This window comes from Pseudoalteromonas sp. 2CM37A (assembly GCF_023161885.1).
Classification (GTDB): domain Bacteria; phylum Pseudomonadota; class Gammaproteobacteria; order Enterobacterales; family Alteromonadaceae; genus Pseudoalteromonas; species Pseudoalteromonas atlantica.
Window position 1 is genome coordinate 57,672 of record NZ_JALNTJ010000008.1, and the last position, 57,671, is coordinate 115,342.

Sequence of the window (57,671 nt, forward strand, 5' to 3'; positions counted from 1 at the left end):
GTCCTAGCATTTCGGAGCCTCTTACATGTGCAATCGCATACACAAAACCGCGATCTAGCAAACTCAATGAGGTACTCGAAAAGCTCGGATCTATCGTGTAACCATATGCACCATAGCCATATTGAAACAGCGGGTTAGTGCCATCTTTGGTAAAGGTGTCTTTTCTATAAACTAATGAAACAGGTACTTGCACGCCATCGCGTGCTGTCACGAATAAGCGCTCAGAGGCATAAAGTGCACTATCAAACCCGCCCAGTACTTGCTGCTGTTTTAACAATGTTTTTTTGCCTGTGGCTAAATCAACATCGTACAACGTTCCAGGCGTGGTTAGGCTTGAATAATAAATACGTACCGAACGTGCCTGTGGCTCGGGGTTCATCGCCACAGCGGCATAGTAACATGGGTCGCTAAATTCAAGCGCCATGCGCTCTTGAGCATGGTTAATAACAACAAAGCGAGCTTGACCTTGCTCGCGCTCAGTTAATACTAAAAAGTCGTCAAATATCTCTACGCCTTCAAGCAATACATGCTCACGGTGCGCGGTGTGCTCTTGCCACTGCGTTTTATCTGCAATCGTTTCGCTTGTTGCCGTCATCAGTCTGAAGTTTTTAGCTTGCCAGTTGGTTACTATGTAATAAGTATCACCGTGTTTATCTATATCAAACTCATGCCCTTCTTCGCGCGGTAGTAATGCGTTAAATTCTCCTTGCGGGTTATTGGCATCGAGCACCCAGGTATCGTTTGTTTCGGTGGTGGCCAAATCTATAATAATAAGGCTCTCGTCACGGCTTTTACCCAAGCCCATAAAAAAGCTTTTATCGTGCTCTTCATACACCATAACATCTTGGCTTTGCGCTGTGCCTAGTTCATGCCTAAACACCTGAAAACCCAGTAACGTTTGTAAGTCTTTTTTAACGTAAAATACGGTTTTATTGTCGTTAGCCCAAACAATTTGCCCTTCGGTGTTTTCTAAAACATCGCTGAGCATTTCACCTGTTTGCAGGTTTTTAAAATGTACGCTGTAAATTCTGCGCCCTTCGGTGTCTTCGCTGTATGCCATTAATTGCTCGCATGGGCTTAGCGCGACTTCACCTAGTTCGTAAAATTCATGGTTTTGAGCTAAAGCATTCACATCAAGAAGTAACTGCTTGTTATCGGTGTTAATACTTGTGCTTCTGTAATGGCGCGAATACTCATCGTCACCACGTACCTCTGAGTGATACCAGTACTTGCCATCTTTAACCGGCACCGTGTTGTCATCTTTTACGATGCGCCCTTTTAGTTCTTCAAAAATACTGTTTTGAAGTGGCTTTATTGCGGCTAGTTGCTCATCGCAGTATGTATTTTCGGCCGCTAAATGGGCGAGTATTTCTGGGTTTTCGCGCTCATCATCGCGCATCCAGTAGTAGTTATCGGTGCGCGTTTTATTGTGCATAGTTAATTGATGAGGTTGCTTTTTAGCAACTGGAAAACGAGCTAATGATTGAGAAGAAAATTCACTTAAAGACACAACAAAACCGTATAAAAAATAACAATGCAGGCAGTTTATCATAAAAATAAAAAAGCCCACTCATAGAGAGTGGGCTTGAGGTATAAGTCCAAATTTTAAAATTACTGCAATTTTATTCTTGTCATTACACCCATGGGAAGATGGTTTTTATTTTAAAAGCGTTAAGAGAGCTTAATCCAGGCCATTGCCCAGCTTTTTCCGATACCAGGTTCAAAGCTTGGGTCTTTATCATTATTGGTTCTGCAAAATTGGCTAAATGGCCATGCCTTACATTGGTATATATAACCTGTTTTAGGCTGCAGTACGCGAGTCCCCGCGTTGTATTGCTCACCCCCATTAGGGTATACAAAATCATATGCTTGGTTGGTGCACTTAGCGGGGGTATCGCACTTTGCAATGCAATGAAAATCAACCTTTGCCTTATTAATACCGCTACTTTCTAGGGCAAATATTTCGTTATCTCGATAGCCAACCACCAACCCTTGCTTAGTCATTCTACCTGCACTTACCAGGGGCACATGCACGTTTATATACTCAGCAACTAAGCGTGGCCAAGCATGAGGCTCACCTTGTTCTAAAGAGGTAATTTTATAATCAAACGATAAATCAACAAGCACTCCTTGCATGTCTGAAAAGGTTACACTAACCACATCCCCAATGAATAATTGAGTATGATGGTTTAAACAACCTATAGTTGACCATTTTCCACAGGCCAACGACGTATGCATAAACACAGTAACACCTTAAGAGTCACAAAATTTTATCCATATCATATGGATACACAAAAACGAGACTGAGGGCAAGCAATACCGTATAAAAATTATGCAGCAGCCCCGCTATCGTAGTTTACACCTTAGACCGGAAACTTTGCGTCTTAGCCTTTCGACTAATTTGCCAACAGAAAAAAGTGATTATAAAACGTGCGCAAAGCTTATTCAAACAAAAGAATGTAACCGAGATTTTTATATAACCCTAAATAACTAAAAAGCCAACTTGTTAAAGTTGGCTTTTAATAGTTTAAGAGGTTTGGTTTATAGGGGCTTTTCGCCTAAATACTTTTCGAAAAGCCATTTTAAACACGCCGCCAATATCGCCTAAAATAATGTACAAGCACGGCACCAATATAAGGGTGATTAGTGTTGCAAACATTACCGCAAAGCCTAGCGCTACTGCCATAGGGATTACAAACTTAGCTTGTAAGCTGGTTTCAAACATTATAGGCAGAACCCCTGCAAAGGTTGTAATAGAGGTTAATAATATTGCCCTAAAGCGTGCACAACCGGCTTCTATTACCGCGTTTTTAACGCTTACACCCTCTCGGCGTACTTGGTTTACGTAGTCGGTCATTACCAGCGAGTCGTTTATTACAACGCCAGCCGCGGCTATTAAACCAAAGCCCGACATTAAGCTAATGTCTAAATCAAACCAAAAGTGTCCCCAAATAGCCCCCGTTAAACTAAACGGAATAACCGACATAACAATAAGCGGCTGGGCATAACTTTTAAGTGGTACAGCAAGCAATATATAAACTAAAATCATGCCGCCTACAAAAAACAGCAGCTGCTCATTAGCTTGCGCTTGTTGCTCTTCTATTGCGCCACCTAGCTCTGATTTTACACTTGGGTATTCTTCTTTAAGTTGCGGCAGTAAGTTTTCTTTTACTTGCGAAACCACTTCGCCAGGCTCTATAGCTTCTTCATCAATACTGCCGTACACATAAACAGTACGATAACCGCCCTCACGGCGAATATAGCTAATACCCGGCGTTTCGGTTAATTCAACCACATCACCTAAAAGTACTTCACGCCCTTGCGGTGTAGTAACTACAGTGTGTTTTAGCGATGAAAACGCTTCGCGAGTCAGTTTAGGGTAACGTACCATTACTCTTACTTCTTCGCCGTTACGTATTACACGCTGTGCTTCGCCACCATAAAAACTAGCGCCTACTTGATTTGCAATGTTAGCAAGGTCGAGCCCTAAATCGTAAGCTACAGGTTTTAAGCTCATTTGCACTTCTTTGCTAGCAGGGTCAATGGTTGAGCTTATATCAAACAAGCCTTTTTGTTGCTGCAATAGCTGAATAAAACGACGGCCTGCCGCATTAAGCGTTTCTATATCAGAGCCAAACAGTAAATAACCAAATTCGCCTTCGCCGGTGCCGCCACCGCCGCCAACATCATCTTCAATAGTGAGTGATTTAATACCGGCAATGGTTGGCATAGCTTCTCGCCAGCGGCGCGAAAGTTCAAACGCGTTATAAGGGCGTAAATCTTCATCAACCAACGGCGCAAGTAACTGAGACTCCGTTCTGCCTTGGTTAAATACCAGTACATCACGAATTATTTTTTGGCCAAATTCACGCTCTGTTTCTTCATCAACTCTTAACACCATGGCTTCTACTTCACGAATAGCTGCAATAGTTTGTAAGTCAGACACATTGTCGTTCATTTCTATATGAATTTGCGGAAAATCATGCGGCACTTTTGGAGTGGGTACAGTGCGTACTTTATTTGATGTGATCAGCGCAATGCTTATAAAAAACATAGCAATAAAGCCAAACAATACTGTCCAACGCCAATCTACACAACGCGATATAAAACGCTTATAAGGGCCATTTACAAAGCCAAAAAAGCGGGTATTAAACCTATCGCGCCAGCCCCCTTTTTTAATAGGTGAAAAGTGCGTGTGGGCAATGTGCGCCGGTAAAATAAGTTTTGATTCAACTAAGCTAAATACTAAACACAGCATAACTACTACAGCAATACCGTAAAAGAAGGCGCTTTCTGGCCCGCTTGAAAGTGTAAACGGGGCAAACACCGCAATGGTCGTTAGTACACCAAATGTAGCAGGGGTTGCTACACGGTTAGCACCACGGACGACGTTTTCAACTCCGCCTCCGCTTTTTTCAACCTCAGTATAGGCGGCCTCTCCTATTACTATGGCGTCATCTACCACAATCCCGAGCACCATAATAAAAGCAAACAACGAAATAATATTAATGCTTATACCAAATAAAGGCATTAGCATCATGGCGCCTAAAAAGCACACTGGTAAGCCAATCATTACCCAAAGCGCTAATTTAAAGCGCAAGAATAACGAAAGCATAATAGCGACTAATATTGCCCCTTGAAACAAGTTAGCTTTCATCATATCAAGGCGCGCATTTAGGTAGTACGTCATGTCCATTAATGGCTCTAACCTAACGCCCGGTGGCAGCTGGGTATTTTTTTGCTCAATAAATGCTTTAACCGAATCGGCAACGGGGATCATGTTTTGATCTTGCGTTGCCTTTACCGACATATACACCGCGTTTTCGCCATTAAATTTAAAGTAGCGCTCGCCTTCGGTAAATTGGTCTTTAATAACAGCAATGTCTTGCAACAATACTTTAGCGCCGTATTCGCCTATTTTTACCGGAATTTGTCTAAACTCATCGCCAGAGTAATACTGGTTTTCAACCCGCACAGAAATAATCCCCGCATCTGTTGTTAGTTGCCCCGCCGAAAAATTAGCAGAGTAATTACGCACAGCGGTCATTACATCGCTTAGGGTTAAGTTGTATTGGCGCAAAGTGTCTGGCTCGATTTCAATGGCAATTTCATCAAGCGGCACATCGTTTTCTACCAACGACACGTTTGATAGCTGTAATAGCTCATCTTCAATTTGATTGGCAATTGGTTTGAGTTCGGTCAGCGGCAAATCGGCAACTAAGGTCATCCCTATAACATCTTGCCTAAACTCAATCTGACTTATGGTGACCGGTTCCATACCCGCAGGAAAGGTTGCAATACCATCAACACGCAGCTTTACCTTATCAAGTACATCGGTAAGCTCTGCATCGGTGTTAATTTCAAGGCTTGCTCTACCGCCATTTCTAAAGGCGCGGTACACGCCCTTTTTAATTTCGGTCACATCCTTTAGTGATTCTTCAATTTTTATAAGAATGCTTTCTTCAATTTCTTGTGGTGAGGCACCGGGGTAATTTGCCTCAACATTAATGTAGTTAATTTCTACATTAGGAAACATTTGGCGCTGAATGGTTAAGTAGCTAATAATCCCCATGATGATGATAAAAACCATCATTAGGTTGGCTGCAACAGAGTTTTTAGCAAAATAAGCTATTAACCCTGTTTGTTTTTTTTCAATTGATTCGCTCATTAATTTACACCTTACAACTGTTGCGCATCAGCGCTACTTTCGGTGTTTGTATTAGCGTTACTTGGCTCGCCCATGCCAGCCACTTTAACCTGCATGCCTTTTTGTGGGTACTCAGGTAACGTGGTAACCAATTTATCATCGGCGTTAAGTCCGCTGCTAATATAAAAGTACTCGCCTTCTTCTCTCACTACGGTTACTTTGCGCGGTTCAAGCTCTTGGTTTTCGTTAACTATCCACACCGTTTGGTTATTAACTAATGATTGCGGCAAACGGTAAATATTATTAAGCATGGCGCCTGCAAAATTAACCTGCACGTAGCTGCCAAATTTAATAGCCGGTTGCTGTGTTTTTAAGCCGTATGGGTCTTCAATACGTACCACTAAGCTGCTCATGCGCGTCGCGTTATCTACAATACCTAGGTCGCGGTCAATCACGCCTTCACGTGTAAAACTGTTTAAACCTTTTTGAATAATAGTGGCCTTAATGCCCTTAATTCGCTCCGGTAAAAATACGCTATCAAAACCAGCAATAGGAATAATAACCTCTGCTGTTTCTATATTATTTAAATCGGCCACTTGTGCGCCCATAGCCACAAACTGGCCTACCCCCACATTACGACTTATAACAAGCGCATCGTAAGGTGCTTTTATATCGCAGTTTTCTAAATCGCGTTGCGCTCTTTTTAATGCGGCTTGCGCCGATTTAACCGCTGCTTGGGCGCTTAGCACCTGCGGTTTACGTAAAAACAAGTCGGTACGTGCCTTACTCGGAAAACGCTTTGCTTCGTCTTCGGCTACTTTTGCCTGCGCTTGCTCTTCAATTAAGGCCGCTTTGGCACGCGCTAAATCGGCTTCGGCTACCAATACGGCTGCTTCGTAGTTGTCTTTTTCAATGCTAATAAGTGTATCGCCACGAGAAACCACGCCACCCGCTACAAAGTTAGGGTGCCAGCTAATTACTTCGCCCGACACCTGCGCCGCCAACTGCGTATTTTCTAATGGTTTTATTTCGCCATAGCTGTTTATTATTACTTGATGATTATTAGCTTCTACAGGCTCAACTTGCACGGTGGGGCGTGTATCTACTGCTGTGTTACTTTGATCTTCTTGTGCAATAGCATTTATTCCCATAAAGCCCACTACACCAATGGCTAATGCTACAAATGGGAACACCCATCTCAGTGAATTTGATTGCATATCCTAATTACCTCATATTTCTACTAACACTATAATAACAGAGCGCAATAAAACATTAACCTGACATTTGTAAGCAACTGTTACAAATCAAATTGGGAACTAAATATAGCTCTGTACCCGTTAACAAACACCTGCTATTCATCGCATTTATTATATTTTGTTACAAACTTTTACTATTTAAAATCAATAAATTACAGGTTTAGGCTATTATTTCATCGAGAAGATGTGCGAACAAATTTTAATTTACGTACAGTCACACTAAATAAATAACAGCGAAAAAGATTATTACAATGAAATTAACAACCCTTGCGCTAACACTTAGTGTAGCGCTTAGCGGCCACGCATTGGCTAGCGATAAAAAAGAAGACAAAAAACCACAAACCCTAAGCGAAATGGTCGAAGGACAAACCGAATTTTCAGGTATTTTTAATTTATACCAAGATCCAAAAACCGGTGAGCACTTAATGGTGATCACCGAATCGCAGCTTAATACCCCTTTTGTATACTTTGCTCATACAGTCGACGGTGTCACTGATGCTGGGCATTATCGCGGTGCCTATAGAGAAACCAAGCTTATTGAGTTTAGAAAATACTTTGACCGCATAGATATAGTTAGCAAAACCCCTCGCTATAAATTTGATCAAAACAGTGCCATTGCCAAAGCAAGCAATGCCAATATTAGCGAAGCCGTTTTAGCCAGCATTAAAATAGAAAAAGAAGAGCAAGGAAAAATAGCCTTTAAGGTCAACAAGCTATTTTTAAGTGAGGCGCTACACAAGGTATCGCCAACGCCAAACCCAGCCGATAAAAAAGCTAAAAATCGCTTTAAAGTAGGTAAATTAAACAGTAAAAAGTCGCGTATTGTTAAGCAGCGTCCTTACCCAAATAACTTAGATGTGGTTGTAGATTACGTATTTAGTAATGCCAGCCCCACCGTGCGAGGTACAAGCGCAGTAAGCGACCCGCGCAATGTCTCTGTAAAGGTGCAGCACTCTTTTGTTGCATTACCAAAAAACGACTATAAACCACGTAAAGATGACGCGCGCATAGGCTATTTCACCAATCAATTTGATCTAATGACCTCGACCGATTGGGCACCATATGAAGATGTTATTAAACGCTGGGACCTACAAAAGAAAAACCCTAGTGCTGAGCTTTCTGAGCCAGTAAAGCCAATTACCTGGTGGATAGAAAATACCACCCCAGTAGAGTGGCGCGACACAATACGCGATGCCGTACTTACCTGGAATAGCGCTTTTGAAAAAGCCGGTTTTAAAAACGCACTAGAAGTTAAAGTACAACCCGATGACGCAACCTGGGATGCTGGTGATATTAACTACAACGTATTACGTTGGACTTCATCACCTAAACCGCCATTTGGTGGCTACGGGCCGGCTCTTGCCAACCCGCTAACCGGTGAAATACTTGGCTCAGACATTATGCTTGAGTTTGTGTTTATGAAAAACCGCTGGATTTACGACACGCTTTACACACAAGGCACAATGAGCCACGGCGAAAACCTGCACACAAGTGGCGATTTAAATTGTTCACTAGGCCATGAAATTCAACAAAACCTATTACTTGCTAAAGGTTTAGCAACAGGTGCCTCGATTGATGACAATGAAATGATTCGCCAAGGTTTAACTCAGTTAATTCTTCATGAAGTAGGCCATACACTAGGCTTAAACCACAATATGAAATCGTCTATTTTGTGGGATGAAAAAGAGGTTCATGATAAAACCAAAACCCAAGGCATAGTTACAGGCTCAGTGATGGATTATGCGCCGGCCAACATAGCCCCCATTGGTGTACAGCAAGGCGATATTTTTCAAACCAAACCAGGCCCTTATGACGACTGGGCTATAAACTATGGCTACAGCACAGCCCTTGAAGATGAAGCCGCAGAGCGCGCACGCCTAAATACAATATTAGCGCGCTCTAGCGAGCATGCGCTTGCCTTTGGTAACGATGCCGACGACATGCGCGCACCGGGTCGCCATATAGACCCACGCGTAATGATAGGCGACCTTTCATCAAACCCTGCAGCCTATGGCGCCGACCGTATGGCGCTAATTAATAAGTTATTTACTGAGCTAAAAGAGAAAGCCACAGTAAAAGGTGAGTCTTACCAACAACTGGTTACCTCAGCTAATAGTTTATTTGGCCAATACCGCTCGCAAGCGGGCATTGTTTCTCGCCAAATAGGTGGCGTATATGTTGAACGTGCAGTTGTGGGCGACAAGCATGCTGATAAACCCTTTACCCCAGTACCGCTTGAGCGCCAAACACAAGCAATGAACATACTTGCTAAATATGTATTTGCGCCAGATGTACTCACTAGCATGCAACCACTGTATAACTATTTACAGCAACAACGTCGCGGCTTTAGCCATTATAGTAAAAATGAAGACCCTAAAGCGCACAAAATGATTTTAGGCATGCAAAAAACAGTACTTGCGCAATTGCTGCACCCTGCTGTTATGCTGCGTATTTCAGACACCGCGTTGTACGGTAACGAATATAGCCTAACGCAATTTATGGACGACCTAACTGCCAGTATTTTTGTTGATAGCAAAGAGAGCACGTCTATTAGCCGCAATTTACAAATAGAGTATGTAAATCAGCTTATTGCTATTGCAGGCCTAGGCAAAGCCAGTAAACACGACAATTTGGCAAAAACTGCCGCGCTCTATCAGTTAACACAAATAGCTGATACAAGCATAGGATGGGGAGCCGATACAGCAACTAAAGCGCATAAAAAGTATATTGATCACTTAATTGCTAAAGCGTTAGAAGCTTAATTAACTAAATCAAACAGGCCACGTAATACGTGGCCTGTTTATTTATAAATAAATTGTGCCTTTTAAATACCGCACTGCGTTACCGGTTAAGGTCACTGTATTTTCGCCTACTTCGCATTGTATAAAACCACCACGGCTTGAAGCCTGATACGCGTTTAATTTATTTTTACCTAATTGCTGCGCCCAGTAAGGGGCAAGGCCGGTATGAATAGAGCCCGTAACAAAGTCTTCTTCGCCACCACTTGCTGGCCAAAAATAACGAGACACAATATCGTACTCAGCAGAACTCGCTGTCGCGACCACATCTAGTGGATATAAGGTTTTTAACAAATCAGACTCAGTGGTTAAATCATGAATTTGTTGAGCATTTTCGTATATAGCAAAATATGCTTGACGGTTTTTAAGCACCTTAATTGGTTGTATAGATAACCCTTTCAACAACGCATCAGGTATAGTTTGTACTTCATCTGGCGCTTGTTTAGGAAAGGTCATAGCAAAACTACCATCGCTATTTTTATTAACAATAAGCTCCCCTACAGCCGCGGCGTTAAAGCGCACTTGGCTAAGGTTGTGCTGCTCGCATAAAACATACGCAGCAGCGAGCGTAGCGTGGCCGCAAAAATCTATTTCCATTAATGGCGAAAACCACCGTATTGCAAAACTGCCATCTGCCTGAGGGCAAGTAAACGCAGTTTCAGAAACATTATTTTCAGCGCCAATATTAAGCATTAACTCATCACTAAGCCACGACTCAAGCGGGATCACAGCCGCGTAATTGCCTTTAAATAACTCGCTTGTAAATGCATCAATTTGATGGATGGTGAGTTGCATAGGTTAACCCCTAAATTAATTAGAGTTTAAACCTGCCACATAGCCATTAAATAATCACTATTAATTTTATAGTTAAGCCATTGCGGGGCGCATTTTATAATATTGCATACATGCAAATTGCACGGCATTTGTAAGTAGTAGCATAACAAACATTAAAATATGCGAGGTGCTGGGCATAGCACTGCTTAGCTCTACAAATAAGCCACAAGTACCTGCTACAAACTGCAAGCTAAAGTAGCGGGCGCTTAAATTGCTAATATTACCACTGCGTAAGGTTTTATACGTTTGCGGCATAACCCGCACTGAGCTCATTACTAGCCCTACGTATGTAAGGGCGTTGAGCACCGATGATGTTTCTAAGCTTTTATTTAACAGCAATAAAAAAGGTAATAACGAAAAGCCAAGCATAGCCACAAGCTGTATACGTTCAGCTTTTGCGGCGTTATAGCGTGCAAAGTAATATAAAATTAAACCACTTAGCGCCCCAGTTACAAAAAATGGTAAAGCAATAAAGTAGCGTTCAAAATAAATATTGTAGGTAATAAAGTAGAGGCTTTGTGCTAAACCAAAGGTCATCATTAATAGTGATAACCCCGACACACTGCGATTCTTTCTAATTTTGCTCAATAGCGGAAAAAAGCTAAAAACTAAAATAAAAGCCGACAAAATAGGTAGATAGTGCGCCAAAACAACCTCGCTCGTTACTTAAATGTTAATATAAAACCCGCTTGAAACAATAAATAAACATATGTTTTTAAAAGGGTTTTAAAGTGAGCGCGCATTGTAATGATGAATACATTTTACTCAACAAATTAGCGTAAACCTATATTAGGCACTGGCAAGATAGCTGTACAAAAAGCGTTACTTTAAGTGAACACCAGAGCCTCTTTGCATTTAAAAGTTACCAACCTTACACCTCAGTTTAAACGCATTTTACTCTAGAGATCGGCTCGCTCTAAAACAATTATTGTGCATTCATCGCACAACTATGAAATAGAACTGATAATTGTTATCATACGCAGGTCCGTGGCAATTACACAAAAAATAAACTATGAGAAAAACACTTTTTAAAATTCACAGCTGGGTAGCCCTTATAGCGCTTATTCCGCTGCTTGTTATCAGTATAACTGGTAGCGTTTTGGTATTTAAAAGCGAGATTGACGGCTTATTAATGCCAGACAGTCACTTTGTTGTACAACAACAAGCCAACCGCTTACCTATTGATACACTTATAACAAAAACTCAAAAAACCTACCCTGAGTATGTTGTTGGTAGCTGGGAAATATTTAACGATGATACTGCTGATCGGGTTTATTTAATTAAACGCGGTACAGAGGACTGGTATAAATTTCATTTAGATCAATACACGGGCAATATTTTATCGGAGCCAGTAGGCACTAGCCATTACTTTACCGACTGGTTTTTAGACTTACATTACACCTTTTTACTTAACGATTTAAAAAGCTTACCAGGGCAAACTGGCACTGTTTTAGGGTTCTTTTTTGCGGTGTTTTTTTTAGTACTGGGTATTACAGGTCTTATTATTTATCGTAAGTTTTGGCAGCGGTTATTTAGTGTACGCTGGCGCGCCACATTGCAAATAGTACTTAGCGACATTCATAAAATGACCGGCGTAATTGGCTCGCCAATTATTATAATTTTAGCCATCACCGGCGGCTACTTTAATGGTGCGGTGTGGTATCACGAAGTAATTGAACACGCAGAAGAAGAGCACTTTGTATTAACTAAAAATTTATACAATGAAGAGATTTCTTTTCAGCACGTACTTGATGACAGCCAAAAGCAAATACCCACCTTTAATGGTACGTTTTTAGTAATGCCGCTTGAGCCAGACGAAAACATAACGTTATTTGGTGAGGTTGATACCAGCAACCCGCTTGCCAGTGAATATGCCAATACCGTGACTTATAATAAGCTAACGGGCGAGCATATGGCTAACTGGGACATTCGCGAAGTGGGTGTAGGTTGGCAAGTAATTGATAGCTTTAGAAAACTACACTTTGGTTATTTTGCAGGGCTCATTAGTAAAATAATTTGGTGTGTTATTGGTTTAAGCCCTGTTTGGCTTGGCGGTACTGGCTTTTATTTATGGTTTACTCGCCGTAAGCGTAAAAAACAGTCTCAAAAAAACCGCTTAAGTAAACACCGCACTGTAAGTGCTTGATTAAAAAACCACCTCACTGTAATGTTAAAAATCACAGTGAGGTGATATATGAAATATTTAGTTTTTACACTTAGTTTATTGCTAACTGCTTGCAGTAGCACCCCGCCCGAAGCGCCAATTAAAAAAGTACAACTTACCCATATAATAAATCACTCGCTTTTCGAGCAGGTTAAAACACCTAGCGAGCACAGTATTTTTGAGCTGTCGGAGCCTGAAAAAAGCGCATTTTTAGCCTACGCACACTCGCGTTTAAACAATGTACGCGCTGATGAAATTATTTTTAATTACCTGCAAAACCAGCTCACCAACTTTAAGTATGATGGCGCCACCCTCACAGCCCAACAAGCGATTGAACGCTCAGAAGGTAACTGCATTAGTTTAGCCATACTTACGCAAAGCTATGCGCAGCTTTTAAATCTCGAAACCAGCTTTCAAGAAATGACGAGCGAACCTGTGTATGCCAAAGAAGGCAATGTAATTTATGTTGCTAACCACTTTAGAACGAAAATTTACGCCCCAAAAAAAGAAACAGATGAAGATATTATTGTAATAATTCGCGCAGGCACGTTAATTGATTACTTCCCCACCCGCGGCAGCTTTTATTCAGGCAGCGCTACGTATAACGATTTACTCTCTAATTTTTATAGCAACTTAGCGGCCACGGCACTAGCCGAAAACAATCTTAATAAGGCTTACTCTTTAATTATGCAAGCCAACCGCTTTACCCCAAACGATGCAGAACTGTTTAATATAGCCGGCGTGCTGCACCGCCGTGCAGGCGATTTAAAAAGCGCTCACATGATTTACCAAACCGCGCTTGATAGAAACGATATAAGTATAAATTTAATTAATAACTATCGAATATTAGCAAAAGAGCTGGGAGATAAAACACTAGAAAAACGCCTAACAAGCCAGCTTGTTGATAAAGAAAAAGATCCCTACGAGCTACTCGTTATTGCTAAAAATAACTTACATCAGGGCAAGGTCACTCAAGCTAAAAAACAACTCGAACTCGCCATTGCAAAAGCCCCTTATATATCGGAGCTCTATTTAGAGCTGGCTAAAATTCGCTACCAACAAGGTAACACAGCGCAAACACAAAGCTTGCTTGAAAAAGCCATCCAGTATGAGCGCAATAAAGAAAGACTAAACATATATCAAGCTAAGCTTGCGTCGCTAAACAAGCACAATTAACCATCGGTATTTTAAATTAGTTTAAACGCGGCTTTTGCTAATGCACTTATTACACAAGTGCATTAGCGTGTTATAGCAATTTACTTAAAGCGAGTAGTAAAAGCTAAACCAGCCGCGCATTTCATCCTCAAAGCTATCGCCTTCTACGCGGGATAATCCCATATTAAAGGTTAAATCGTTCACACCGACTGGGCCTAATCCAAAGCTAAATTTGCCTTGATACTTTAAACCATAACTTTGTGCGTATACTGCATCATCTACCTGGTGCTGTTTATAATAAAGCCATGGCATGCCTTCTTTAAAGCTAAAACCACCGCCATAACCCATGTAGCGCTCAGCAGTTGTGCTATAAAATGGCAGCTCTGATGAAAGCACAAACTCACTATTTTGGTGCTCGCTAATTAGGTTTGAGCTAAATCCGCCTAGCGCTAAGCTGCTATCTTCGCGCTGCTTTTGAGTAAAATTAATATAAAGCGGCACATCAAACGCTTTACCAAATACTTTGGCCGCTAAATCATAGCCATCCCAATTATTGTTTTTACTGCTGCCATCGTAATACTGGGCATTAACACTTTGCCCTATAGCAAATGCTTGGCGGTCGTACTGCCAGCTTTGTGTAATGCCTATGCGTGCCCATTTATTATAGTCTTGCTTATAATCGGTATAGTTATAAGCCAGCTCTGGCGTTATGCTAAACGCCGCGTATTTAATCGGGTAACTTAAGGCTGCAAAACCACCTCGTGCAGATACATCTGCATTTTCGCTCGTTTGGTATTGTTTTGCGGTATTTAAATCATAATCAAATACACTCAATTTAAGCTTAACTGGCAGTGCATTGTATTTTGCCTGGGCGTATCCGCCATGCAAAGCATCATCATTTAAATCAACACTATAGCCCGCTTGAAGGTCTAACTGTTTAAGTAAGTCACTACTTTTAATATTTATATTTAAAGCACTTGAAGCGGCCGAGTAATACTGTGCGCCTAGCGCTAAACTCGCATGCTGCTCAAGCACATCGTAGCTGCTTTGTTTACCTACATTGTCGCTATATATTTTTGCTTTAGGCAAAGTGTACTGATCAACTAAAAGCAGTGGCGCGCTATTATCAAGTGCTAAATCAGTGATTACTTCACCCTCTAGCGTACTCGGTAATTGCTTTACATTAGGCCCATCAGCAGTAATAGATAAATAAAGTAATGCCCCTTCGTTTGTTTCTAGCGGGTGGGCAACGGCTTCTTGGCCCTGAGTAAGTTTAGTTAATGTGCTACATGCAATATGGTAGCTATAAATATCAGTTGAGCCTTTTAAGCCGGCTACAAAGTAAATTTTTTCTCCGTTTTTACTAAAGCTGGGTTGGCTTAGGTATTGGTACCCGTTTGGCATAGGCACGGCTTGGCGAGTATTATTGGCAACATCTTGTATATACAATTGCCAATTCTCATTCAAATTGGCTGATACATAAGCTAGTTGGGTTTCATCAGGGCTAAAAGTTGGGTAGTCGTAAGCTGTTTTTAAGCTTTTAGTAAATAAAGGGGTAATGGTTTGCGTTGCTAAGTCTACTTTTACTAATTCTGAGTAGCCACCACGTACTTGCTCGGCGTAAAGGGTTTCTCCATTGTTAGTAACACTAAAGCGGCGTAAACCAGCAAGTTTAGTTAACTGCTCAACTTTTCCGGTTTCGGTGTTATAACTAAAAATATCAGACACTTTGTTATAAATACCCGTCTCTTCACGTGTATAAGCATTAAAGTAAAGTGTACTGTTATTTACCCATTGTGGATTAGCAATTCCCGCTCTGTTTATTTGATTTAATACGTGCTTTTTCTCACGTTTAAATACACTCGGGGCGTTATCGGGTATATCCAATGCATCGTTTTCTAATAGCGCTTTTTGTGCTTTTGTAAATTCATCTTCAGCTTTAGTATTATCCTGCGTGCTATAAATAATAAGCTTGGTTTTTTTATCTTTATCGCGCTCAACAATCGCAAGTTTACTGCCATCTTTTGAAAGCGCAGGGTTGCTTGCATATAAGTTAAGCTTTAACCACAGCTCGCTGTTAAGCGCAGGCTCTGACTGCTCTTTTGCCATCGCTTTATAGGTATATTGTGCAATAAAGCGGCCATATAACTTAGCCGCACTTTGGCCAAATATCCCAGTAAAGGCCTCGTTAAAATCGCGCTTTTTAACTGCCTGCATACGTGTCCAAACGGCATCGAGCATTTGCGCTGAATAAGTTTGCTCTAGCCAATTTAAAAACCGGCTGCCCATTAAATACGCCATAGAGCCAGCCATAAAACCGCCCTCTGTATCGCTTAGCTGGCTATAGCTAGGCAATGCCCCCTGCTGGGCAAACTCAATTAGCATTGACTCAGTGTAGTTATCAAATAGTCGCCCTCGGCCCGTCATTTTTGACTCAAGTAAGGTTGCATAACCTTCGGCTACCCAGCGCGGCATATCACTGTAAGTTAAGTCGTAAATATCCCACACACCCCGTATTCTTTGCTGCCACGTGTTGCGTGTGGGCTGCGCTAAATGCACTAAGTGAATATATTCGTGCAATATCAGTAATTGCTGCCAGCCACTAATATTAGAAATCACCGTGTCTGATTGCGGGGGCGTAGTAAAAAGGGCCATTAAAGGATTATTAGAAGTAGGTAAAGCAAAGCCGTTGGGCGCATTTAGGGGATCAAACACCACCACATCAACTACTTTATCAAGCGCTCGGTTTTGCTGCTCAAGCACTTTACTGCGTACTATTTCAAGTTCGACCGCTGTCGATTTAGCATAATCGGCGTTTTCGGTGCTGTAATGCACATTAAAGTGCTCGGTATGAATAGTTTGCCAATCAGCAGCTAAGGTAGGTGTGGCTAATAACAAAGAGGCAGCGATGAGTGATTTTTTCATAATAATCCTTTAAATGATTGATACCACTTAGAGTATTATTAAACCAACTAATGTTGCAGTAAAAAAATGTAACAAAGCTTATGAAAGTGTATAATTTATAAGCTTTTAAATTAAGCAATGCCTTGTTTTACATGAAAAATCAATAACGGCGTTAATGCTTTATTTGGCAACCTAAAAAGGCTAAATATGTAAGTCGATTGGTATAATTACATCCAGTTACGCTGCGTTGACTCTGCCTGATAAAGAGTAAAATCAATTATGTAATCAGCATCTTGCTGCTTTATATAGGGCATAAAGGCAAACCCTGATGCAAGTTGTATATACAGGCTTTTAAGCCCTGCGCGGCGCATAAAGTAGGTACTAATACTGCGTGCACTTTGTGCTTTATACAGTTCAAACACACGGTAATGCACACCTATCATACCTTTGCGTACCACCATGTAAAAACGGCCGTTGTCTTCATGCAAATAATAGCCATAACGCTGATAAGCAAGCGTTACCAACCCCGCTAAAATAAGTAATACTCCCAAGCTAAGCCAGGCATTAAAGTCGCCTAAGTAACAGCCTAACAGCACAATAGCGCTTGGAATTAAGGCATAAAAGCTCAAGTTTTTATAAAGTAAGGCACGTTCTGCGCCGTTAAACTGCAATTTTTTGCTATTAAACCACGGGTAAATCCATTGGCAAACGCTATCTACTTGCTCGCTATTTAAAACGGGTAACACTAAGGTTTGTTTATTTTTTTTAGCAGCCACGCCCGCCGCTATACCCCCGCTACTAGCTTGTAAGCACTCAACGGTAAAACGCTTTAGTAACCGCCCCATTAGGTTTTGTTTTATAACTATAGATTGCACTTTATCCATGCTCATAGACAACTGATGGCGCTCTAATAAGCCGGCAATACGTTTAAATTTTTGGCCTTTAAAGTAAAGCTCAAAGTTATAAAAACGAATAAGCGACATACCTACCGACAACATCACAGCCGTTAAAACAAGCAAAGCAATAAGCGTTATCATGGCAAAGGTTGCAGCACTTGCCAGTAAACCAAGCTCTTGCTGATAAAACCCTTCTACCTTAGCAATAATTTGCTGCTCTAAAAAATCTACCAACACATTTATAAAAGGCGCAATAGCGGCCATTGCTAATATAGCCATATTAGACATTAAGCCAAATTTAGCGATTTCTTTATTACTGATACGTAAGCTATTTTCTGCTTCAAAATGCTCGCTGGAGGGTGTTTGCTCGTCGGGTTGCTGCTGCGCTTTAAAGGCAAAAATTTGTTTACGCATTTGCTGTGCATAGGCTTTAGTAACACCTGGCAAAACCGCCTCTTGGGTTACGCTGCCTGCGGCATCAAAAATACAATTAACCAAATTAACGGGCGTAAAATAAAAGGGCTCAGCAATATTTACGTTTTGCACACGCGAAAATTTTAGCGTTAGGCGCTCTTTTTTAAACACCCCTTTGTTAAGCAAAATTTCGTGATCGTCGCTAATGCAAAACTTAAAATTTATGTAATATAAAATTGAATATATTAGCAGTGTCACTATCGCAATAGCACCTGCAACTTGCGCCCAAAACAGCTTGTTTTCTACTTGTGTTACAAACACCACAAGCATAGGCAGCAGGTTTAAAAGCCCGTCTTTTACAAAGCGCACACTAAAATACACCACAAAATACAACACCGCCCAAGGCGATACTTTTTGCCAATGTAGTGAGCTACTTTGCTCCTCGCTAATGGTATTACTCATTTGCTAATTCAACCTGCGCGGGTGTGCCGTCTTGGCGATAATTTTGTACAAATTGGCGTATGTTTTTGCACTGCTCGTGGGTTAAACCAGTTATTTGTAAATCAGCACTGACCCCGCCGGCACTAAATAGCTTTAAACTGGCTAATTTTAGTTTTCGCTCAATGGGGCCTTGGTGAATTTCCATATGCTGTACGCGCGCGAGGGGCAAAATAGTTATTTGCTGCCAAATAACCCCTTTTTTAAACGCAATATCGTGATTGCGCAGCGCAAAGCCCTGCAGCTTAATACTCAGCGCGTTATAAAGCATTGAAAGCAATATTAAAATAGGCACGCCTATCAGCAAGTAGGTTTGTGCTTTGTTAGCAAACGCTTCGTTAAAGTAACAAACAGCAAACAGTACCGCGCAAAAAGGAATGTAAAACGCCAGCCAATTAAGTTGCACGTGTAGTAACGCTTTATCGGCCAAGGGGTTGAGCCGTATTTCGCTATGCTTTGGTAAATCCATTACTTGCTGATTATCAAACACGATTTTAAGTACCTTTCCTATTTACTGACTGTTAAGCCCAGCTGATTGTAGTAACTAACGTATGGCTTTGTTTAGGCTCAAGTGTCACGTCATCTTCTAACACATTGGCGGCTTCTAAACACACCATGCTCAAGTATTCATCGTCAGCAAAATTAGATAAACGCTTAGATTTTTCTATCCATGGGTTCCACAGCACACACGAGCTTGAGTTCTCGCGGCTTACATTAATAATCCCATCTGGGGTGTGAATGTGTTGCTGCTTAGCGACCTGGGTATAAACCATATCGGTTTCGCGGGTAAACTCCACTGGCGCATTTTGCGCAAACGGCCCTTCACCAAATTCAATATATTGCGCGCCTTGTAAACCTTCTACATGGGTGTGTTTTATATCTGAGGTAGGAAAATAGCTGTGCAAAGCCTGCGTATAACTAAAAGAGCTATTACTTAAATTAGTGGTTGTTAAACGCACCTGTAATTGCTCGCTCAATACAAACTCAACCTTTAACGCCGAGTGGTGCGGCCAATACGTTGGGTTAACTAACTTCATGGGTAAGTTTAAGCTAATTGTAATGTGCTCATCATCTTCATGCACAGCATCAGCTTGCCATAAACTGGTACGTGCAAAGCCATGTGCTGGCCAATCTTGGTTTTCATGGTTACCAAACCAAGGCCAACAAATAGGAATACCACCGCGAATGCTCACCCCTTCTTGAAACGTCTCATTTTTAGAGACCCAAATAAGTGGCTTGTTATTTTTTGGGATGAACTCGGTAATTTGCCCGCCTTGCAAAAATATTTTTGCATCACACTTTGAGCTCGCAACTTTTATAAACTCTAGGCCGGTTTCGCTTTGTTCAATGCTAACTGATGGCGATAATTTCATGTTTTTCCCTACAATGCTGATATTAAAGATTTTTAACATGTGCATATAAACAATAATGCATGTGCAAAGTATACGCTATACTCACTAAACATTGCGTGCATAATTTGTTCATTGGCGATTAATACATACACAGCTAACTTACAAACAATTACCAATTAATAACAGCTGTTATAAATAACACTAATGCGTATAAATAATGGCCATGCTTTAAGGCAGTAAAACCGCGGCTAAGCTTAGGCAAACGCATGTTAAATTTATTAAGGTATTAATGCAGGTTGGTATAATACTAAAGTCTAAACCATAAGACTTGCCAATTATTCACAACATACGTAGTGTGCGCACCACAATGCAAACAATATGCTAATAACATTTAATAAGTTTTAAACAAAATTATACTATTTTAGTTTCTGCTCAAACTAATAAAAACCAATAAACATGGGCTCAAGCTTAATTTATTATTTGAATTCAATTTATTTGATGTGTAACATTTCGCGATTACGGCACACCTTTGGCCCATCGACGAGATAAGCAAATGCAAAAATATGACGAATTATTAGTTTCTTTACGTAAAGTAATCCGCGCGATTGACTTACATTCTAAGCAGCTAAATAAAACATCAGGTTTAACAGGCCCACAATTGCTTATAATGCAAGAAGTAGCGCACACCGATGGAATAACAGCAAGCCGTATCGCTCAGAATGTTAACTTAAGCCCGGCTACTGTAACTAATATTCTTGATAGAATAGAAAGCAGAAACCTTGTAACACGCGTTCGTAGTCAAATGGATAAACGCCGAGTGAGCTTATACCTCACCGAGCAAGGGAAAGAGTTACTAGAAAAAGCACCTCAGCCACTGCAAGAACACTTTATTGAAAAGTTTTCTGCACTTGCAGAGTGGGAGCAAAGTTTATTGCTTTCATCTATGCAACGCGTTGCAGCAATGATGGATGCTGATAAGTTAGACGCATCACCTCTGTTAGAGGTAGGCGCGTTAACTCAAACACCAAATAAATAAAAAAAATAAAAAATAAATTTAAATTAGTTCTTACATCATTCGTAAGGGGCTTTTGGGCACCTTGAATTTTTTTATTTTTTAATCAAAACCTGAGCATCAACAATGACTAAACTCTCAAAATTAACGCTAGCACTAATGCTTGGCGGTGCAGCAAGCACTGCTCATGCAGCCGATCTCGACACACTGCAAAGCCAATTAAAGCAGCTTAAGCAACAAATGCAGTTGCTTGAACAGCAGCTTGCTGATGAAAAATCAAAGCAAAGCCAAATCAACAAGCAACACGAACAACAAGTTGCCGAGATCAGTAAAAAGGCCGACAACAAAGAAGTTGTTGTTGCCGCAGCTGCGCCTGAACAAGAAGATGAAGGCATTAAAATTGGCGGTGCCGTACGTTTTAACTACAGCACAAACACCTACGATGAAGACACGCAAGACCGTGGCGGCGATTTAGACTTTGAAGTATTTCGCCTTAACTTATCGGGTGAAATTAGTGATATTTCTGTAAATGGTGATTTTCGTTTTTACGATTACATGACCATTGTTAAGTATGCATACTTAGGTTACGAATTTACAGATGGCTGGGAAGCGCAAGCCGGTATTGCACCTGTACCGTTTGGTAACGGCCCCTACAACTCACACAGCTACTTTTTTAGCACCAACTACTACGTTGGCCTAGAAGATGACTTTGATTTAGGTGTAACAGTAAACCGTAAACTTAAAGACAACTGGAAATTAGACCTCGGCTTTTTCAAAAATGATGAAGTAGGCGGCGTTGATGGCAGCTCAGAAGTTAACGAACGTTACTCTTACGATATTGTTGGTAGCCGTGCAACAACCGAAGGCACCTACGACGCACCAGGTTCGCGCCTTGGTGAGTACAATACTTTTGCTGGTCGTACAGTGTATCAAATTGAGCACAGTGAAAACGCTAAAACTGATATTGGCGTATCACTACTAAGCGGTGGTTTGCACGACGGTAACGACCGTGCAGGTAACTACGGCGCGTGGGCGTTTCATGTAAATAGCCAAATTAATAACTGGAATATTCAATTTCAGCACGGCGAGTACGACTACGACCTAGACGACAACAGCAACCGCTTTGTAGTTGGCGCGTTTGATTACTACGATACCGTATCAAGCGAAGCAACCATGACCAACTTTAACGTAGCTTACGACCTATCGCTTGATTGGGGCCCAGTAACAGGCGTTCAATTTTATAACGATTACGGCATTATTTACGACAAGTCTGACGACAGCCCAGATACGTGGATGAACGTAACAGGCATGAGCGTATCGGCCGGTGCATTATTTACTTACTTTGACTTTATTCAAGCACGCAACCAGCCATTTATTGGTGGCTCTGTTGCTGGTGATGGCGATACGGAACGTCGCTTTAACATCAACGTAGGTTACTACTTCTAAATAAGTAACACATATTTAGTATTTTAAAAGGGCAAACTTAGTTTGCCCTTTTTTGCGTTTATAGGGTTCGATTTTATAACTATTTGGCCTACAATCCTAACTAACAGCCATTACTTAAAAGAGCCTAAGTGAATATAAAAGCAGTATTTATTTGTTATAAAAACTTATGGCTTAAAGCACTTGGGTTATTGTTAGTGGCTCTTGGCATTATTGGTATTGTGCTGCCGGTTATGCCTACCACCATTTTTTTTATTCTTGCGCTTACCTGCTTTACTCGCTCATCACCGGCGCTTGAACACTGGCTACTTAGCCACCCTCGTTACGGCGTTACCTTACAACAATGGCAAGCGCATAAAGTAGTGCCTGTAAAAGCAAAATGCTACGCCGCGATTGGTATGCTAATTGGTTTTGTATTTTTGCTTTACTCAAACGCCCCTGTTTGGGTTATTTACCTTGTTGGCGTAATTGAAATAGCCGTTATGATTTACCTAATTTTAAGGCCCTCGCACCCACCAAGCGCTAAATAACCGCCCTTTTTTGCATACACACACCGTTTAGCCAAAAATTTAATGTAAAGTTAAGTAAGTAAATTTGTAATAGTTAATGCAAATGATTATCATGTTCTAAATTTAATTTAATTACTGTTTTTATGGCGTTTATTAATAAGCGGGCTTTGTACAGCACAAGCCGTGCGCTCCATATTTATATTTCTACAGCTTTGTTTTTTTTGCTTATTTTATTTTGCGTTAGCGGCATTGTACTTAACCATGTTGATTGGCTTAAAAACGACAAAAGCAACGGCCAAGTAAGTACCGCTATTCCTCAAGCGTTAATGGCTAAAGCGAATACTCAACTAGATACATTACCCACCCTCTACCCAGACATAGAAGCGTTTTTTGCCGAGCAATATGCGCTCACTAAAGTTAAAAGCATTGAGTGGGAAAAAGAAGACGCGCTGGTTATGCTCGACTACCCACTACCGGCAGGTTTTGCTTACGCAGAGCTTGATTTTACAACCGGTGAGCTAAACCTAGATTACCAAACCGGTGGCTTTTTAAGCCTGATTGGCGATTTACACAAAGGCCGCCACAGTGGCGCCGTGTGGAGCTGGGTTATTGATATTTCAGCGGTATTGATGATTATTTTTTCAATCACCGGGATGATTATTTTATTTCAAAACAGAAAAAAACGCTTAGCAGGAATATGGATAACCGTTTTAGGCATAGCAACGCCTTTGGTTATTTATTTATGTTGGGTGCCACAAATTAAAGGAGTGTCTTAATGTTAAAAGTAAGTACGGTACTAAGTGCAGCACTATTAATGGTTGCCGCATTATTTCAAACAAATGCGCAGGCACAAGCGCCACAGCTAGAGATTGAATTAACCCTACCCGATCTTGATGTACAACCTTACCACCGCCCATACGTAGCTGTTTGGCTAGAAACGCCAAAGCGTAAACACGTAACTACGCTTGCGCTATGGGTTCAAAAAGCAGAATGGTTTAAAGATTTGCGCCAATGGTGGCGTAAAGCGGGTAAAACCGACATTAACTTTGACGGCATAAGTGGTGCAACTAAGCGTGCAGGTACTTACACCATTAACTGGCAAGGTAAAGATTTAGACGGCAATGCCGTAAAGCCTGGCAAATACCTTTTAAACATTGAGGTTGTGCGCGAAGAAGGCGGCCGTGATTACAGCCGCGTAGAGCTTGATTTATCGCAAGCTGGCAAAGTGACCATTGAAGGTAAAAAAGAATTTTCGACAAGTTTTGTAACCGTAAGCACTAAGTAGCTGCTACTTAATCATTTGAATTTAAGGAAATACAATGAAAATTAATTTATTAAAAACGGCTTTAATTGGCGCACTTAGCTTATCGGCGCTGGTATCTACATCGGCAAGTGCACATGGGCGCTGGTTATTACCTTCGCACACGTCATTATCTGGCGACAAAGCGCACTACGTAATGATTGACGCGAGTATTTCTAACGAAATGTTTGCACCCGACAAAGCCTTTAAGCCAAAAGAAAAAGGCGCAGAGTACGACGACACACTACTTATGGCCCTTGCACCAAACGGCGAAGAAGTATCTGAGACCATTCGTGCTTATTACCTAAAGCGTAAAAGCTCAGCGGCGGTAAGCCTAAAAGAGGAAGGCACTTACCACATTGCCATGACGCAAAAGCCAATGTACATGACCTTCTACAAAAACGAAGAAGGTAAGCGCAAACGCGTATTTGGTAAAAAGTCAGAAGCTAAATTACCAAGCAATGCAAAAGATGTAACCACAACTAAAGTTATATCTACAGTAGATACATTTGTAAGCCGTAACGGTACTTCTAAGCCAGCACAACTTGGTTTAGGCCTTGAGCTTAGCGGCCCAACGCATCCAAACGATTTATTTGTTGGCGAGCAAGCGCGTTTTCAGTTACTACAAGATGGCAAGCCAGCGGGCGAAGGCATTGAAGTAAGCATTTTAAAAGGCGATACACGCTACCGTAACGAACGTGGGGAAATAAAAGTAACAACCGATAAAAACGGCATGTTTAGCACAACCTGGAAAGAGCCAGGCCTATACCTAATCGAAACCTCTAACAAAGTTAAAGTAAACGAAGAAGGCGTAGATGCCGGTCGTTATGCTCTATTCACGACGTTAGAAGTAGCACCTGAATAATTTTTTGCGTAATTTATAAAATAAATAAAGGCCAAGCACTCGCGTGGCCTTTTTACTTTTTAATAACTTTTACTCACACTCCCCTTGAATTCGCAACCATTCGACACAAGATTGCAACTCGAGCGATCTAAACGTCTATAGCGGGCGTAAACTGTCATTTTAGTTGTTAACAACTTAGAATAACTTAGACAGTTTTTATCTTTGCACACAGGTAGTGCCTTCTATATTATGCGCTCCTTTGAAAAATCAATAGTCAGCAGCCCTTAAGGGAATCAACATCATGTTAAAGCAATTATCAGCCAAAAAAGTAGCACTTAGCCTGGCCGTTACCTCTGCGCTTGGCGCGTCTTATTCTCCTGCATTTGCTGCAGAACAAGACACTCAAGCACAAGAAAGTATTGAAGTGATTTCGGTTACCGGTACCCGCAGAAGCCTGCGCAGTATTGCCGAAAGTACCGTACCTGTAGATATTATTACCAGTGGTGATATGCAAAGCACGGGTCAGCTAGAAATTAGCCAAATACTGGCAAACCAAGTACCTAGCTTTAACTACCCAAGCGCCACCATGGGTGATGGTACAGACCACGCTAAACCTGCTGTATTACGTGGTTTAGCACCCGATCACACCCTAGTGCTTATTAATGGCAAACGCCGCCATGCTGGCGCGCTATTAAACTTAGCGGGTGTTGTTGGCCGTGGTTCTACCGCTGTTGACTTAAACATGATCCCAACTTCAGCCATTAAACGCGTAGAAGTACTACGTGATGGCGCAGCAGCGCAATACGGCTCAGACGCCATTGCCGGTGTAATTAACATTGTACTTAAAGATGCCTCAGAAGGCGGCAGCGTAAGCGTAACCTACGGCGAGTACGACACCCAAATGGCTGGCGTACCTCAGCTAGAAAGCACCTACGCAGATGCCGATGGCAACCTTGCCTTTAATACCGGTGCCGACCGCGAAGTAAACGACGGCGCAAGTCGTACAATTAGCGCAAACTCTGGTTTTGAGCTTTTAGATAACGGCTTTGTGAACGTATCAATTGAGTATCGTGATAACGACTCTACGCAGCGCTCAGGCTTTGACCCGCGCGAGCAATACGACCGCTTAGAAGATGGCAGCCTAGACCCACGCGAATTTACTATCGACCGTTACAACCACCGCTTTGGTAAAGCAGAGCTTGAAGACTACGCACTGTTTTACAACATGGGTTACGACTTTGATAACGGCTATAACCTGTACTCGTTTGGTAGCTACTCAAAACGCGAAGGTAACTCAGGTGGTTTTTACCGCCGTGCAAAAGACAGCCGCAACGTGTTAGAAGTGTATCCGGATGGCTTTTTACCGCAAATTGAAACCGACGTACAAGATTACTCATTTGCCCTAGGCCTGCAAGGCGAAACTGGCGAATGGACCTGGGATGTAAGTACCAACTACGGCCGCAACGACTTTGGCTTTGGGGTTGTAAATAGTATAAATACATCACTTGGTGCCGACAGCCCAACCGAATTTGACAACGGTGCATTGGTTTACGATCAGTTTTTAGTGAACGCTACGGCAAATACAGTGCTAGATTTTGGCTTGCCAGATGACGTATTTTTTACTGTAGGTGCAGAGTACCGCCACGAAAGCTACAAAATTGAGCAAGGCGAAGAAGCCTCTTACATTACCGCTTTAGATAGCGATGGCAATCCAATTGCTGCCGGTGGCGCACAAGTATTAGCTGGTTTTGGCCCAGAAAGCGTAACCGATGAAAGCCGCCATAACGTAGCTGTATTTGTTGAGTTTGATACTTACCTAACAGAAGACTGGAACCTTGTTTTAGCGGGTCGCTACGAAGATTACACCGACTTTGGCGATACGTTTACATCAAAGCTTGCGTCGCGTTACAGCATTAACGAAAACCTATCATTGCGTGGTGCAATTAGCACAGGTTTCCGTGCGCCATCACTTGCTCAAAGCTCGTACCGCCAAATCTCTACCGTACTTGAGAACAACCAACCGTTTGAAGTAGGTTTATTCCCTACCGATTCAGCGGCAGCGCAAGCGCTAGGTGCTGAACAACTAGATGCCGAAGAGTCAGTAAACGTAACGGCTGGCTTTATGTACACACAAGGCAGCTTTAGCCTAACTGTAGATGCCTACCGCATTGATATTGATGACCGTATTGTATTGTCTGAAAACCTAGAGGGCGATGCTGTAGTAGAAATACTGCAAAATGCCGGCGAGCTAAACACAGAAAGCGTACGTTACTTTACTAACGCTATCGACTCGCGCACGCAAGGTGTTGATATTGTTGCTACCTACAACTTAGATTTAAGCGATTTAGGTGATTTACGCTTAAACGTAGCGGCTAACTTTAACGATACCGAAGTAACGCACGTAGACGACAACCCAAGCGAGCTAAACTCACTAGGTGACGACTACGTTGTATTTGCGCGCCGCGAAGTAGGCCGCTTTGAAGAAGGCACGCCAGATAGCAAATGGAACCTATCAGCAGTGTGGAACTTTAACGAATGGCAAACCACCCTTCGTGCAACGCGCTACGGTGAAGTGGCTGATATTTCAACTACCGCCGATCGCGATGAGTACATTGACCCTAAATGGATCACCGACCTAGAAGTTGCCTACCGCCCAGACGAATACTGGAAGTTTGCAGTAGGTGCAAACAACTTATTCGATCAGTACCCGCAAGCAACGGTAGATAACATTGGTTACTCTGACTTTGGCCAAATATTCCCGTACACACCATATGCACCGTACGGATTAGACGGGCGTTTCCTATACGGTAATATTACTTACAGCTTTTAATAAATAACCTAAAAGCAAACACTTAAAAAGGATGCCATGTGCATCCTTTTTTAATTACTTCTTAGTGTATTTAACCACTTATTAGTAAATCCACTTTTCATAAACATATGCCACCCTAATAAAATCAACAACTTAAAGTTGGTCTCGCTTTTGCTCTACTATGCTTATACAAAACATGCATAAATAACAAACACAAAGGACTAAACATGAGTTCATCAACTGTATCTAACATTACAAAACCACTTTCACTTATTGGCGGCATTTTATTATTAAGCGGCTGTGTGTTTCATATATCACCAAGCGTTGCCTCAGTAAAACAAACTCAGCAGTTATCACTGCCAAGCAGTAATCTAGAATACTTAAACGTATTAAGCGGTGCAGGCTCTCTTGAAATAAAAGGCTCGCCCAATGCCACCAGCATAAGTGTAGATGCCACAATTTTTACCGCCGATATTGAAGACGAATACACGCTTACCCTTGAGCAAAATGGCAAACAAGCTACCTTAGTTGCAAACAACAATACTGCCAGCGGTATGCGTTTTTACAGCGGCCAATCGCCACACATTGATTTAGTGGTTACTGTGCCAAGTAATTTAATGCTCGATATTAATGATGGCTCTGGCGACATTGCAATAAGCGCTATGCAAAATAATATAGATATAGAAGACGGCTCAGGTAGCTTATCTATCAACAGCGCTAAAAACCTTACTATTGAAGATGGCTCAGGCGATATAACCCTTGAAAACATCACGGGCAACTTAGCGCTTACCGATGGCTCTGGCAGCGTAAATATTAATAATGTTAGCGGCAACGCAGAAGTTGATGATGGTTCGGGCGATATGCGTATTAGTAATGTGCGCGGCACCTTAACTGTTGAAGACGGCTCAGGCAGCATGGCCATTAATAACATTAATGGCGCAGTTGATGTAGACGATAACTCTGGCGATTTAGTCATTGAGCACGTGCAAGCAAGCGTAACCATTGAAGATGGCTCGGGCGACATTCGTGTAAACCACGCTATGGGGCTTACCATTACCGAATCGGGCTCAGGCGATGTAAGTATTGATAACATTAGCGGCCCCGTAAAAGTAGCCGATTAATTATGACTAAATGATCCATTTTCAGCCACATGACCCATTGTATTTTTAAAGCCACTAAGCCATGCTAAAAGCCTTGATACTATTAGGATATACGCGTGTTAGAAATAGCTTTAATTTACTTAGCGGCGGCCATAGTGGCTGTACCTATCGCCAAGCGAGTGGGACTTGGCTCGGTACTTGGTTATTTAATTGCGGGCATACTAATTGGCCCTTACGCCCTGGGTATTGTGGGCGATCAAACAGATGTAATGCACTTTGCCGAGTTTGGCGTAGTGATGATGCTGTTTTTGGTTGGCCTTGAGCTACAACCAGCCCGTTTATGGAAGCTTCGCCATTCAATATTAGGGCTTGGCGGCTTACAGGTCGTACTTACCGCCGCGGCTATTTTTGCGTTTTGTTATTGGGTTTTTACCATGCATTGGCAAACCGCTTTGGCTATTGGCTTAATGCTGGCGCTGTCATCAACCGCTATTGTACTGCAAAGCCTTGAAGAAAAAGGCTGGCTAAAGCAAGAAGCCGGGCAAAATGCATTCTCGGTTTTGCTGTTTCAAGACATCGCCATTATTCCTATTTTAGCGCTCCTACCACTACTGGCTTTTGCGCCGCAAAGTAGCTCAAAAGACATTAGCGACTCCATTATTGCAAGCTGGCCGGTATGGCAACAAGTTGGCGTATCGGTAGCGGTTATCGCCGCTATTATTGCCGGCGGAAAATATGTGTCGGCGCCGTTATTTAGATACATAGCTCAAACCCACATGCGTGAAATATTTACTATTTTTGCGCTGTTTTTAGTGGTGGCTATTGCCCTTGTAATGCAAAGTATTGGTTTATCTCCAGCACTCGGTACATTTTTAGCCGGTGTGGTCCTTGCCGAAAGCGAATTTAGACACGAGCTAGAAGCCGATATAGAGCCCTTTAAAGGCCTACTTTTAGGGCTGTTTTTTATCACTGTTGGCGCATCAATCAACTTTGAATTATTAGCGGATGAATTTACAACCGTTATTGCACTCGTTGCGCTGCTTATTGTAGTAAAAGCCTGCATTTTATTTGCCCTTGCCATCACCTTTAATATTAGTAAAAAGCAGCGTTTACTGTTTGCACTAGCGCTGGCACAAGGCGGCGAATTTGCCTTTGTACTTTTAAGCGTAACCACTACATTAAGCATATTAACGCCAGAGCAAACAAGCCTCGTGACGTTAGTGGTGGCTGTTTCAATGTTGGTTGCGCCACTGTTATTAATGGCTTACGAGCAGCTACAAAAACGCACCAGTAACAGCGCGCCCGAGTTTGATAAGCCCGAGCAAATTAGCAGTGCTAAACACGTTATAATTGCAGGCTACGGGCGCTTTGGGCAAATTATGGGGCGCTTATTACACGCCCAAGGCTACGACATTACTGTACTTGATCACAGCCCAAGCCAAATAGAACTCCTACGCCGCTTTGGCAATACCGTATTTTATGGTGATGCTGCCCGCCAAGAACTTCTTGAAGCCGCAGGCGCGCACACCGCACAAATGCTAATTGTGGCAATAGACGATGCAGACAAAACCCTCGAAATTATTAAGCTTGCGCATAAAAACTACCCGCAGCTTAAAATTGTTGCCCGCGCTATCGACCGCCGCCACGCCTATCAATTACTTAATTTAAAAGTAGATGCCTTTAACCGTGAAACGGTCGACTCGGCCATTAACCTAGCGGTAGATGCATTAGAGCTATTAGGTAACAATAAAGAAGATGCCCAGCGCGCCGGAAAACTATTTAGAGACCACGACCGCGCTGCTGTATTGCAACTAGCCGAACTGTGGGGCGACGACGCCAGCTACGGCGTAGCCGTGCGCCAACGTATGGAAGATTTAAAACAAGTACTGCAACAAGACAAGCAGGCACAAAGTGATTTAAATACCTGCGATAGCGGCGACTGTGAAGACGGCCTAACAGAGCTAGCTGATAGACCTAAAAAGCCTGATGATTCTCATATTGAGTAGTGCTAGGTAGTTGAGTTTTTAGAGATAATGGTATTGCCTCGCTAAGAGGCAAAACTTCTAAATAATTAACTTTGTATGTTACTCAACTTCAAAAAATTCACCTTCATGTCCTTTAAATTTTTCTTTATTTTTATTACTAGGCTCTTCAAGCTCTTTATCTAAGTCATCACTCATAGGCCAACCAGCATTTATTAAGCCCAAAAAATCTCCTAGGGAAACCCAACCAACAACCTTTATTGAGTCAGCTTTAAGCCACTTCTCTCCATCCCAATTTAGATAATCGTAAGAGCCGAACCCAGTCTTATATCTACATGCAACGAAATAGAGACCAGGCTGAACGGGAGTAGAGCTTTCAATCCAATCTACTGGCACATTTAACTTTTGCATTATTTTACGCCCCACACCTTTTGCCTTGTGAATATAAACCAGTAAGCCAAAGCCACAATAGCTGAACTATAAGCATAGATAAATAGCACCCCATGCTCTGATTTACTGGCTAAAAATACTATGAAAGTGGGTACTAAACTTAAAGGGAGTAAAAAACGAAGTTTGAATTTATTAAAATGTTGAAGCAACAAAGCTATCGGCAAACCATAACAAAGAGTTAATAAGCCAGCTAAAAGCCATCCAATAAACGCCATCAAAACCCCAGCTTCAAAGCCTGTTGTAGAGACCACGTAACCGGTAGCCAGCGAATAACCATATCCAATCAGAAATAGTACTAATAGTGCAGGAAAAATTACAAATGGAGCCATGCAACAAGCCTGTATGTTTTTTCGTGTCTTCTGACTAAATGTTTTCATGGTAAATTACTCAAGGAGGCATTAATGCCTTTGTATAAAAAACTAATGAATAAATTTAAGTGCTCTATCATTTAGTTTTAGAAAGCATTTCTATGAACCTGTATTAGTATCAAATTGTATAAATTATTGCCAACTATAAATATGTTGGAAATCAAGAGTTGCTTTAGAAGTAAGAGGAAGGTAGCCGAAAGTATTACTTGATGGTTGCGACTGTATTAACTCGTGAAGTAACTCATAACCGATCATCCTTTCAGCTATGAGCTACTGCATTTAAAAACGCTAAAACCTAGTGATGGTGCCCGCCTTGAATCACTTTACCTTGCTGATTATAAAACCCCGTTGCGCCGTGTTCTATAAAACCAAGGTTAATCATTTTTGCTAAAAACGGGTCGTTTTCGTTATCGCCAATGTCGGCATAATCGGTGGTTTGAAAGCGATCCCATTTGGCAAACTGTGCGGTTATTTCTGCTTTATTACTGTTTACTTCATTAAGGCTTAGTAAAGTATGGGTATCGCTTTTTTTATTGGTTACGCTAAAGCTTTTAACCAAGTTTGATTTGGTAAATAAAGCGAGTTTAAATTGGTTGCCGCCCTCAGAAAGTGTGTAGTTTTTTACTTCATCGCAGCCGCTGCTTTGGGTGTTAACTAGGGTCATTTTTTCGATTAAATGCGTATCCACCAGCTGATTTTTAGCGCTCCAACTTTGTACACCGCGTACCTCAGATGGCTGATATTCAATACCGCGTTGTTGGGCATTAAAATAACGAATTGGGCGAATTTGCTTGTTAGCTAAGTGCTGCCAAAGCTCAGTAATTACCTCACGCTGATGCGCAACTTGTGTGTTGTTTCGCCAAAGCGTAAGTGACTGCGTGCTTTGCTCGTTTTTATGAGTATTGGTAATTTTATAGTCGGCTTTTAAATGCGCGCTATCAATATTACATTGCTGCGCTAGGGTACTGGTACTGGCAAGTGTTGCCATTAAAAATAATGCTAGTTTCATTAAATTATCTCTTATTTAAACGTCACTGTAATAGGCATTACCATACCCATTTACAGTGGCATTTTTATGACATAAAAAAACAACTCGCACAGCGTACGAGTTGTTTTATATACCTCATTTTTAATACGTACTTTATGTGCTGAGCGTACGTATTAAATTACTTATGGCGTTACTTTTTCATCAGCGGTAGTTACTAAATCAGCCGCAAAGTCCATTACATGGAATAAAAAGCTTTGCTCGTTAGTGCCTGTAACTAAGTGAGCGCCTGGGCCCATTGCGTATACGCCAACATCTTCACCTGCGTGAGTTTCTGAGCCAAGTGGTACAAGTGCCTCTTGGTGAAAGCCCGCTGAAGTTGTATCAACATCGGTTAAATCTACACGCCCTGTAACAGGTGCAAATGCATAACCTGCATCGGCATCGGTTTCATCGCCTAAATCTCTAAAGCCGCCACCGTTGGTGTAGCCAACTGTGGTATATGGCATATCGTCGGCAGCTAGGCTTGGCTCGGTTTCGCCTACGGCAACAACTTTACCTAATATTGGGTTACCACGTTTAGGGTAGCCTGCAATAGTAAATACGTGGCTGTGATCGGCAGTTACTACTATTAGCGTTTCTTCTGGGTTAGTGTTTTCCATTGCCACTTGCACAGCTTTTGCAAATTCTACTGTGTCGTTTAGGGCATTGTAGGCATTACCCGCATGGTGCGCGTGGTCAATACGACCTGCTTCTACCGATAAGAAAAAGCCATTGTCGTTGTTATCGAGTACGTTAATTGCTTTTTCGGTCATTTCGCTAAGCGACGGCTCGCCCGCTACATCGTTTGCGCGGTCGGCTTCGTATTGCATGTGCGATTCGTTAAATAAACCAAATACTTTAGTGGCATCGTCGCTAATTGCATCAAAACCGGTTTGGTCCATAACGTAAGTGCCGCTTGGGTAAGTTGTTTGCCACTCGGTTACTAGGTTGCGGCCATCAGTACGGTCGCCTTCTACTGCGCTTACTGCATCGGCTGAGTTTGCTGCTTCATCTTTTGGTAAAAAGTGACGACGTCCGCCGCCCATTACAACATCAATGCCATCAACATCAATACCCGCATAACGCGACTCTAAGTTGGCTTCAAAGTTAACAAGTTGCGATGCAATATCTTCACAGGCTTCTGTGCCCTCTGGCATATCTGAGTTATCTTCCCAGTTACGGTCAGCCGATTTAGCATACGTTGCTGCAGGTGTTGCATGGGTAATACGTGCGGTTGAAATAAGACCTGTTGCTTTACCGGCTATTTCAGCAAGCTCTAACGAGGTAACCAGTTCGTTGCCTGTTACCGTGGCACAGTCGCCGCGTTCAATGTCTTCATCTACACCAATTACGCCCACATCGGTTTTAACACCTGATACCATTGCCGTCATTGTGCCTGCTGAATCGGGCGTTTGTGCATCTACGTTGTAAGTTTTAACAAAACCTGAGTACGGCATTTTTTCAAAGCTTAACTGGTAGTCTTCACCTAAACCGCCTTCAAGCTGGCCTGCTAAAATACGTGCAGCTGTTACGGTAGAAATACCCATGCCGTCGCCAACGAATAATATAACGTTTTTCGCTTTGCCAGACTCAGTAACCACTTCGCTATTAGCTTGCTGTGTTGCCGCAAGCTTTGTTTGTGCATCGCCATACCATGCGTTAGTAGTTAGGGTGGCAAGTTGCTCGCTGGTAAGTGACGTAGCAGGTGCATTACACACTAAGTTAGAAGAGGTAACTTCGTCGCTATCTAGCACGCCGTTGCCGTTTGTATCTACGCCAGTTTGGGTTTCTACGCCGCCATTAACACATTGCTCAGAGCCTACTGCAATGGTGTTATCTACCGCGAGAATATTATTTTCGTCTTTGTCGTCGTCACTACAACCTGCTAGCGCGACCATTACTGCTAAAGAAAGTACTGTTAATTTGTTCATGTTAGCCGCCATTATTGCTGAGTTAGTTCAAGAGCTTGATTAATTAAATGAAATACTACGTTTTGCTCAATTACGCCTTGAGCTAGCTGTGCGCCTGGGCCTTTTGCATGCAGCGAAATATCTTCACCGGCATGGGTTTCTGAGCCAAGAGGGACAGTGGTTTCTTGGTGAAAGCCAACATTGGTAGTATCAACGCCACTAAGCTCTACACGTCCAGCAACTGGGCCAGTTGTATATGCTGCATCGGCATCTGTTTCATCAACTAAGTTTCTAAACCCTAAACCATTTGCATAGCCTACTGTGGTGTATGGCATATCGTCGGCAGCAAGGCTTGGTGTGGTTTCACCTACGGCAACTACTTGGCCTAAAATTGGGTTACCGCGTTTAGGGTAGCCAGCAATAGTAAATACGTGGCTGTGATCGGCGGTTACTAAAATAAGGGTTTCTTCTGGGTTGGTATTATCTACCGCAGCTTGCACGGCTTTAGCAAATTCAATGGTGTCGTTAAGTGCGTTGTAGGCATTACCCGCGTGGTGTGCGTGGTCAATACGGCCCGACTCAACGGTTAAGAAAAAGCCGTTTTCGTTTTTACCTAATACATCAATTGCTTTGCTGGTCATTTCGCTAAGCGATGGCTCGCCGGCAATATCGTTTGCGCGGTCTGCTTCGTATTGCATGTGCGATTCGTTAAATAAGCCAAACACTTTAGTGGCATCGTCAGCAATAGCATCAAAGCCTGCTTGGTCCATAACATAAGTACCTTGTGGGTATTGTGTTTGCCACTCAGTAACTAGGTTACGCTCATCAGTACGATCGCCCTCTACAGCGCTAAGTGCATCTGCTGAATTAGCTGCTTCATCTTTTGGTAAAAAGTGACGACGTCCGCCACCCATTACAAAATCAAGACCGTCTACGTCGGTACCTACAAAACGTGCTTCTAGATTTTTTTCAAAATTAACTAATTGCGAGGCAATGTCTTCACATGCAGTTTCGGTTTCTGGCATGTCTGAGATATCTTCCCAGTTACGGTCTGCCGATTTAGCATAGGTTGCCGCTGGCGTTGCATGGGTGATACGCGCTGTTGAAATAACACCGGTTGCTAGGCCTTTAATTTCAGCAAGTTCTGTTGCTGTTAAAAGCTCATTACCCGATACAGTTGAACACACACCGCGCTCTATGTCTTCGTCTACACCAATAACGCCTACATCGGTTTTAACCCCTGAGATCATCGCGGTCATTGTGCCTGCAGAATCCGGTGTTTGTGCATCTACGTTGTATGTTTTTACTTGTGCTGAGTACGGGAACTCTTCAAAGCTTAAATAACCTTCTTCACCTAAATCGCCCGCTCTTTGTCCTTTTAAGATACGTGCTGCGGTAAGGGTAGATACACCCATGCCATCGCCTACAAATAAAATAACGTTTTTAGCTTTTGTTGTTTGCTGGCTTTGTGCAAGCGCAGTTTTTGTGGCGAGTGTAGTTTGGGCATTTGTATACCAGTCATTGTCTGTTTGGCTTTGTGGTAATACATCGGCATGACTTGCAGCACTTAACATAAACGTTAAGCCAACTGCCGCAGCAACTTTTTTAATTTTCATCCTTTATTATTCCCATTGTGTAGTGGTTATTTTTTGCTTGAAGCGTAAACCTCAAATAAGTAACCGCTGCACTATAGAAAATAGATGTGACCTCTAAGAGTACTTTTAATTAAAAAACAATGACTAAACCATGACAAAATTAAGACACAAAAAAGCGCAGCGGTTAAACGCTGCGCTTAGCACAATTTTCACAGGGATATATTTATAAAATTAAAAACGTGCCTTAAACGATACACCAAAGTAGCGCTCTGCATCACGCGGAATTTGGTAACGGAAGTTGTCGCCACTGTAGGTGGTTACGTAGCTTTCATCGGTTAAGTTTTTAGCAATAAGCGATACTCTAAATGCATCATCTTTAAACGATAAACCCACACTTGCGTTTAAAATACCGTAATCTGGCAGTAACGCAGCTGGGTTAAACTCGCCTACATTGTTTGGTAGGTCTGAGTATTGCTCGTCGGTGTAAATGTAAGAGCCGTTAATATGAATATTAAAGTCGTGCTCTGTTTCAATAAAGTAATCAGCACTTAGTGAGTACTTTAAATCTGGCGAAAACGGGACATCTAAGCCAGAGCGGTCAGTACATGAGCCTGCTTCTACTTCTGCCGGACAATTAAACTCGTCAATTTCGGCCTGAATGTACGCAATACCACCGGTTAAAGTAAGTGAATCGGTAGCCGCCCACATAAAGTCAACCTCAGCACCTTGTGTACTTACATCACCAGCATTGGTTAAACGGGTAATACAGGTACCGTCTGAACAGTCAAAGTTATTGGCTTGAAAGCCTTCAATTTCGGTTCTAAATACAGCAAAGTTAAATACAAAGTCGCGGCTTGCATATTTATAGCCTAACTCGTACGCGTCTGACTCTTCTGGCGATATTTCGCGGCTATCGTTATCTGGATTAAAGTTGTAGTACACGTTAAAACCAGGGCCTTTATACCCTTGCGAGTAAGTACCGTAAACCATTTGGCCATCGCCTAGGTCGTATTGCATACCTAAACGACCCGACACATTGGTTTCTTCTGCACTGCCTGACTCGTCAGTATTTAGTGCTGCTGAGCGTACACCTACACCGGTGCGGCCAAATTCGTCATTGCTTACGCGGCGGTGTGTGTACGACACTTCATCGTCGGTATAACGAATACCAAACAGTACACGTAAGTCTTCAGATAAATCGTAAGTACCATCGGCAAAGGCTGCCCAGTTGTTAAACTCGGTGCTCATGTACGCGGTTGCCGATACAATATCGTTAGCATTACAGCTTACACCTAAGCTTTGTGTGTAGCCGTCTAAGTCCGCCAATGCGGCATCAAGCTCTGCACCGGTTAAGTTATTTTGTGCGTAATACGCCATTGCAGCGTCTAGTTGGCCACCGTTATTTTGACAACTCGCGTCACGGGTAAAGTTACGTTGCGAGTCCATGTTCCAGTAAAATAAGCCAGCCACATAGTTAAACGGACCCGCTAGGTTTGAAGTAACTCTAAATTCTTGCGAAAACTGATCCCACTGCTGAGCACCTAAATCGTGTAATTGAAAGGGCGCGCCAAATACCGGTTCGTTACTGTCGCCAGCAATTGAGGTAAAGTCGCCTTCGCGGTATTCGGTGTTATCCCACGAGCGCTGCGCAGTAATAGAGGTGTATGTGTAGTCGCCAATGGTTTTATCAACCTGTACCGAAAACGCGCTGTGTTCGTCAATGGTGCGCGACTCATAGTCGTGATCAACTTTGCGCTGGTCTAGGTCAATATCGGCCACACCATCAACAATACCGTTGCTGTTAGGGGCTGCGTCTGAATCTGGGTTACGGCCACTTGGCAGGGCTTCTAAATCGGCACAACAGTCGTCGTCGGCGTTATAAAATTCGGCAATAAATTTAACGTTTAAGTCATCGCTTGGCTCGTATTTAAATACAGCACGTGCGCCTTCACGGTCGTAACCGTTTACTTTTTCGTTGTTGTAAACGTTATCAATATAGCCATCAAACTTACCTTTAAACACGGTTAAGCTTGCTGCTAAGTCGTCGGTTAAGCCGCCGCTTACCACGCCTTTAAAGCGGTATTCGTTGTCTTGATAAAACGAGGTTTCTACGCTGCCGGTGGTATCGTACGAAGGATCTTTGGTTGTAATGTTTACCACACCCGCCGAGGCATTTTTACCAAATAAGGTACCCTGTGGGCCGCGTAGTACTTCAATGCGAGATACATCGTATAAATCGGCAAAGGCTTGACCAGAGCGACCTAGCACCACGCCATCAACTACGGTTGCCACACTTGGCTCAGCAGCAATACTAAACGAAATAGTACCAATACCACGCACTGTTAGCGCTGAGTTACGGGTTGTGGTGCCTTTTCTAAAACTCACCGAAGGTACAAGTGACTGCAGGCCTTCCATGTTATTAGCAAACGCCGAATCAATCTGATCGCTATTAAGTACAGACACCGCAAGTGGTACTTCGTTTAGGCTTTGCGTTCGTTTTTGTGAGGTAACAACAATTTTTTCAAACTGGTCGTTATTGTTTTGCTCTGCTTGTTGTTCAGTTTGCTCTTGCTGCGCATGTGCTTGCGTGCTTAGTGCTAAACCCGTTGTCATTGCTAACGTGACTGCCAAGCTTAAGACGGACTTTTTAGCTCTCATGTCATTCTCCAAATTGTGCGTGTGTGCTGTTAAATTACCGCGCTAGCAAGTGTGTGGGTTGCTAAAAAGCGGTGCCAGAGTGTTGTAGTTATTTTCCTTATATCTCTTATGTCTTATATAAGAGATATAAACTTAAACAAACTTATGTTCTATTGCAAACATTATGTGAATAAAATGTGATTTAAAATTTGTATAAAGAATATAACGGCGCATTATGTCGCCTTAGCAACGCCGATATGCGCCAAGCTGCTTTGGTAACGCTTATGCCATCGGCGTACGCTCCACCAGCTAAGCACAAAGGCGCTAGTCCAAACAGCAATTAAGCTTGGTACAAAGTACACGCTGGTGCCACCCACCAATCCAAGCGGAGAAAATAGTATGTACAAGCTTATAATTAAGCTCACTAATACAATCGCGCAAGGCAGTGCGTATTTCCACGGGCTTAGGTTTACCTCGGCTTTACGGGTAAAGTTCCATGGTGTGGCAAGAGGTTTGTAGTAGCCAATACCTAACATAATGGCCAGCTCAATAAAGAATAATATGGCGTAAATATGGATAAAGTTAATATCTACATCCCACACAAATTTAAGCAAAGTGTAGGCAATAACATGAAAAACAATAGCCACTTTAGCGCCCAGTGCAGGCACTTTGCGAGTAAATAACCCCACGAGCACAATTGTGATGACCGGAATGTTGTAAAATCCGGTAAATACACGAATGATGTGCCATAAACCTTCTGGCGCAAACATCAGTAATGGCGCGGTAATAAACGATAAAACAGCAATTACAATACTGGTAATTTTGGCCACTTTAATGAGCTTTTCGTCGCTTACTTTGTCTTTTTTCATGGGTTTGTATACATCTAAACAAAACAACGTGGCGGCACTATTTAACAACGAATTAAACGAGCTAAATACCGCACCTAGTAGCACCGCTAAAAAGAACCCAGATAAGTACTGAGGCAGTACATCTTTAACTAAATGTGGGTAAGCTAAATCTATGGTTTGTAAGCTTTCGTGCTTATAAAGGTGATACGCAATTACGCCTGGGATCATCATCATAAAGGGTACTAGCACTTTAAAGTACCCTGAAAACAACACGCCCTTTTGGCCTTCTACTAAGTTTTTAGCGCCCAGTGTACGCTGGATCACGTACTGATTGGTGCCCCAATAAAATAAATTAGCGAGGATCATACCGGTAAAAATGGTGCCAAATGGCACGGGATCGTCACTGCTACCAATGGCGTTAAGCTTTTCGGTATCGGTGTTTACCAGTGTACTTAGGCCATCGGCAAAGTTGCCATCGCCAAGGGCAATAAGGCCAAGGGTAGGCACTAAAATACCAATAATTAATAACCCAACACCGTTAATGGTATCTGATACTGCAACCGCCTTTAAACCGCCGAATACCGCGTAAATAGCGCCCACGGAGCCCACAATAATAATGGTGACAATTAAGCTTGCTTGATAGCTTAAGTTTAATAAGGTGGGCACATCAAACAGCCTAAGAACGGCAATTGATCCTGAGTACAAAACAGAAGGGATCGTTATAAAACAATACCCTACCATAAATAAGATCACCGTCATGCGGCGTACGGTATCGTCAAAACGATCCCGTAAAAATTCAGGCAAGGTAGAAAACGCGCCGGCTAAATACCGCGGTAAAAAGATCAGCGCCATTATAATGGTTGATATCCCAGCTGTTACTTCCCACGCCATTGAGCTTAGGTTGTAACCATACGCTGAGCCATTAAGGCCAATAAGTTGCTCGGCCGATAAGTTAGTGAGGATCATCGACCCCGCTATAAATGTACCTGTTAAACCACGCCCCGCTAAAAAATAGCCGTCTTGGGTGTTAACTTCCCCTTTGGTTTTTTGGTACGAGATATATCCTACCAGCGCCATAAACGCCAAGCACGATAGCAGTGTCATGGTAATGTTCATACCTTCCATCTTGCGCCCCTTTTAGCTTACTTTACTCGGTAAAAAGTAAGCTAATATCTTTATTATTGTGTGTGTTACGTGTGTTGTGTGTGTTTGCTATTAACCGAGTTTTATTTTGGCCATGCTGTTAGCTGGCTCATGTCTTGCTCTGTGTGTTGAACCTCTGGGCCTAGCATGAGCGTATCGCCTTTACGAACAAATACGGCCATTTGTGTAAGCTCAAGTGTTTCTTCGTAATACTTGCCGCCTTGGTATGTTTGTGCATCAGGGAATCGCACCCACTCGCCTTGTGGTAAATAAAATTTAACTTTACCGTTTGGTACAACACAAGGCACAACAAGGAGTTTTTCGCCGCACATAAATTGCTGATCAAAACTATGTGCCAGTACGTCATCAGGAAACGCCAATGCCATAGCACGCTGAATAGGCAGCCCTGTTTGCTGTGCTTGCTCTGCACATTCTTGTAAGTACGGAATTAACTGATAGCGTAATTTAAGCGCTGCAAATACCGCGTCACTTGCTTGCTCGGTGTATGACCACGGTTCGCGTGGGCCAATGCCATGTAAACGCATGTGCGCACTAAATACCGACGCTTGCGCCCAGCGTACATAAAGCTCTGCATCGCGCGTATCTTTGTAAAAACCACCAATGTCGGTTGCAAAAAATGGCCCGCCCGACATGCCCCACGCTAAGCTGCCGCGAATACTCGCTGCTAAGCCTTGCCAATCGGCTTGTGGGTCGCCACCCCATTGTGCTGGGAAGCGTTGGCTGCCAGTCCACGCTGAGCGGCTAAATAAAAATGGCCCTGTTTTACAGTATTTTTCGGCGGCTTCATAAACGCAGCGGTTGTACAGCATACTATAAACATTATGCAGTCTAATGCCGCTGTCGCCACTATGCGATACCATGTTTTCGTCTTCTAGCTGTTCGCCAAAGTCTGCTTTTATCATATCAACACCAAGCTCAAACAGAGGCTTGTGCGACTCCAGCCAGTATTCGTAAGCATCGGGATGAGTAAAATCTAAAATACCCGACTCTGGTAATGGCGTAAGTACTTCGCCAAAGGGGCTTAAATCCCACTCGTATTGATACGCTTTACCTGTGCGTTTGTCTTTTATTAGCCAGCCGTTCTCGGCCGCTTTAGCAAATAATGGGTTGTTTACCGAGATCATTGGGTATTCCCACACGCAAATTTTAAAATCCATGGCTTTTAGTTCATCAAGCACAGGTTTTGGGTCGGCGTAACGTGTTGGGTCCCATTCAAAGGCAAAGCGGGTGTCGGTGTCTTGCCATGCGCGGCCATCAAGGGTAATTACATCGCACGGCATGTTTTTAGCGCGTACTTCGCGGGCGACACTCAATAACTCGTCGGCATCTTTGTAATACGCTTTTGATAAAATAACACCCAAGCTCCACTGCGGTGGCACCGGTGCAAAACCAGTTAGCTCGCAGTAGCGATTTATACTTTGTGCAGGCGTTTGCTCTTGGTATAAAAATACATCTAGCGCGTCGTCTTCTACTAAACACACATAAGCACGCTGCGACCAAAGTGCGTAACCTACGCCATGTGTAACGGGCGCCGGCGTGTGTACAAATAAATTCCAGCCCTCTGGGCTCCATGCGTATGGCGTATTTTTATAAGACTTTTCGGCGTTTACGCCCAGTGCATCGTGGTTGTATGAGCGAATAAGCTGGCCGCGTTTATCAAGCTTGCCCCATTTTTCGCCAAGGCCGTAAACGGCTTCGTCGTAATTAAGCTCTAGGCTTAAAATCCAGCCGTTATCAGTTTTGGCCAGTGGCGGTAAACGGTGCTGGCGCACAAAATGGCCATCAGTTGCTGATTGCTGTACTAATTTATCGTTTTTATAAAGCTTAAAGTAAAAAGGGTCGCTGTAAAATTCTAAGCGGTACTCACCGGCGGTGGCTGCAAAGCCTTGGTCTAATTTATTAAGTGATAGCGGTAAGTTAGAAGGGGTAGTGGTTAATATTTTAAACGTCTCGTCATGCGTCGTGGAGCCTGCATTTAAACGTAAACCAAACTGGCTTATGGTAACGCTGACCTCGCCAAATTGAGTTGGTAAAACTAGCACATGGCCTTGTAATTTAGGCTCTGCAGTTAAGCGTGCTGGCTCTATTGCGTTCCAGTCTGGCTCACGTAATTCAAATGCATTCATGGGAGTTCCTTAACCAATTATTAGTCTTGTATAAGACACAAGTTAAATAATTGTAATCCCCATGTCAATGTAAATAACCCTAAGATGAATTATTTACATCGTTACTTTTAAAATATGCCCGGTGCCGATGTTGCCACCAGCGAAACGCCGCTTAGGCCAAGCAATGCAATTGCTATTATACGAATCCATTTTGCATCAACGTAAGGCGTTAATTTACGAGCAAATTGCGTTACTAATAATACCAGCGGTATGGCCGCTGCAATTAAAAACATAATGTCGAGCTCGGGTAAGGTGCCAAATAAGGCAATACCAACACGGACTAAGCCACCAATGGTAAATACCGCAAGTAAGGTGCTACGAATGGCCTCAATAGACCAAGCTTGTTTATAGCACTGAAACACCAATGGCGGCCCCGACGTTGAAAACAGCCCACCCAGCAAACCACTTACACCGCCGGCAATTAAAAACGAGCCACGCCCGCTTTGCTTATTTGCTCTATCACGGCCAATTAGCATTAAGCCACAACATAGCAAAATACTAATACCTAAAATAAAGTTTAAGAACTGCGTTAAATGCGCCGACATATATTCAAGCAATATAAAACCTAACAGCATTAGCGGAATACCGGTATACAACATAAGTTTAAGCTCGGGCACTTTTACTGTACTGCGATTTTTAACCACCACAGTGGTTGAGTTAACTAAACCCAATAAACTCACTAAAAAGGTGGTGGCAGTGAGCGGTAAAACATCTAGCAACGTAAAGCTTGCAACCACCAGCAACCCAAAGCCAAACCCGCTAAGCGTTTGCATTATGGTGGCAAGGCTTAGGCACAACGCCATAAGCAAGATGAGTTCTAACGAAATACTGAGCACTTTAAATATCCTACGTGTGCGCTATTGTAGTGTAACGATTTGTTTTTAGGCATAATGTAAAAACAAACTACACGGCAATAGTTCACAATTAATTGAGCTTGCGCAAAACTGCGCAAAAAGTTTCACCTATGATATAAATACAGGTGGATTAAATTTAATGGTAAATAACAATGAGTAACTCTATGTTTGATCACAAATTAAGTGGCCCAAGCTTGGCTTTTCAACCACTTTACTTACAAGTGGCTGATTATATTAAACAGCTCATTGTTGAAAGACGCTGGGTACCTGGCGAAGTATTACCGAGCGAGTTTCGCCTTGCTGAAGAGTTTAACGTAAGCCAAGGCACTGTGCGTAAAGCGCTTAATTTATTAACCGACGATAAAATAGTTACTCGCCGCCAAGGTGTTGGTACGTTTGTATCTGAGCATACCGCGCAAGATGCCCTGTTTAGGTTTTTTCCGCTACAGGCCGACGGTAAAGGCGCCGACCTACCTAAAGCCGAGCTATTGTCGGTTGAGCTTTGCCCTGCACCACAAGATGTTATTGATGCGCTGCAACTTAATAAAAAAGACAAAGTTACTAAGCTTGTACGCAGACGCATTCTCGATAACGAATTTTGTATGAGCGAAACTATATATCTACCACAAAGTTTCTTTCCTGATATACATCAAAGTAGTGATATTCCGCACACATTGTATCATTACTACCAAACCAAATTTAACCAAACCGTGCATAAAACCCAAGACAGCATTAAAGCCGTTTTAGCAGATGAAACCGACGCTAAAATGCTCGCTATTAAAGCCGGTGACCCTTTATTGTTGGTATCGCGCATTACCGAATCAATCGAAGGTAAACGCATTGAATACCGGTTAAGTAAATGCCGTAGCGATCATTACCACTACCAAATAGAACTTGATTAATTAACCGCGCTTTAGCCGCGTGTAAGTTATATTAGCGCATACTTATTAAATATTTTTTAAAGGCAGCAAACGCTGCCTTTTTGCTGCCTGTAGGTTTTTTAACACCTTTCATTTATTGCCTTGCGGTTAACACAGTGTTGACACTGTTAGATTCGTATAATAACTTATATCTTATACAAGACCAAAGTCATTATGCAATTTTAACAGGAATTCCCAATGAGTTCATTAAATAACATCCCGCCAGTCGGGTTCGGTTTATGGAAAGTAGCACAAGAAGATTGCGCGCAAACGGTGTACCAAGCTATTAAAGCAGGTTACCGTCATCTTGATTGCGCATCAGACTACGGTAACGAAGAACAAGTAGGCGATGGCATTGCTCAAGCAATAAAAGACGGCCTATGTACCCGCGAAGAATTATGGGTAACATCAAAACTATGGAATACTTTTCATGCGCCAGAGCATGTAGAGCTTGCCATTGATAAAACCTTGAGCGATTTAAAGCTCGACTACCTCGACTTATACTTAATTCACTTTCCGATTGCGCAAACGTTTGTACCAATCGAAACACGCTACCCACCAGAGTGGTTTGTAGACCCAGATGCACAAAACCCACAAATGGAGCTGGCAAAAGTGCCACTGCATTTAACGTGGCAAGCAATGGAAGAGCAAGTACATAACAACAAAGCAAAACGCATTGGTGTGTGTAACTACTCAAGCGCGCTTATTCACGATTTAATGACCTACGCCACAATTAAACCCGCCATGCTGCAAATTGAGTCGCACCCTTATTTAACCCAAGAGCGACTAGTGAGGCTTGCAAAACAGTACGATATTCCGGTTACGGCATTTTCACCACTGGGTGCGCTTTCGTACCTTGAGCTTGAAATGGCCGATCAAACTGAGTCGGTGCTTGAGCAAAGCGTAGTGAAAGCTGCAGCGCAAAGTCATGGCAAAACACCAGCACAAGTTGTGCTGCGCTGGGGTGTGCAACGCGGCACTGCCATTATTCCTAAAACCTCTAAATTTGAACGCATGAAAGAAAACCTCGCGCTGTTCGACTTTGAACTAACAGAGCAAGAAATGGCGCAAATTTCTGCGCTTAATAGCAACCGCCGTTTTAACGACCCAGGGCACTTTTGTGAAGCTGCCTTTAACCGTTTTCACCCTATTTACGATTAGGATAATAAAATGTCAGCTACCGAACTTAACTATGCCCAAGTGCCTACTCAATTAACGTTTGATGACTCGGTTTTTCCGTGCATTGTAGTTAATAACAATAACGCCAGCACCGTTGAAGAAGCGGTAGCTTTTATTCGCGCTAACAAAAGCGAGTTGGCTAAAAAACTACGCAGCTCAGGCGCTGTATTGTTTAGAGGCTTTCCTGTTGATAGCGCCGAAACCTTTGATACGTTTTCAGCTGGGTTTGATTACGACAACTTTACGTACCAAGAGTCGCTATCTAACGCGGTACGTATTAACTTTACCGAGCGTGTATTTACCGCTAACGAAGCCCCAAAAGATGTTGAAATTTACCTTCATCACGAAATGGCACAAACGCCTATTTCGCCAAGTAAGCTGTTCTTTTTTTGTAAATCAGCAGCTGAGGAAGGCGGCGCGACACCGCTTTGCCGCTCAGATAAATTATTTAGCGCTTTAAAGCAGTTTGATAGCCAATTAGCCAATGACTTTGAACAAAAAGGCTTAAAGTACACCACTTACATGCCCGCAGCCGACGATGCAACATCGGGCCAAGGCCGCAGCTGGAAAAGCACCCTAAGTGTTGAAACCAAAGAAGAAGCACACAGCAAACTTACCGAGCTAGGTTACGAGTGGGAATGGCTAGAAGATGGCTCTTTAAAAGCAATTACCCCCGTTTTACCTGCAGTAGTTACCCTTGAAAACGGCGTACAGGTTTTTTATAACCAACTTATTGCCGCTTACATGGGCTGGAAAGGCGTTCGCGAAAATCCATCGGTTGCTATTACCTTTGGCGATGGTAGCGCCATTCCTAAACAAGGGCTAGAAAAAATTGTTGAGCTATCAAAAGAATTTACCTTTGATTTAGCGTGGCAAGATGGCGATGTAGCCTTAGTTGATAACGAAATGGCTATGCATGGCCGCCGCCCATTTACTGGCGAGCGTAAACGCCAAGTGCTTGTTGCGCTAACAGCAGCTAACGCCTAATGCAAAGCTTAACCGGTGCATTAAAGGTAAAAGTTTCCCCGTTATGGCAAGGGGCCAGCATTGCTGCAATGACTGGCCTTGCTGCCTTATTTTTAAGTGAACACTATGGCGCGCCCGCTATGTTGTTTGCTTTATTATTAGGGATGGCGGTGTCGTTTTTATATCAAAGCGACAGCCCGTGCGCTAAAGGCATAGACTTTACTGGCACTACGGTTTTACGCGTAGGCATTGTTTTACTTGGCACCCGTATAGCACTGGGCGATTTAATTACATTGGGCTGGCAAACAGCGCTAATGCTAGCTGGCGCTATATTTACCACCATTATTTTAGGCGTTGTACTTGCCCGGGTATTTGGGTTACAAAAACGCTTTGGCGCACTCACCGGTGGCTCAGTTGCTATTTGTGGTGCATCGGCAGCACTGGCTATTTCATCAATTATGCCCAACAGCGAGCATAAAGAGCGCGATACCTTACTTACCGTAATTGGCGTAACAGCCATGTCGACCATTGCGATGATTTTATACCCTATTGTGGTTAACTACCTTGAATTTGATGCACATAACGCCGGGGTATTTTTAGGTGGCACCATACACGATGTAGCCCAAGTAGTGGGTGCCGGTTATTCGGTATCGCCCGAAACTGGCGATATAGCAACACTTACCAAACTAGTACGCGTGGCTATGCTGTTGCCTGTAGTACTTATTATGATGGTGGTTATTAATCGCTCAAATAAAGGTAACCATGGCGAGTTGCCAAAAGTACCGGGGTTTTTAATTGGCTTTGTAATTTTAATGATTATAAACAGCACCTTTAACCTACCTGCTATTGTGCTTGAAACCACAAATGAGCTTTCTCGATTCTTTTTAATTGCCGCCATAGCCGCCATTGGTATGAAAACAAACCTAGGCAAACTCACCGAGGTAGGCTTAAAACCAATAATTATGATTGTTGCCGAAACCATTTGGATAGCACTGTTAATACTTGGCTTTGTATTGTGTAGCTAAGTTGAGTAGCTAAGCATTAAACCTTGAGCGTATTGAGTGGATTGCCTACAATAGCGCATCACTTTTTAATAAAGATTAAAACCATGACCGATTCAACAAAACCAGCATTACCTGCTCAGCTTTCTATTAACCCACGTAGCAAGCATTACGTAGAAGAAGTGTTTGAACACGAAATTGGCGTAAGCTTAAATGGCAAAGAACGCTTTGACGTAGAAGAGTACTGCATTAGCGAAGGTTGGATTAAAATTGCCGCGCCTAAAGCGCTAGACCGCCGCGGCCAACCTTTACTTATGAAAGTAAAAGGTACAGTAGAAGTATTTTATAAGTAAGCTAAATATATTGCTTATAAAATTAACAGAGTAAAAATTATTTAAATACCCAATATTTCTAAGTAAATTACTTAAGTATATATGGGTATTTATCTACCCACTAATACCAATTAATATGCTTCCCTTAATAAAGTTATTTTGCCGCTCGCAGTTAGGGTAAACTGGTCTTCCATGATTAAAAATTGCTTTCTCTAAGGCAAAAAACAGCGCTTTTTGTACTTATGCTGCGTTACAGCTTATTTGTGCAACACACAAACTTAGGCTTTACATTGCATACCGAGAAAAGATAAGCCGTCTCTAGCCTTTTTTACCCTTATTAGCTATTGCTTTAAGTGCAGAAATATTTGCATTTTCTCCCTCAGCTTCTTTCAAGCGGCGGCGTCTCTTTGCAAAATTATCAAATTCCAATTTTGCTTTATCATCTGCCGCTTTTTTAGAGATTGTCCCTGCGCCGCTTAAAACTTCACGATCATTAAAACTCAAAAACTGATCAAGCTTATCAGTCCAATCTTGTAAGAAAACTTGCTTGCGTCGCAGCGCTTGGTCTTCTGCAAAATCAAGCCACATATTCACAATTCGATTCAGTTCTTTAATTTCGTCCTCTCGCAGATAATTTTTAGCGACAGTGACGTCTGTTTTACGCACTTCATCACCTTTATAACTGGTTAAGCCCATATCTGACTTATTAGCATCTACACGGTTGAAAATAAGCTCTGCAGCCGTCATCTGCGTACAGGCATAGTGCAGCTTATTTTGTATAGCTTGAAAGAAGCGATTAGTTTCTTGATTAGAGGGCTCATAGTCGGCAGCCATTGTAAAAATTTCTTTAGCTCGCAAATATACACGTCGCTCACTAGCTCGAATATCGCGAATGCGTTCAAGCATTTCATCAAAGTAGTCAGGAACGGTAGAGTGCCCCACAGGCGGGTTTTTCAAACGCTCATCATCCATGGCAAACCCTTTAACTAAATACTCTTTTAATATCCTAGTCGCCCACTGTCTAAATTGTGTACCTCGTTGTGAGCGAACCCTGTAGCCTACGGCTAAAATCGCATCAAGATTGTAGTGATCAATTTCGCGAGATACCTGGCGAGTACCTTCTAGCCGAACTATCCGGAATTTCCGGATGGTTGCGCTTTGTACAAGCTCACCTTCCTTATATATATTGATAAGGTGCTCGTTAATTGTACGAACATCTTTATCGTAAAGCTCTGCCATTACAGCTTGAGATAGCCATAAGGTATCTGACTCAAAGCGACATTCAACACGCGTCTGACCATCTGCGCTAGTAAAAAGAACAAACTCTCCTTGTGGAGCTTGAGGGGTATGCTCTGCCATTCACTTCACCTTCTACATAATTAATATAACTAGGCTTCTCACGCCAAGACGGTTTAGGGCACTTTTTTAAACTCATCGCTGAGTTATACACCAACAAATACACCACGATTGTTAGGTGTTTTTTACCAAATAGGACTTAAATCTTTGTACAGCTCTAAATTACCCTGAATCTCATCCCAATGCGAAATTTCAGGTAAACGTTCTGCTGGAGTTAGTTTAAAGTTGAAGTGCTCTTCATAAGATTTCGTAATAGTTTTAGGTAAAATAACTGGCGCATCTGAAAACTCAAACACCCAGTATTTTTCGATAGCATCACTATCTTTTCCTGTTATTTCCTTATCAATGTCGCGCCTAGGTAAAAGCTTCACGCTGTCCACTGAATATAAATATTTTCCTAATTGCTCTGTATCTTGATTGCTGTCGCGTACAGTAAGTACAAGGTAACGTATTTCGCGCATAATGTTTCTGTGTACATTTTGACGATTAGTCGCAATAAGTCTTGTATGATAACCCTTTAAACTACCTGTTTTGGCTTTTTCCAAATACGTTTGATCACGATCTAGTTCATTTACTGGTGCTACAAATGTCAAACCAGTATGTCTAGTCACATTTACGCCATAAGGGGCAATACGAACGGCATCTTCAACAAAATGATAATCATATGACGAAGATTGTTTGTATTCTAAAACCTTGCGCGTTTTATCTAGTTTTTGAGCTAAATATTCTTTTATCCAATAGTTAGTGGAATCCTGACTCCCTGCACTTGGCAATAATGGAAATGCGCCAATACCAATTTCATTAATAGCTTCAGCATAAGGGTTTTGTTCAGATTTTTGTTCTGGAAAAAAACCTGGGAATAAAGCAAATGCGCCAAGAACAGGACGACTTTTTAATGGTAATTCGTATTCAATATGCTGTTGGTGAATAATCGCATCACGGTATCTATGCATCTGATTTATAGCATCTTCAGGTACGGCATCTTTACCACCAAACTGCGTGGTATCTATACGATACTTTGCATCAAATAAAATAAAGAAAGCTTCCCCATTTTCCAAGGTAACACGAAGCACAATATCCGGACGGTGGTTTGCAAGCCAAGTTCGATTAACTGAGCCTTTAGGTGTAAATGAAGGCTCATGCGCCAGCTCAATCTGCATACCATCACTCTCGTGTTGGTATACAAAAGCAGCAGCCATCTCATCCTTAGGAAATTGCTTCTCAAACTGCACTTGTTTGAGGTGGCTTAGTGTCTTTCTTTGTGGCTTAAAGCCCAAAGATTCAATAATCGACTTGACCTCTAAAAAGCACCAAATTTCATAAATTTCTGCAACAGACTTCATCGATAAACGACTTTCTCCAATGCTTCCATTTAAGTAGTATTTCAATTGCTGCCAAACTTTATAAACTTTTGAATAACCAGCTGCTTCTTGCAGCACTTTAGACTCGGTATATTGCCCTTTATAAACACCCACCTCATGCCATAATGCATGCTTTGTATACTGAGCAACTTGGGTGCGCCACGCGTCTAACTCTCTAATAAATGAACTAGATACTTTTGAGTCTTTATCTGCATTAATTTCTAATAGTATCTGAGATAAGTTGGCTTTAGTTTTCGCAAGTACCATTTTAATAAAGCGGTTTTCTGGGGTATCAATATTCAAGCGCTGCTTTTTGATAGTAATTCGAGATGAGCGTTTCGATGCTATTAACTCTTTTGCTTTTTGCTCCTGCTTAGCCCCTAATCGTTTATTTACCCTCTCTAAACTCTGCTCAAAAGTATAAGATTGCAACCGATTATGCGCTGCGTTTAATACTCTTTTTACACCTTGATTAAACTCGTCAACTAAGCGCTCAAATTGCGCTAACCAAAAGAGTTCAAATTTCTCTGGTTGTCTAGTTGACTTACCTTGAGTATGCGTTGTTTTTCCACTAATACTGTACCGCCACAGCGGATAAACACGATCAATTTCATGGTTCATAATGCTCAAATCTTGAGCTTGTATCATTTTAGTTGCATAGACTGTAAAAGCGACGGGTATAGATTGCCAAACTCCATTAACACTGTATTTAATTTCAAAGTGACATAACCCAACATCATTGCCAAAATTAATCACAGCATTTAACGATTTTCGTTTAGGATGAGCAAAAAAACTTCGATCTAGCAAAGCATATTTGTGATTAACCGAAAAAGAGTTTTTATCAACATGGTCATTAAATTCAATTTCAAATCTATATTGGCGGTTTTCAAAAAAGAACGGTTGAATATGTGGCGGACCCTCACTATCAAAGCTAGGCAACATTGGCTGAGAGCCAACCCAAATAAGCATTTCGTCATATTTTGGCAGCTCAACAGAGCGTGACACATATGTCCGTTTTAATTTATTCCGAGGGGAATCTAAGTTATCAGTAGATACATGAATATCAAAGTCATCATGTTCATAGCTTAACAATTCGATATTTTTAGCCATGGTCCATTACCGCCAAAGTTTAAAAAGTGCTATTTATTTAAGGCCAAAAAGAGGTAAAGCCACGCACAAGTTGCTCATTCATCCAACTTAGTTTTTTCTTAGAACGGCAATCCACAGTAATTGTTTCACCTTCTGGATCTAGCTTTTCGCGGTACAAATCTGGTCGTCCGTTTTCCCAAGCCCCAGCCAACTGCTCTTCTAATACTTTTAATAGTGCTTCTAAAATATTATGCTGGTTCTGCCCTACTAATTTATCTTCATCACCTTCAATACGCGGTAGCACTTTACACATCATAAAGTCATCCCACACAGCTTTTAGGGTAAGGTCATCTTGTGGCTGGCTACTCGCAACAGCAAGTAGTAATTCATTAAGAGCGCGGAAGGCCAGTTCAAACGGCGTGTTTTTTAGCACCGCATTCACCGCCGATAAAAACGCTACAGTTTTAGTGCCATCAACATCAAAGGTTTTGGCTAAATCCGCTTTGCTGGCGTTTGACCAAATAGGGTAACTAAGACGCTTATTATAATTAGTTGGGGTGAAAAAGTCTGCATAGTCGTTAGGGAAAAACTCACCAAAATCAAAGCTAAGCGCACGGTCAATCACCTTGCGTGAAAAGCCATGAGTAGTTTCATCCATATTCACCGTACCAGCCACCAGCAAATTAAACGGAATACCTAAACCATATTGGCAAATAAGCGCCCAAAGCTCGTTGTACTTACCATCCTCAGCGCTACCAAAGCCTAGCTCCTTGCGTAGCTTTTCTTTATTAGCCACTGCTTTAATGGTAGCGGGTTTTAATAGTGCATCACTACTGTACGAAAAGCTGTCACCCGTCCAAGTCCATTCACGAGTTTCAAGTACCGACAAATAATCGGCAAAATACTGCTCAACGGGCGCAAGGTTCATTTCATCTAGACACAGCCAGTAAGGTAATACCTGTTCAAGCGCATCACGCTCGCCCGCTACTACTAAGCGCTCGCCTAGCTCGTCACTATCTTGCACTTCCACGCTTAATCCGCTATCAGCAATTGCACGCCATGCTTTAGCTATAAAATCTAATACATCGGTAGTGATATATTCAGCGTTGCCATCTTGAGTAAGCCGCGAAATATACCCCAATAAGTCACTTGGTTCATGCCAATCTGGACGCACTGAGGTTAAACAATAAGTTTCTGAAAATTGCTTAGAGGTTTTTGCTTGCTCACGCACAAAACGGGTTTTACCTGTTCCTGAAATACCAGCGAGAAGGAGGAAGGGCTTGGAAAGAAGACTGCTGTCTAACCGATTAATTAAAAGAGTTTTTATTTTATTTTCTGCACGAATTTTTGGTGAAAAAGATAAAGCCAAATGCTCTATTTTTTCTATCGTCGTGTTTAAAGATATAGGGCTTAAATCAATTACGTTATCATCATACTCAGAACAGTTTTTCTCAGTAGCCCAATCAATTATTTTAGAAAAGGTTGTAAAGCATGGCTTAGTTTGAACGGTAATCATCGAGTTAAGAGCTAAATCAGAGAAATGCTTAGAGCCGTTATCTCGCCACTCTTTTTCAACATAGCGAGTCATAGAGCTAAATTCATTTAAATTCGAGCTAATATCTTTTAATCCGCTTAAAACTGACTCCAAAGATAACGTAAACTCTTTAACGCTTCCACGCTGACCGCTATTTCTGAAATTTACAAAGCCGCCTGAACTTCCGAGACCACAAGGAAACTTAGACTGGCCCGAAACTAAATCAAAGTAAGTATTTAAATCTGTCATTTTGCCTATTCCGTTAGTAAGCATATTTTAGTCGCAAGTGCATTAATCACATTGACTGTAACACTATTACCAAACTGTTTATATGCTTGAACTTTTGAAGCACTTGGTTCAAATTCATCAGGAAAACCTTGCAAACGGGCGGCCTCTCTAGGGCTAATCTTTCTAGGGTTTTTACCATCTTGAAAGATAAGAACCTCACTACCATCTTTATAATATCTTGCAGAAATAGTATTCGTATACGGAGATTCTTCAGTTACTAATCCATAACCAAACCCTTTTCCATTTAACTTATTTTGAATTTTCCTTCGTTGATGCCCCTCCCATAATCTATCCGAAATAGTTAATTTAGGATCTGGATTTTTCTCTAATTTATCACCTACTTTAACTTCATGGTCTAGTGGTTTTGGATATTCAAACTTATCAATCACGCCATCACGCCACAATACAATATATATTCGCTGCCTATTCTGTGGTATCCCAAAGTCCACTGATTTTAGAACCATTTCTTTAGCTAATGTTTGAATTTCCTTTGTAGAGCCATGCTCAATAACACTTTTCGGTATATTACAGCTATATCCGATCTTAGTTAGCGTTTTTAGAATCACTTTGAGCGTGTAACCTTTATCATGGCTAATTAATCCTTTCACATTTTCCAGCAGCGCAAACTTAGGTTTTTTCGTTTCTAGAATATTGGCTATATCATGAAATAAAGTACCTCGAGTATCTTCAATCCCTAGTTTAAGGCCAGCATGTGAAAATGGTTGGCATGGGAAGCCAGCCAAAAGAACATCGTGTTCAGGAATTTCATTTGCCGGTATTTTCGTTATATCGCCAAATGGTACCTCACCATGATTATTTTTATAGGTTTGTTGTGCGTGTTTATCAAATTCGGAAGAAAATACACAAACGCCGCCACTTTGCTGAAAACCGAGCCTGACGCCCCCGATACCAGCAAATAAGTCAATAAATCTAAATTTACTACCAAAATCTGGTTTTAACTTTAGAGAGTCAAACACATCACTAAAAAAAGCGCTTCTGGTTGTATGTAATCCATTTTTTTGTAACTGATTAACTACCTCTTCTTTAAGCATCTCTGGCTTACTTATTTCAGGATTACAGTAAAACTGACTATCAGTGGCAATGGCGTGTATCCACTGATCAATTACAGCCTCAACGGCACTGTCATGTGGCACATGTTCAAGTGCTAAAGGTTTAATAAGCTCTTCTGCTTGTAAAAGGACATTGCTTTTATTGTTCATTATTGACTACTACTATAAATTCTTGATGGATGACTATAGGGCGAAGCATGGTTTTTACACTTTGCATTTCAACTAAATTGTATTTGCCCAAGGTTTTTAGTGTTCTTGAGACATTACTGACTGCTCGCCCAGTAAGCGAGGCCAGCTCAGTCACCGATTGTGGCTGTTGCTCAACAATCACCTTTAACAATTGCTTGTTCTCTTTCGACAGCACACTAGCTACCGATTTAAGTGAGTCGAACCAAATATCAACAGGGTAATCGGGATCGGGCGCTTGACCTTTAATGCCAATCACGCAACGAGACTGTTTAACGTTTTTCATTTATTTACTCGCACAGCTTACTCAAATAGTTTACTCATTAGGCTTAAGCCGGTGCATAAAGCTGCGTTTAACTAATCAAAAACTGTATGCTTATACATATGTTACACATATTATCAACTACTGATAATAGCGCAAGGACACTTTCTTTTTATAAACCTAAGGTATTGATATGTATGGTTTACTTTTTTATTATTTCAGCTATGGCACTATGTCTTTTTATGTGCATAACCTGAGTGATAAATATGCTTTTATATTTGCATTAAAAGCATTGAGCTTTTTTCATGTTAAAGGTGACGAAGTTTCATTATGAATCTAAAAAAATTATGGTTGAATAGCGCCATATTGTTTAGTTGTATAGAAATCCTTTATGAATAAAGTAACTATTTTAGATGGCGGCATGGGACGCGAGCTTAAACGCATTGGCGCACCATTTACCCAGCCACTGTGGAGTGCACAAGCCCTAATAGAAGCCCCACATTTTGTAACGCAGGCTCACCAAGGTTTTATTAATGCAGGCGCTGAAATAATTACCGTTAATAGTTATGCCTGTGTGCCCTTTCATTTAGGTGAAGCGTTATACCAAGCTCAAGGCGCAGCCCTTGCGCAACAAGCGGCCGTTATTGCAAAAGAAGTAGCTCAAAACGCTACACAAAATGTATTAGTGGCAGGCTCATTACCACCCACCTTTGGCTCTTATCGCCCTGAACTATTTGAAAGCGAACGCGCTTTTACTATTTTAGATACGCTATACAAGGCGCAAGACGAGCACGTAGATGTATGGATTGGCGAAACCATATCGAGCATTGAAGAAGCGCACGTTATGGCAAATGTACTTAAAAGCTCAAACAAGCCATGTTATTACGCATTTACCTTAAATGATGTGGTAAGCGAGCAAGCGACACTTCGCTCTGGTGAGCTGGTAAGTGACGCAGTAGCGGCTTTGCTTGAACAAAATGTTACTGGTATTTTCTTTAACTGCTCAATACCTGAGGTTATAGAGCAAGCCTTTAGCGATACCAACGCAGTATTAGCTAAACAAAATAAAAGCGTTGTTTTAGGCGCGTTTGCTAATGGCTTTACACCTATCGCAAGCGATTACAAAGCCAACGAAGGCTCGCAGGCGTATCGTGATATTTCACCTGCAGAATACCTAGATTTTGCAAAAACGTGGTACAGCCAGGGCGCAAGTATTATTGGTGGCTGCTGTGGTATAGGCCCAGAATTTATTGAAGTATTAGTAAACTGGAAACAGGAACTTGAAAGCGCTTAAGCTTTTAGTGCTTTTATAAATATTAGGGTTTAATTGCTGTTGCCTCCCAGCACCCAATCAAGCCCTTGTATAGCTGTAGTAGGAAATGCGGTTGCATGGCTCGCCCCTTCAACAACAACGCTTTTTAATTCAATATTGTCACTGCTAAGTGCATTAATTTTTTGCGTTAATTGCTTTGCCCCTTCCACCATATTTTGCCCTTCACCAAAGCGTGGCGTTTCCTTTGCTCCCACCGATATATAAACCTTTGTAGGCAATTTAGGTTTATTTGCTTGTAGCGCTAAAATCGCATTGTTATTAAACCAAACTGATGGGCTGCCAATTATATAATTGCTAAATAAATCGGGCATCGTAAATAAAATAGTGGCTCCAAATAACCCGCCTAAAGAATTACCGATATAAGTTTTTTGAGTGCTACTTGCTCGGTAGTTACTTTGTATAAACGGCAATACAGTATTTTTTAAAAACAGCGCGTGGTTTTGCGCATTACCGGTTTGTTTTTTCCAGCTTTGCGCCTTATTTGGTGTGTAGTCCCTAATTCGACTATTAGACCCTCTAGAGCCTTTTTCGTAGCTAATGGCCACTATAATAGCCTGCTGCATTTTTCCGGTATTCATAGGAAACCGTGTAGCTCCCGCCACAATAGGGAACGTGTACGGTGCATCGGTTAAATAAATAACTGGATATATTTTTTCAGGGTGCTTTTTATATGACTTAGGGAGCTGAATAAAAACAGGATATACCCGATTGGTTGCGGGCTCAGTGAGCTCTATAACGCTACTTCTAGGGATTTGGTACGGGGTATTTGCGCTTAATTTAAAACACATTAAAGCGCAAAGTAACAGTAAGTATTTTAAAGCCGTATTCATTAACCTAAGCCAAGCGTAATAAACCAATA

Annotated in this window: 43 protein-coding genes and 1 riboswitch (1 of these 44 only partly in view); of the genes, 18 read left to right on the forward strand and 25 right to left on the reverse strand. The window is 42.0% G+C overall.

Features of this window, described 5'->3' with window-relative positions; genetic code table 11:
- From MTF68_RS15970 to MTF68_RS15985, 4 genes are all read right to left on the reverse strand, one after another.
- A protein-coding gene (locus MTF68_RS15970; protein WP_248463039.1) for a S9 family peptidase crosses the window boundary here: on the reverse strand, positions 1-1,510 show its 5' portion. It extends 566 nt beyond the left edge of the window; only the first 1,510 of its 2,076 coding nucleotides appear in the window; the start codon lies at positions 1,508-1,510; its stop codon lies off the left edge, out of view.
- Positions 1,511-1,671: 161 nt separating this feature from the next.
- Positions 1,672-2,238, reverse strand: coding sequence for a chitin-binding protein (locus MTF68_RS15975; protein ID WP_154945255.1), 567 nt, complete (start codon positions 2,236-2,238; stop codon positions 1,672-1,674).
- 95 nt (positions 2,239-2,333) lie between these two features.
- Positions 2,334-2,416: riboswitch (cyclic di-GMP riboswitch) on the reverse strand.
- Positions 2,417-2,527: 111 nt separating this feature from the next.
- Positions 2,528-5,668: an efflux RND transporter permease subunit gene (locus MTF68_RS15980; protein WP_248463040.1), complete on the reverse strand. Its 3,141-nt coding sequence runs from the start codon at positions 5,666-5,668 to the stop codon at positions 2,528-2,530.
- An 11-nt stretch (positions 5,669-5,679) separates the two neighbouring features.
- The gene (locus tag MTF68_RS15985; protein ID WP_138611253.1) at positions 5,680-6,864 is read right to left on the reverse strand and encodes an efflux RND transporter periplasmic adaptor subunit; all 1,185 of its coding nucleotides are present in this window, start codon (positions 6,862-6,864) and stop codon (positions 5,680-5,682) included.
- A 290-nt stretch (positions 6,865-7,154) separates the two neighbouring features.
- Here MTF68_RS15985 and MTF68_RS15990 point away from each other — a divergent pair, with 290 nt between their 5' ends.
- Entirely contained in the window at positions 7,155-9,665 is a 2,511-nt protein-coding gene (locus tag MTF68_RS15990; RefSeq protein ID WP_248463041.1) for a zinc-dependent metalloprotease, read from the forward strand.
- Positions 9,666-9,707: 42 nt separating this feature from the next.
- Here the strand turns inward: MTF68_RS15990 and MTF68_RS15995 are convergent, their stop codons facing one another.
- Positions 9,708-10,496 carry a PhzF family phenazine biosynthesis protein gene (locus MTF68_RS15995; protein ID WP_248463042.1) on the reverse strand — a complete coding sequence of 263 codons (789 nt, stop codon included), beginning with the start codon at positions 10,494-10,496 and terminating at the stop codon, positions 9,708-9,710.
- 72 nt (positions 10,497-10,568) lie between these two features.
- Entirely contained in the window at positions 10,569-11,183 is a 615-nt protein-coding gene (locus tag MTF68_RS16000) for a PQ-loop domain-containing transporter (RefSeq protein WP_248463043.1), read from the reverse strand.
- 364 nt (positions 11,184-11,547) lie between these two features.
- Here MTF68_RS16000 and MTF68_RS16005 point away from each other — a divergent pair, with 364 nt between their 5' ends.
- Both MTF68_RS16005 and MTF68_RS16010 read left to right on the forward strand, forming a co-directional pair.
- On the forward strand, positions 11,548-12,681 hold the full coding sequence (locus tag MTF68_RS16005) for a PepSY-associated TM helix domain-containing protein (protein ID WP_024033989.1): 1,134 nt from the start codon (positions 11,548-11,550) through the stop codon (positions 12,679-12,681).
- Between the two features lie 48 nt (positions 12,682-12,729).
- Positions 12,730-13,875 carry a hypothetical protein gene (locus MTF68_RS16010; protein WP_248463044.1) on the forward strand — a complete coding sequence of 382 codons (1,146 nt, stop codon included), beginning with the start codon at positions 12,730-12,732 and terminating at the stop codon, positions 13,873-13,875.
- An 84-nt stretch (positions 13,876-13,959) separates the two neighbouring features.
- On the opposite strand, the gene MTF68_RS16015 is transcribed toward MTF68_RS16010, so the two are convergent.
- The 4 genes from MTF68_RS16015 to MTF68_RS16030 all read right to left on the reverse strand — a co-directional run bounded on the left by MTF68_RS16015 (position 13,960) and on the right by MTF68_RS16030 (position 19,939).
- Entirely contained in the window at positions 13,960-16,779 is a 2,820-nt protein-coding gene (locus tag MTF68_RS16015; RefSeq protein WP_248463046.1) for a hypothetical protein, read from the reverse strand.
- A gap of 206 nt (positions 16,780-16,985) precedes the next feature.
- Entirely contained in the window at positions 16,986-18,530 is a 1,545-nt protein-coding gene (locus tag MTF68_RS16020) for a PH domain-containing protein (protein WP_248463048.1), read from the reverse strand.
- On the reverse strand, positions 18,523-19,056 hold the full coding sequence (locus MTF68_RS16025; RefSeq protein WP_248463049.1) for a PH domain-containing protein: 534 nt from the start codon (positions 19,054-19,056) through the stop codon (positions 18,523-18,525). Before MTF68_RS16025 ends, MTF68_RS16020 begins: the two co-directional genes overlap by 8 nt.
- A gap of 31 nt (positions 19,057-19,087) precedes the next feature.
- The gene (locus MTF68_RS16030; RefSeq protein ID WP_248463051.1) at positions 19,088-19,939 is read right to left on the reverse strand and encodes a D-hexose-6-phosphate mutarotase; all 852 of its coding nucleotides are present in this window, start codon (positions 19,937-19,939) and stop codon (positions 19,088-19,090) included.
- A gap of 532 nt (positions 19,940-20,471) precedes the next feature.
- On the opposite strand from MTF68_RS16030, the gene MTF68_RS16035 reads away from it, so the two are divergent.
- The 9 genes from MTF68_RS16035 (at position 20,472) to MTF68_RS16075 (ending at position 30,941) form a co-directional block, all read left to right on the forward strand.
- Positions 20,472-20,954: a MarR family transcriptional regulator gene (locus MTF68_RS16035; RefSeq protein ID WP_004586011.1), complete on the forward strand. Its 483-nt coding sequence runs from the start codon at positions 20,472-20,474 to the stop codon at positions 20,952-20,954.
- A 102-nt stretch (positions 20,955-21,056) separates the two neighbouring features.
- On the forward strand, positions 21,057-22,376 hold the full coding sequence (locus tag MTF68_RS16040; RefSeq protein WP_024033996.1) for a hypothetical protein: 1,320 nt from the start codon (positions 21,057-21,059) through the stop codon (positions 22,374-22,376).
- 128 nt (positions 22,377-22,504) lie between these two features.
- Positions 22,505-22,903: a YbaN family protein gene (locus MTF68_RS16045; protein WP_096740331.1), complete on the forward strand. Its 399-nt coding sequence runs from the start codon at positions 22,505-22,507 to the stop codon at positions 22,901-22,903.
- Between the two features lie 122 nt (positions 22,904-23,025).
- Entirely contained in the window at positions 23,026-23,658 is a 633-nt protein-coding gene (locus MTF68_RS16050; protein ID WP_004586014.1) for a PepSY-associated TM helix domain-containing protein, read from the forward strand.
- Positions 23,658-24,167 carry a DUF2271 domain-containing protein gene (locus tag MTF68_RS16055; RefSeq protein ID WP_248463052.1) on the forward strand — a complete coding sequence of 170 codons (510 nt, stop codon included), beginning with the start codon at positions 23,658-23,660 and terminating at the stop codon, positions 24,165-24,167. Before MTF68_RS16050 ends, MTF68_RS16055 begins: the two co-directional genes overlap by 1 nt.
- A gap of 34 nt (positions 24,168-24,201) precedes the next feature.
- The gene (locus MTF68_RS16060; protein ID WP_248463053.1) at positions 24,202-25,047 is read left to right on the forward strand and encodes a DUF4198 domain-containing protein; all 846 of its coding nucleotides are present in this window, start codon (positions 24,202-24,204) and stop codon (positions 25,045-25,047) included.
- A 277-nt stretch (positions 25,048-25,324) separates the two neighbouring features.
- Positions 25,325-27,856, forward strand: coding sequence for a TonB-dependent receptor (locus MTF68_RS16065; protein WP_095206689.1), 2,532 nt, complete (start codon positions 25,325-25,327; stop codon positions 27,854-27,856).
- A gap of 206 nt (positions 27,857-28,062) precedes the next feature.
- Entirely contained in the window at positions 28,063-28,956 is an 894-nt protein-coding gene (locus MTF68_RS16070) for a DUF4097 family beta strand repeat-containing protein (protein ID WP_248463054.1), read from the forward strand.
- A gap of 95 nt (positions 28,957-29,051) precedes the next feature.
- Positions 29,052-30,941, forward strand: coding sequence for a monovalent cation:proton antiporter-2 (CPA2) family protein (locus MTF68_RS16075; RefSeq protein ID WP_121638168.1), 1,890 nt, complete (start codon positions 29,052-29,054; stop codon positions 30,939-30,941).
- Between the two features lie 78 nt (positions 30,942-31,019).
- On the opposite strand, the gene MTF68_RS16080 is transcribed toward MTF68_RS16075, so the two are convergent.
- The 9 genes from MTF68_RS16080 to MTF68_RS16120 all read right to left on the reverse strand — a co-directional run bounded on the left by MTF68_RS16080 (position 31,020) and on the right by MTF68_RS16120 (position 43,884).
- On the reverse strand, positions 31,020-31,328 hold the full coding sequence (locus MTF68_RS16080; RefSeq protein WP_248443769.1) for a hypothetical protein: 309 nt from the start codon (positions 31,326-31,328) through the stop codon (positions 31,020-31,022).
- Positions 31,328-31,696 carry a hypothetical protein gene (locus MTF68_RS16085; RefSeq protein WP_248443770.1) on the reverse strand — a complete coding sequence of 123 codons (369 nt, stop codon included), beginning with the start codon at positions 31,694-31,696 and terminating at the stop codon, positions 31,328-31,330. Before MTF68_RS16085 ends, MTF68_RS16080 begins: the two co-directional genes overlap by 1 nt.
- Positions 31,697-32,030: 334 nt before the next feature.
- Positions 32,031-32,744, reverse strand: a complete 714-nt coding sequence (locus MTF68_RS16090) for a hypothetical protein (protein WP_248463055.1) — start codon at positions 32,742-32,744, stop codon at positions 32,031-32,033.
- Between the two features lie 161 nt (positions 32,745-32,905).
- On the reverse strand, positions 32,906-34,693 hold the full coding sequence (locus MTF68_RS16095; RefSeq protein WP_024034005.1) for an alkaline phosphatase: 1,788 nt from the start codon (positions 34,691-34,693) through the stop codon (positions 32,906-32,908).
- 11 nt (positions 34,694-34,704) lie between these two features.
- A complete protein-coding gene (locus MTF68_RS16100; protein ID WP_054983876.1) occupies positions 34,705-36,288 on the reverse strand; it encodes an alkaline phosphatase in 1,584 nt (527 codons plus the stop codon).
- A 210-nt stretch (positions 36,289-36,498) separates the two neighbouring features.
- Complete coding sequence (locus MTF68_RS16105; protein ID WP_054983875.1) at positions 36,499-38,925, reverse strand: TonB-dependent receptor; 2,427 nt, start codon at positions 38,923-38,925, stop codon at positions 36,499-36,501.
- Between the two features lie 212 nt (positions 38,926-39,137).
- Positions 39,138-40,877: a solute:sodium symporter family transporter gene (locus MTF68_RS16110; protein ID WP_200910457.1), complete on the reverse strand. Its 1,740-nt coding sequence runs from the start codon at positions 40,875-40,877 to the stop codon at positions 39,138-39,140.
- A gap of 101 nt (positions 40,878-40,978) precedes the next feature.
- Positions 40,979-43,042: an alpha-xylosidase gene (locus MTF68_RS16115; RefSeq protein WP_248463056.1), complete on the reverse strand. Its 2,064-nt coding sequence runs from the start codon at positions 43,040-43,042 to the stop codon at positions 40,979-40,981.
- 107 nt (positions 43,043-43,149) lie between these two features.
- Positions 43,150-43,884, reverse strand: a complete 735-nt coding sequence (locus tag MTF68_RS16120) for a sulfite exporter TauE/SafE family protein (protein ID WP_024034010.1) — start codon at positions 43,882-43,884, stop codon at positions 43,150-43,152.
- A 203-nt stretch (positions 43,885-44,087) separates the two neighbouring features.
- On the opposite strand from MTF68_RS16120, the gene MTF68_RS16125 reads away from it, so the two are divergent.
- The 5 genes from MTF68_RS16125 to MTF68_RS16145 all read left to right on the forward strand — a co-directional run bounded on the left by MTF68_RS16125 (position 44,088) and on the right by MTF68_RS16145 (position 48,354).
- Positions 44,088-44,837: a GntR family transcriptional regulator gene (locus MTF68_RS16125; protein WP_004586029.1), complete on the forward strand. Its 750-nt coding sequence runs from the start codon at positions 44,088-44,090 to the stop codon at positions 44,835-44,837.
- Between the two features lie 216 nt (positions 44,838-45,053).
- Positions 45,054-46,016 carry an aldo/keto reductase gene (locus tag MTF68_RS16130; RefSeq protein ID WP_248463057.1) on the forward strand — a complete coding sequence of 321 codons (963 nt, stop codon included), beginning with the start codon at positions 45,054-45,056 and terminating at the stop codon, positions 46,014-46,016.
- A 9-nt stretch (positions 46,017-46,025) separates the two neighbouring features.
- Positions 46,026-47,021, forward strand: coding sequence for a TauD/TfdA family dioxygenase (locus tag MTF68_RS16135; protein ID WP_248463058.1), 996 nt, complete (start codon positions 46,026-46,028; stop codon positions 47,019-47,021).
- Entirely contained in the window at positions 47,021-48,025 is a 1,005-nt protein-coding gene (locus MTF68_RS16140; RefSeq protein ID WP_024034013.1) for a YeiH family protein, read from the forward strand. Before MTF68_RS16135 ends, MTF68_RS16140 begins: the two co-directional genes overlap by 1 nt.
- A gap of 83 nt (positions 48,026-48,108) precedes the next feature.
- Complete coding sequence (locus MTF68_RS16145) at positions 48,109-48,354, forward strand: DUF3297 family protein (RefSeq protein WP_248463060.1); 246 nt, start codon at positions 48,109-48,111, stop codon at positions 48,352-48,354.
- A gap of 297 nt (positions 48,355-48,651) precedes the next feature.
- On the opposite strand, the gene rhuM is transcribed toward MTF68_RS16145, so the two are convergent.
- The 5 genes from rhuM to MTF68_RS16170 all read right to left on the reverse strand — a co-directional run bounded on the left by rhuM (position 48,652) and on the right by MTF68_RS16170 (position 55,503).
- Positions 48,652-49,692, reverse strand: coding sequence for a RhuM family protein (gene rhuM, locus MTF68_RS16150; RefSeq protein ID WP_248463062.1), 1,041 nt, complete (start codon positions 49,690-49,692; stop codon positions 48,652-48,654).
- A 122-nt stretch (positions 49,693-49,814) separates the two neighbouring features.
- Positions 49,815-52,160 carry a DUF2357 domain-containing protein gene (locus MTF68_RS16155; protein WP_248463063.1) on the reverse strand — a complete coding sequence of 782 codons (2,346 nt, stop codon included), beginning with the start codon at positions 52,158-52,160 and terminating at the stop codon, positions 49,815-49,817.
- A 37-nt stretch (positions 52,161-52,197) separates the two neighbouring features.
- Entirely contained in the window at positions 52,198-53,922 is a 1,725-nt protein-coding gene (locus tag MTF68_RS16160) for a DUF3578 domain-containing protein (RefSeq protein WP_248463064.1), read from the reverse strand.
- Between the two features lie 5 nt (positions 53,923-53,927).
- Positions 53,928-55,181 carry a DNA cytosine methyltransferase gene (locus MTF68_RS16165; protein WP_248463065.1) on the reverse strand — a complete coding sequence of 418 codons (1,254 nt, stop codon included), beginning with the start codon at positions 55,179-55,181 and terminating at the stop codon, positions 53,928-53,930.
- The gene (locus MTF68_RS16170) at positions 55,171-55,503 is read right to left on the reverse strand and encodes an ArsR family transcriptional regulator (protein ID WP_004586039.1); all 333 of its coding nucleotides are present in this window, start codon (positions 55,501-55,503) and stop codon (positions 55,171-55,173) included. Before MTF68_RS16170 ends, MTF68_RS16165 begins: the two co-directional genes overlap by 11 nt.
- A gap of 367 nt (positions 55,504-55,870) precedes the next feature.
- On the opposite strand from MTF68_RS16170, the gene MTF68_RS16175 reads away from it, so the two are divergent.
- A complete protein-coding gene (locus MTF68_RS16175) occupies positions 55,871-56,773 on the forward strand; it encodes a homocysteine S-methyltransferase family protein (protein ID WP_248463066.1) in 903 nt (300 codons plus the stop codon).
- A 29-nt stretch (positions 56,774-56,802) separates the two neighbouring features.
- On the opposite strand, the gene MTF68_RS16180 is transcribed toward MTF68_RS16175, so the two are convergent.
- Complete coding sequence (locus MTF68_RS16180) at positions 56,803-57,642, reverse strand: alpha/beta hydrolase-fold protein (protein ID WP_248463067.1); 840 nt, start codon at positions 57,640-57,642, stop codon at positions 56,803-56,805.
- Between the last annotated feature and the right edge of the window lie 29 nt (positions 57,643-57,671).

Bases quoted from the DNA above. Each gene is read 5' to 3' on its own strand.
- MTF68_RS15975 (WP_154945255.1), bottom strand. From the start codon at position 2,238: ATGCATACGTCGTTGGCCTGTGGAAAATGGTCAACTATAGGTTGTTTA.
- MTF68_RS15980 (WP_248463040.1), bottom strand. From the start codon at position 5,668: ATGAGCGAATCAATTGAAAAAAAACAAACAGGGTTAATAGCTTATTTT.
- MTF68_RS15985 (WP_138611253.1), bottom strand. From the start codon at position 6,864: ATGCAATCAAATTCACTGAGATGGGTGTTCCCATTTGTAGCATTAGCC.
- MTF68_RS15990 (WP_248463041.1), top strand. From the start codon at position 7,155: ATGAAATTAACAACCCTTGCGCTAACACTTAGTGTAGCGCTTAGCGGC.
- MTF68_RS15995 (WP_248463042.1), bottom strand. From the start codon at position 10,496: ATGCAACTCACCATCCATCAAATTGATGCATTTACAAGCGAGTTATTT.
- MTF68_RS16005 (WP_024033989.1), top strand. From the start codon at position 11,548: ATGAGAAAAACACTTTTTAAAATTCACAGCTGGGTAGCCCTTATAGCG.
- MTF68_RS16010 (WP_248463044.1), top strand. From the start codon at position 12,730: ATGAAATATTTAGTTTTTACACTTAGTTTATTGCTAACTGCTTGCAGT.
- MTF68_RS16015 (WP_248463046.1), bottom strand. From the start codon at position 16,779: ATGAAAAAATCACTCATCGCTGCCTCTTTGTTATTAGCCACACCTACC.
- MTF68_RS16020 (WP_248463048.1), bottom strand. From the start codon at position 18,530: ATGAGTAATACCATTAGCGAGGAGCAAAGTAGCTCACTACATTGGCAA.
- MTF68_RS16030 (WP_248463051.1), bottom strand. From the start codon at position 19,939: ATGAAATTATCGCCATCAGTTAGCATTGAACAAAGCGAAACCGGCCTA.
- MTF68_RS16035 (WP_004586011.1), top strand. From the start codon at position 20,472: ATGCAAAAATATGACGAATTATTAGTTTCTTTACGTAAAGTAATCCGC.
- MTF68_RS16040 (WP_024033996.1), top strand. From the start codon at position 21,057: ATGACTAAACTCTCAAAATTAACGCTAGCACTAATGCTTGGCGGTGCA.
- MTF68_RS16050 (WP_004586014.1), top strand. From the start codon at position 23,026: ATGGCGTTTATTAATAAGCGGGCTTTGTACAGCACAAGCCGTGCGCTC.
- MTF68_RS16055 (WP_248463052.1), top strand. From the start codon at position 23,658: ATGTTAAAAGTAAGTACGGTACTAAGTGCAGCACTATTAATGGTTGCC.
- MTF68_RS16060 (WP_248463053.1), top strand. From the start codon at position 24,202: ATGAAAATTAATTTATTAAAAACGGCTTTAATTGGCGCACTTAGCTTA.
- MTF68_RS16070 (WP_248463054.1), top strand. From the start codon at position 28,063: ATGAGTTCATCAACTGTATCTAACATTACAAAACCACTTTCACTTATT.
- MTF68_RS16080 (WP_248443769.1), bottom strand. From the start codon at position 31,328: ATGCAAAAGTTAAATGTGCCAGTAGATTGGATTGAAAGCTCTACTCCC.
- MTF68_RS16085 (WP_248443770.1), bottom strand. From the start codon at position 31,696: ATGGCTCCATTTGTAATTTTTCCTGCACTATTAGTACTATTTCTGATT.
- MTF68_RS16090 (WP_248463055.1), bottom strand. From the start codon at position 32,744: ATGAAACTAGCATTATTTTTAATGGCAACACTTGCCAGTACCAGTACC.
- MTF68_RS16095 (WP_024034005.1), bottom strand. From the start codon at position 34,693: ATGAACAAATTAACAGTACTTTCTTTAGCAGTAATGGTCGCGCTAGCA.
- MTF68_RS16100 (WP_054983876.1), bottom strand. From the start codon at position 36,288: ATGAAAATTAAAAAAGTTGCTGCGGCAGTTGGCTTAACGTTTATGTTA.
- MTF68_RS16105 (WP_054983875.1), bottom strand. From the start codon at position 38,925: ATGAGAGCTAAAAAGTCCGTCTTAAGCTTGGCAGTCACGTTAGCAATG.
- MTF68_RS16110 (WP_200910457.1), bottom strand. From the start codon at position 40,877: ATGGAAGGTATGAACATTACCATGACACTGCTATCGTGCTTGGCGTTT.
- MTF68_RS16115 (WP_248463056.1), bottom strand. From the start codon at position 43,042: ATGAATGCATTTGAATTACGTGAGCCAGACTGGAACGCAATAGAGCCA.
- MTF68_RS16120 (WP_024034010.1), bottom strand. From the start codon at position 43,884: ATGGCGTTGTGCCTAAGCCTTGCCACCATAATGCAAACGCTTAGCGGG.
- MTF68_RS16125 (WP_004586029.1), top strand. From the start codon at position 44,088: ATGAGTAACTCTATGTTTGATCACAAATTAAGTGGCCCAAGCTTGGCT.
- MTF68_RS16130 (WP_248463057.1), top strand. From the start codon at position 45,054: ATGAGTTCATTAAATAACATCCCGCCAGTCGGGTTCGGTTTATGGAAA.
- MTF68_RS16135 (WP_248463058.1), top strand. From the start codon at position 46,026: ATGTCAGCTACCGAACTTAACTATGCCCAAGTGCCTACTCAATTAACG.
- MTF68_RS16140 (WP_024034013.1), top strand. From the start codon at position 47,021: ATGCAAAGCTTAACCGGTGCATTAAAGGTAAAAGTTTCCCCGTTATGG.
- MTF68_RS16145 (WP_248463060.1), top strand. From the start codon at position 48,109: ATGACCGATTCAACAAAACCAGCATTACCTGCTCAGCTTTCTATTAAC.
- rhuM (WP_248463062.1), bottom strand. From the start codon at position 49,692: ATGGCAGAGCATACCCCTCAAGCTCCACAAGGAGAGTTTGTTCTTTTT.
- MTF68_RS16155 (WP_248463063.1), bottom strand. From the start codon at position 52,160: ATGGCTAAAAATATCGAATTGTTAAGCTATGAACATGATGACTTTGAT.
- MTF68_RS16160 (WP_248463064.1), bottom strand. From the start codon at position 53,922: ATGACAGATTTAAATACTTACTTTGATTTAGTTTCGGGCCAGTCTAAG.
- MTF68_RS16165 (WP_248463065.1), bottom strand. From the start codon at position 55,181: ATGAACAATAAAAGCAATGTCCTTTTACAAGCAGAAGAGCTTATTAAA.
- MTF68_RS16170 (WP_004586039.1), bottom strand. From the start codon at position 55,503: ATGAAAAACGTTAAACAGTCTCGTTGCGTGATTGGCATTAAAGGTCAA.
- MTF68_RS16175 (WP_248463066.1), top strand. From the start codon at position 55,871: ATGAATAAAGTAACTATTTTAGATGGCGGCATGGGACGCGAGCTTAAA.
- MTF68_RS16180 (WP_248463067.1), bottom strand. From the start codon at position 57,642: ATGAATACGGCTTTAAAATACTTACTGTTACTTTGCGCTTTAATGTGT.